We start from the raw sequence: 47,282 nt of genomic DNA on the forward strand, positions 1-47,282 counted from the left end.
CATTGGTGACGTGACACGGCGCATTCGGCGCTGTGCGCGATCAAGCGCACCTTCGTATGCGCTGAAATCAATCAATTAGAGCTGAAATCATCAGCTCGCTCTTTGAAGGGCCTATTCCTATGCGTACTTCTGTGTCTTCTGTTCACTCCATCCGCGAGACCGCTTGGGTGCTCGGTGTCAGCCAGTCCGCCGTGTTCCGGGCTATCCGGCTCGGCGTGCTGACGGCTGAGCGCCAGTACGGCCGTCTCGTCGTCCTCGGTAGCTCGCTTCGGCGAGTGCTTTCGGAGCCGGGGGTGCTTCATGACTGATCTGCGGCTGGTCGGGATCGCCTGGTCGCTGGACCACTTGCGATGGGTGCCGACCGATGAGTTGACCGACGTCGTTCAGAGCGACGGGCTGTGCATGTGGGCGTTCACGGACGAACCGCCGTGGGCGGACGAGGAACTGACCGATCGGGAGTTGGCCGAGCGGCAGTGTTCCGGGTGTCCCGTGCGGGACGAGTGCTTGGAGCTGGAGTTGCGCACGGCCGGCGCTGAGACGGTCGGGGTGTGGGGTGCGCTGCCGGAGGACGAGCGGCGCGAGGTGCATGGGCACTGGCTTCAGCGCGGTGAACGGGCCGAGAGGGGGCCGCGTTCATGAACGCCATCAGCATCACGCCTACGCAGGTGCTGGCTGCGGTCGGTGTGCTCTTGGTTCTGGTGTTGGTCTGGCGGGCTGGCTCTCGTCGGGCGAAGGCCGCGGCGAACGCGGCGCGGACAAGCGTTCGGCTGATGTCGCTCGGTGGGCGCGTGGTCGTGAACGCCGTGTTGATCGTGATCGTTCAGTGGGTGGTCGTGACGCACGGCGGGAACGGCTGGCTGTTGTTCGCGGTGCTTGGGGTGCCGGCGTTGCTCGCCTCGTACACGCTGACGAAGGCGCTCACAGTAACCACGTACGAGCCTCGTGGCCGTGGTGGTGATCGGAAGTGAGTGAGCCGATCGAGCGAGTTGCTGTGCAGGTGGACCGGTTGTGCTGGACCGGGATTCTGCTCGGGCTCGCGTTCACGATGACCAACGTTCAGCAGTTCGCGGCGGCCGGTGCGGCCGTGTGGTCGCTCGCCTGGTTTGCGGCGTGGCTGTTGGACCCGATGGTGTCGCTGGTGCTGCTGGCGATCCTCCGTGCCGAGCAGGTGACAGCTCGGCGCGGAGTACGGCTCGGTGGATGGGTGCGAGCCGCCAAGTGGTTCACGCTCGGGGCCACGTACGTCATGAACACCTGGAGTGCGTTCGTGGCCGGGTCCGCGGCGCTCGTGGTGTTGCACTCGGTGCCGCCGCTCGTCGTGTTCGTCGCTGCTGAGGCCGTGACGGAGTTGCGGGACAAGCTTGGGACTGCTGCGGAGGCCGTGGCACCCGCTCCGCGGACGTCGTTCGCGGAGTACCTGGCGGTGGCTCGCAAGGCTCGGAAGTCGAGCGCCAAGGTCTCGCCGGCTTGGGTCCGTGAGGTCACGGGGTGCTCGCGCGGGTTGTCCTCGAAGCTCGCTGCGGCGTTGAACGGGAACCAGCCGTGAACGGCGAACTGGTGCCTGCCGAGCAGGTCTTGGAAGGTGAGCTGGTCGACGAGCGTGCGGCGCTCGTGCGGCGGGTCGAGACCACTTGGCGCTACTCGCGGGTGGTGCCTCCGGCGCTGAAGTCTCGGGAGGCGTTGAAGCTCGCGGCGAAGGATGCGCTCGCTTGGATGCTTCGGGCTCCACTCCGGTGTGCGAGTGCTGTCGGTCGCGGTCTGGTGGTTGCGGCGCGTGGCTGGCGGAACTGGGTTCGAGTGCGGGACTACCGCGACGCTGCCGAGCAGTCGGAGAAGCTGGCCGACAAGTTCGTTGAGATCCGCGCGTTGACCTTGTTCCGGTGGAAGGTCACCGGGACTGTGCTGCTCGCTAGTGGTGCGGTGATCACCGTGGCTTGGGTGCTCTACGGCGACTTGGTGTTGTGGAGCGTTGGAGGCGTCGGTGCGGCTGTGCTGGCGATCGTTGGACGAGCGAAGGACGGCTCACCAGGTCGGAAGTCAGTGCTCGCCGGACCGCGCACGCTGACGTGGACGATGGACTCTCAGGTGCTGGTCGACGCGTTCCGGGACGCCAAGCTGATCGGGAAGGACGAGTCGCTGCGGTTGGTCGAGCGCGCGTCTCGGCAAGGTGCCGGCTGGGCGATCACGGTGGATCTGCCTGCCACGCGCAAGGCGGCCGACGTCGTGAAGCACCGGGAGGACCTGGCGTCGGCGCTGGCGGTGGACGAGATCCAGCTGAGTGTTGAGCGCGTGCGCGGCAATGGCGGTCATGCCGGACGCGTGGCGATGTGGGTTGCCGATGAGGATCCGTACGCCTCACCGCCGATCGGAACGCCGTTGCTCGCGGTCGAGCGTTGGGACGCGTGGCGGCCGGTGCCCTTCGGTACCGATGCGCGTGGACGGCGGATCGACCTGCCGTTGGTGTGGACGTCGGTCCTCATCGGTGCGATTCCTCGGCAGGGCAAGACAATGGCCGAGCGGCTGGCTGCGGCAGGGCTGATTCTCGATCCGTACGCGCGGCTGTACGTCGCCGACTTCAAGAACGGGAAGGACTGGCAGGCGTCGGAGCAGGTTGCGCACCGGTTCATGGCTGGTGACGACAGCGAGCACGTGTTGGAGTTTCTGGACTGGCTCGTTGAGTTGGTTGCGGACGTTCAGCGGCGCTATCGGCGGATGCAGGACCTTGACGATGTCACATGTCCCGAGTCGAAGGTGACTCCGGCGATGTCGCGTGATCCGTCGCTGGACATGCCGATCACAGCGTTGATCGTCGACGAGGTCCACATTGCACTGGAGGATCGCACTCCTGTTGTGGTGCAAGGGAAGAAGCTCACGGCAGGGGAGCAGATTGGCGAGCTGCTGACGTGGCTCGCGAAGAAGGCACCGGCAGCTGGCCTGGTCTTGGTGCTCGCTACGCAGCGGCCGGACAGCAACACGATTCCGTCGAAGTTGCGGGCGGTACTCGGGTCGCGGTTCGCGTTGCGGGTCATGGACTGGCGGGACAGCAACATCGTGCTCGGAGAGCAGATGAACACCCGCGGGTACGACAGCAGCCGATTGCTTCCGTCGCACAAGGGCGTCGGCATCCTGCGGCCGGACGGAGAGACGCAGGCTGGCGCCGATGTGCTCGCGCTGACCGTGCGGACGTTCTACATGCCCAACGAGGACTGGCGGGCGATCTGCGAACGAGGCCGTGCGCTCCGCGAGGTCGAAGGCACGTTGACCGGTCAGGCTGCCGGATGTGACGTGCCGTTGCTCCATCGCGCGGACCTTATACAGGCGATCGGTGGTCCGAGTCGCGACGACATCGAGCTGCCAGAGCCGTTGTCGGCGGTCGTGGACTACCTCGGCGACGGACTGGACGAGCGGGAGTTCGTGCCTACGGCCGAGCTGGTGGAGGCGCTGGACGTCGAGCCGACGACGTTCGGGAAGGACATGGGCGACCTTGGTTGTCGGCCTACGAGGCAGTACGTCCAAGAGGACGAGGGCACGCGCCGTGTCCGGGGCTACCTGACGGCGGACATCCGAGCTGCGATTGTTGAAATCGGCTCGTCTGGCCTGCCGGGCGTGGACCAGCTATGACCGGTGACGATCCGGAACGAGGAGAGCTGAAGGTCAACCTTCCGGTGGAGCTACCTGTTCTCACCAGGCGAGTAAGCCGCATACTGCTAGACATCCTGTTCGAGCTGAGCGAGGCGGAGGCCCTGAACGGGTCTTCGGGAGGGAGGTGCGATGACTGTTGAAATCAGCCGGGACCCGTGGGCGACGCTTGATGACCTGTGGGGCATCGAGGTCAGCGAAGTAGTGGAAGACGGCATCGGTCCGGTAGCGGGCTACGGCCGATGCTCAACTGAGGACAATCAGGACCCTGAGACGTCGCGCGGCTGGCAGTTCGGCAACGCGGACAAGTTCGTCGGGCCGTTGGGCGGACGGATCGTTGAGGAGTTCTTCGACATCGGCAAGTCGCGATCCGTGCCGTGGGAGCGGCGGGACGAGGCTTCGCGGCTGCTGGCGGCCCTGAAGAACCCGCACCGTGGTTGGAACGCCGTTGTGGTGGGGGAGGGGACGAGGTGCTGGTTCGGCAACCAGTTCTCGTTGATCGCTCCTCGGTTCGAGGCGTACGGCGTTGACCTGTGGGTGCCGGAGTTGGGTGGGAAGTACAACCCGCGGAATCCGTCGCACAAGATGCTGATGAGCGTGCTCGGTGGCATGAGCGAGTCCGAGCGTCAGCACGTGCAGGCGCGTGTTCGGGCCGCGATGGATACGCAGGTGCTCAACGAGGGACGTCACCAGGGCGGCCGAGCGCCGTACGGGTACGTGACGGTAGACGGCGGTCCGCATCCGAATCCGCGCAAGTCAGCGGAGGGTTACCGGTTGCGGGTGCTCGCGATCGATGACGAGTCCGCATGGGTCGTCCAGCGCATCTTTGCCGAGTACTTGAGCGGCATGGGTGATCGGGCCATTGCCAACGGGCTCAACCGTGACCGGATTCTGTGCCCGTCCGCGCGCCGGCCGGATCAGAACAAGCATCGGCCCGGCGATGGTTGGCAGGGCGGCACTGTGCGGGCGATCGTGGAGAACCCTCGTTACACCGGCTATGCGTTCTTCGGTCGCTCTACGAAGTTCGAGACGCTGCTCGACCCTGACGACGTGTCGGCTGGTCACGTGGTGCGGTTCCGGAAGGCCAGCCCGGATCGAGTGGTCCGGTCGCGTAATCCTGCGCACCCGAAGATCGTGGAGATTGAGGACTTCACGGCTGCGCAGCTTCTGCGGAAGTCGAAGGGCAGCTTGCGGAGCGCGCGGAAGACGGAACGGTCTGGGCGTGCGCTGAAACACCGCTACCTGTTCCGCGGTCGTATCCGGTGCGACATCTGCGGTCGGAAGATGGAGGGCAGCCCGCGTAAGAAGGCGATGTATTACCGGTGTCCTGCGCGCACGTTGGCTCCGGGATCGCCAGTGCTCACGTCGCATCCTGGCGCGGTCTATTTGAGAGAGGACGCTCTTCAGGACGCGGTGAATGGCTGGTTGGGACATGTCTTCGATCGGAAGAACCGCGACCGGACCGTTGCCGCGTTGATGGACTCGCAAGAGCCGGTCATACAGATCGGTCGTGACGCTGCGAAGAAGCGGCTCGCTGAGGCAGAAGCCAAGCTGACCAGATTTCAGAACGCCATCATCGCTGGCGTGGACCCTGCGGCGCTGGTCGAGGCGATCAACGAGGCACAAGCGGAACGGCTCGTGTCACGAGCGGCCCTGGACAACGTCCCAGCACCGGTGGAGGTGGACGTTGCCGAGATCTACGCGGCGATCGACTTGATAGGAGACGTCAGCGCGGCACTGAGAGGCAGCGCGCCGACGAGACTGGAAGAGCTGTACGAGGCGATAGACCTGCAAGTTCGGTACAAGCAAAACCCCCACGTAGCTGATGTCTCCATCAACCCCGTGGGGGTGAATAACGCTCGTGTCCGAGGGGGGACTTGAACCCCCACGCCCTTACGGGCACTAGCACCTCAAGCTAGCGCGTCTGCCATTCCGCCACCCAGACTGATGGGAGAAGAATACAGGACGGTTCGAGGGCCCTGAGCGCGGGGCTACGATCGGGCCGTGAAGGTCATCGTCGAGGCCGACGGCGGGTCGCGGGGCAACCCGGGACCGGCTGCGTACGGCGCGGTAGTCCGGGACAAGCTCAGCGGCGAGACGGTGGCCGAACGCAAGGGTTTCCTGGGGGTGGCGACCAACAACGTCGCCGAGTACCAGGGCCTGATCGCGGGGCTCCTGGCTGCTCGGGAGCTCGGGGCCGAGACCGTGGACGTGCGGATGGACTCGAAGCTCGTCGTCGAGCAGATGTCCGGGCGCTGGAAGATCAAGCATCCGTCGATGCAGCCGCTCGCCAAAGAGGCGCAGGCCCTGGCGCGGGACTTCCAGAAGGTCACGTACGAGTGGATTCCGCGGGAGCGCAACCGGCAGGCCGACCGGCTCGCCAACGAGGCGATGGACGCCGAGGAGAAGCCCGAGGAGAAAGCCGAGCCGACCCAGGAAGGCGCCAAGCAGCCGCACTGGAGTGGCGCCGCGGGCGAGCCCACGCGGTTGATCCTGCTGAGGCACGGGCAGACCAGGTTGTCGGTCGACCGTCGTTACTCGGGGCGGGGTGACCACGCGCTCACGGAGCTCGGGTTGGAGCAGGCCGAGAAGGCCGCCCAGCGTCTGTCCAAAGTGGGCGGTGTCGACGGGATCATCTCCTCGCCGTTGCAGCGGGCGGCGCAGACCGCGCAGAAGCTCGCCGACAGGATCGGGCTCGAGGTCGTCACGCACCAGGGGCTCATCGAGACCGACTTCGGCTCGTGGGAAGGGCTGACGTTCGCGGAGGCTGCGCGGCAGGACCCGGAGATCCACCGGCGGTGGCTGGGCGACACGTCCGTCAAACCGCCTGGTGGTGAGAGCTTCGACGAGGTCAACGCCAGGGTGCGGAAGGCGCGGGCGGAGATCATCGCCCGGTACGGCGGCAAGACGCTCGTGCTGGTGAGTCACGTCACGCCGATCAAGACGCTGCTCCGCCAGGCGCTGGACGTCGGGCCGCAGTTCCTGTTCCGGATGCACCTCGATCTGACCGGTGTGTCGATCGCCGAGTTCTACCCGGACGGGCACGCGTCGGTGAAGCTGGTCAACGACACCTCGCACCTCGGGTGACCGCGATCAGCTGACCTTCCGCAGTCGCGGCGTCAAAGCACTCGTGAACCGGTCGGCCGCTGCTTCCAGGGCGGCGGCAGCGGCGGGTGAGCCCACGTTCTGGTCCAGCACGAACTCCCCGCGCACCACCTGGTCCGCGCCCTTGGCGGCGAGCAACGGGTGCAGCGCGTAGTCCATCGCCACCAGGAAGCCCTGGCTGCCGCCCGTCGCGAGCGGCAGCACCGCACGTCCGCGCAACGCCTTCTTCGGCAACAGGTCGAGCAACGCCTTCACGAGACCGCTGTACGCGGCGCGGTACACGGGCGAGGCGATCACGATGCCGTCGGCCGAGAGCACACTGCTCACCGCGGCGGCGATCTCCGGGTCACGCAGGTCTTCGGTCAGCAGCGACAACGTCGGCAACGCGCGCACGTCGAGCAACGACACGTGGTGTCCCGCAGCCCGCAAGGCCTCGGACACGTGGGAAACCACGACACCGGTCGGCGCGGAGTGGGACGGCGCACCGGAGATGATCATCAGATCGGACATGGCAGGCCACTCCGTAGCGACGGCTTGTGATGGCACCGAGTGAACCAACGTCCAGGCCGGTGAACAACCAGTCCCAGCCGCTGGGATATCCTGACGAGTGCGGATGAGTCGGCAGGGCGGCCGCGGCAGGAGACTGTCGAGGAAAGTCCGGACTCCACAGGGCAGGGTGGTTGTTAACGGCAACCAGGGGTGACCCTCGGGACAGTGCCACAGAAAGCAGACCGCCTCGCTTGTCGAGGTAAGGGTGAAACGGTGGTGTAAGAGACCACCAGCGCCCCAGGTGACTGGGGCGGCTAGGTAAACCCCACCCGGAGCAAGGCCAAGAGGGCACCGGACCGCGAGGGAAGGTGCCTGCGTGAGCGTTCGAGGGCTGCCCGCCCGATGCTCACGGGTAGGCCGCTAGAGCCTGTCGGCAACGGCAGGCCCAGATGGATGGCCGCCAAGTGGGACCTAGTCCCATGAACAGGATCCGGCTTACATGCCGGCTCATCCGCCTTCACCCGTTGCCTCGTTCGGCCCACCCTGATCGCACGTGTGCGGTGGGAGAGTTGGCGGCTGCGATTGCTCCGTTCAGCCCTGTGCGGCGAATTGTTCGTCAATTAGCGTCCCTCTCCGCGTGACGCTGTGCGGATTGTCGATCACTGCGGGGTGACGGCCGCCGGCGTCCGAGGACTGGGGTTCTCGTGCCGTCGCGTGGATTCAGCCTGCCCAAAAAACTTCTGGTGCTCTTTTCGCTGACCGTTCTCGCTCTGGTCGGCGTTCCGGCCGGACCGGGGATCAACGGCCCCGGCAAGCTTCCTGACCTGGGCGTTTCGGGTTGGTGGCAGTCGATCGCCGGGTGGTTCGGCGGTAGAGCGGAGGCGGCGCCGAGGCCTCGGCAGGAGCCGCCGAAGCGAGTGCGGGAGCTGACCGAGCGGCGCACGCCGTCGGTGCGGTTGTTCCAGATGTCGGACGGTCAGGTCGAGGCCGAGGTCTCGCCGCGTCCGACGGTCTTCAAGGACGCGCAGGGCCGCTGGAAGGACATCGACGCCACGGTCCGCGAGACACCGCGTGACGGCTACCGATTCCTCAACGACACCAACGGTTTCACGAGCCTGTTCGGTGAGTCGACGGACAAGCTGGCGCGCTTCGAGGCGGCCGGCAGGCGGATCGGGCTCGGCATCGACGGCGCGGCCAGGACCGCGAAGCCGAAGGTCGAGAAGAGCACCGTCACCTACCCCGGCGCGTTCGACGGCGCGGATCTGGTCTACCAGGTCACGGGCGAGGCGTTGAAGGAGAACATCGTTCTCGCGAAGGCGCCGAAGGACGCGACGTACCGGTTCACGCTGGATCTGGCGGGTGTGACGGCGCGGGCGCTGCCGGACGGGGTGATCGGGTTCTTCGACAACCCGGATGCGCCGCCGGTGTTCGTGATGCCGAAGCCGTTCATGTTCGACAGCGCGGCGGGAATCACGCGCAGCCGCCAGCCCAGTTCGGACAGCAGCTTGTCCGCCTTGCGGTGGTTGCACTCACCGGGGTTCGTGGGCGACTACATGCGCATGCAGCAGTGCATGGCCGATCCGAACTGCGGAACGGCGTGAGGGGGAGGTTCGTGCCAGAGCAACCGTCACCACCGTGGAAGATGCAGTGGAGCATCGGGCTCCTCGGCGACTTCCTCTGGATGAACCTGCCGGAGTCCCGTCCGTTCTTCGCGGAACGGATCGCGGCCGAGGTCGAGGAGGCGATCGAGCTCGACCGGGAGCTGCAGCCCGTCCAGCCGATGGACACCGCTCGCGACGTGTTGTGGTACCCGCTGATCCAGCCGGCGCTCGACGCCGACCCGATGGACGAGGAGTGGGTGTCCCGGCTGCTGCGGGTCGTTCGCGAGGCGTGGGAGCTGGAGCCACTTCCGTGGGAGGACACCAGGTACGGCTTGCGCGTGTACGTGCTGGAGAACCTCGACGTGCCGGACTACCTGCCGATCGTCGAACGGCTTGATCCCGCGCTGTACGCCGCGATCAGGAAAGAGATCGGTTCGTAGCTCCGTAAAGGACGGTGCCCCGGGCGGAGATCCGCCCAGGGCACCGTTGTGTGGTCAGGACGATCAGAACGTCGCGACGTTCAGCAGCCGCTCGTGCGTGCCGTCGGGGTCGGTCGAGGAGGTCCAGTCGGTGGTTCCCGCCGACTGCAGTGCGGACTTCACGGCCGACGGAGACGCGCTCGGGTGGGTCGACTTGTACAGCGCCGCCGCACCCGCGACGTGCGGGCTGGCCATGGACGTGCCCGAGATCGTGTTGTAGCCGCCGCCCTTCCAGGTCGACAGGATGCACACGCCGGGCGCGATGACGTCCACGTCCGCGCCGTAGTTGGAGAAGTCGGCGAAGGTGTCGTCGACGTCCGCGCGGCACGTCGACGCGGCGCCGCCGCCCGGCCGGCCGTTGAAGTCGGCCAGTGCGCTGACCGTGATGACCTCCTCGTAGGTGGCCGGCACGAAGGTCGACGAGTTCGCCGCGCTGTTGCCCGCGGCCACGACGTAGGTCACGCCGGCGGACACCGAACGGCAGATCGCCTCGTGCATCGCGTCCTTGTTGGATCCGCAGGCGCTGTCGCTGCCGGAACCGCCGAGGCTCATGTTCGCGACCTCGATCTCGTTCGCGTGCGCGGTGACGTAGTCGATGCCGCAGATGATGGCCGAGAACGAGCCGCTGCCCTGGTTGTTCAGCACGCGGACCGGCCAGATGCGGGCGCCGGGGGCGACGCCGACGACCCCGTTCCCGTTGTCGAGCGCGCCGATGGTGCCGGCGACGTGGGTGCCGTGGCCGTTGCCGTCGTCAGCGCTGCGGCCGGTGGAGCAGTTCTTCGCTCCCGCCGTGTTGACGTTGAGGTCCGGGTGGTCGAGGTCGACGCCGGTGTCGATCACGGCGACGTCCACGTTCACCCGCTCGTCGGTGCCGTTGATCTTGGCGGTCGGGCTCTTCTCGGCATCGACGCGGTCGACACCGGTAGGCAGGGTCTGCGCGGCGATCGAGGCCACGCCGTCTGGTTGCACCAGCGCGATCCGCGAGTCGCGGGCCAGACGCGCGGCGGTGGCAGGGGTCATGCGCGCTGAGTAACCACGCACGGCCGACTCGTACAGGTTCTCGACGGTGACGCCCGCCAGATTGGTCACGCTCTGCACACCAACGCCGTCTTTCAGCAGCACGATGTAGCTACTGGTCTGGGTGTCGGCGATGGCAGGAGCAGGGAGTGCGGCGGCGATCAGGACAGCTGCGAACAGGGCTTTGACGGTGAGTCGTCGCATGTCTCTCCTCAAAGGGGCTTGAGCAGGGACCACGATGCTCGCATCCGAATGGCCAAATGCGCTAGCCCGTTCGGGTGTAATCAGAACGAGTGGTTCATGTATTGATGGACGCGTGCTCTCCCATCTGGAATGTGCTCGCTGCGGTCTGCGCCACGACGCCGACCAGCCGCAGAACCTCTGCATCGAGTGCGCGTCGCCGCTGCTCGCCCGCTACGACCTCACCCACGTCCGCAAGCCCACCAGCGAGAACTCGCTGTGGCGCTACCGGGACGTCCTGCCGGTCCGCGATCCCGATCCCGCGTTCAGCCTCGGCGAGGGCATGACCCCGCTCGTGCCGTTGCCCGCGCTGAGCCGGGCACTGGACGCGACCATCCTCATGAAGGACGAGTCGCTCATCCCGACCGGCTCGTTCAAGGCGCGCGGCGCCGCCGTCGGGGTGGCGCGGGCGAAGGAGCTGGGCATCGAGGGCATCAAGATGCCGACCAACGGCAACGCGGGCGCCGCTTGGGCCCTGTACGCGGCGCGCGCCGGAATGCGCAGCGTCATCGCGATGCCGGAGGACGCCCCGCTGATCACCCGTGAGGAGGTCGAGGCGAGCGGCGCCGAACTGCGGATCGTGCCGGGCACGATCGCTGACGCGGCCCGAGCCATCAAGGACGTCGATCTCTTCGACGCTTCAACGCTCAAAGAGCCCTATCGCATCGAGGGCAAGAAGACGATGGGCTACGAGATCGTCGAACAGCTCGGCTGGCGCGTTCCCGACGTGATCGTCTACCCGACCGGTGGCGGGGTCGGCCTGATCGGGATTCACAAGGCGCTCCACGAGATGCGCGAACTCGGCTGGATAGAAGGACCTCTGCCGCGTCTCGTCGCGGTGCAGTCCACCGGGTGTGCCCCGATCGTGCGCGCCCACGAGGCGGGTGCCGCCGAATCGACGTTCTGGGACAACGCCTTCACGAGCGCGTTCGGCATCAACGTGCCGAAGCCGTTGGGGGACTTCATCATCCTGAAGGCCATCAGTGAAACCAATGGCATCGCAACAGCTGTGGACGATGGGCAGATCGCCGCGGACCGTGCGGAGTGCGCCCGGCTCGAAGGCGTGTTCCTCTGCCCGGAAGGCGCCGCCACGATCAGCGCCGTCCGGAAGCTGAGGGAAAACGGTTGGCTCCAAGCGGATGACGAGGTCGTCGTGCTGAACACCGGAGCAGGCATCAAGTACCCAGGTGTCCGCCTCTAGGTACCCCCAAGCCCTAGGAGCGTTACAGAATTTCGGCCGTTCGAGTGGTGCGGCCCTCGCTTCGGGCCACTCTCGGTATCACGACCCGAAACGCCAAATCCTCCTGTCAGACGGCCGGCCCCTGCAGCCGGTCGTCCCCAAGGGAGGGAAGAGACATGCAACGCAAGCTGACCGTGGTGCTGGCCCTGTCCAGCCTGGTCACCGCCGGAGCGGTCGGAGTCGCGACCGCCGACGCCACGGAGCTCCCCGTCTACGGGGTGACGAGCTCCGGTCTCGATCAGGAACAGGCGCAGCAGCTGCAACGGGCGTTCGGCCTCAAAGACGTCCAAAGATCCGAGTACGGCGCCGTGTCCTTCGCGGACGAGCAGCGCTACCAGTACCTGCCGACCGTCGACAAAGGACAGGGCAGGCCGGACGAGGACGGCAACGCGACCGCGCAGACCGCGCTCGACACCGAGGCGATCAAGCGCATCAAGACCATCCCGGTCGAGGAAGCGGCCAAGCGCGCCCAGGAAGGCCTGAGGGCCGCGGGTGTGCTGCCCGAGAACGCAACGCCTTCCGCGCAGTACACGACGTTCGAGCTGTCCGACCCCAACGGCCGCAACGCACTCACGGCGAACCTCGACACGTCGGTGTCCTACACGTTCCAGCTCGGCGGCATCCCGCTGGAGGGTGAGGGCGCGAACGTGCGCGTCTCGTTCGACGCGCAAGGTGTCACGGCCGTCAGCCACGCGGCCAGCACCTACGAAAAGGCCGGCACCGCCAAGGTGAACGACCTCGCGTACGGCGCCAAGCTGTGCCAGAAGTACCTGGGCGCCGAGGTGAAGCCGGAGGTCGGCTACGTCTACGTCGCCCCGCCGCTGGAGGCCAAGGCCGACAGGATCGAGCCGTCGTTCCGCTGCTCCGGCCGCACCGCCGACGGTGGCGCCCCGCAGGCCATCACCCTGCCCGCGGTCGTCGGCGCCGAGATGCCGCTGCCGGGGCCGGGCCAGGAGCCCCGCCCGGACTTCCAGTTCAAGATGCAGGCCGCCGGCACCCAGGTCGGCAGCGAGGGCACCGGAGTCTGCTCCGGCCTGCCCAACACCGCCGCCAACATCGGCACCTTCAACACCGAGGCGAGCAACCACGGCATCACCCGCGACTTCAGCTGGCTCGACGGCAACGCGTGGGAGAGCGACTTCAAGGACCCGATGTTCGCCGGTGGTGACGACACCAACTGGGCCGACGACGTCGACCTCACCTACTGGCAGGGCCACGGCTCCGGCACCGGCTTCTACTTCACCGGCTGCTCCAGCCACAACGACACCAAGCTCGCCAACACCGAGGCGCGCTGGGGCCAGAACGACGTCGAGTGGATGAGCCTGTTCACCTGCCTGATCCTCGAGGACAGCACCGGCGGCCAGAGCTGGGCGCAGCGCTGGGGCCAGGCCTTCCGCGGCCTGCACCAGATCAACAGCTTCACGACCGTCAGCTACAACTCCGCCAACCACGGGGGCAAGTTCGGTCACTACATGTGGCGCTCGCCGTTCCTGTGGTGGAACAACCCGATGAAGGTCCGCGACGCGTGGGCGCAGGCCAGCATCGACACCCAGCCCGCCTCGGTCCGCTGGGCGACCATGGGCGTCTACCAGCCCGCCACCGGTGGCCTGGGCAACTTCAACGACTACTTCTGGGGCAAGGGCGCGGTCGGCGCCGACCTCGCCTCGACCGGCTACTTCTGGCGGATCTCCGGCGCCAGCTGACCCAGGTCGCGCACCCTCAACCGCACCATCCCGAGTGAAGCGAGCAGGACAGCCACCGCCGCGACCCCGATCAGGGGCGCGGCGGTGAGCTGTTGCCCCAAAACTGCCTGGTGACGAGGGCAGGCCGGTCGCCAAGCTGGGGGCATGGAGTCTGAGGGCGGCCGCACGGCCGAACGCAAAGCTGATCTGGACTCGGTCCTGGGTGACTCGAAGGCCGAAAGGTTCGACGGGTACGTGGGGTGGCACGTCTTCAAGCGCGAGGTGGTCCTCACCGTGGACCTGGGCCTGTTGGCGGTCTACGTCACCCAGTTCGTGAGGTACCGATCGCTCGCGCGGCCGTCGGCGTGAAGACTCAGCGGTTGGCAGGGCGCCCCGAAGGCATCCGCAACACGGGCCGGAACGGCTGCCCCCCGTTGTAGAGCTCCTCCAACTCCGTCACATAAGCCAGCACCGCCGGATTCACGATGTCGGCCAGCGACCGCACCCCGGCCTGAGGCTCGTAGGACGCCAGGTACGTGGCCGCCGCACGCGCGCGCTCGAGCACGGACCTGTCGAAGTTGATCGTCCGCTGGACCCGGCGCGTGGATTGTGGAGGCTCCCCGGTAGGCTCGATCACGCCTGGAGCACTAGGGGAGGCTGTGATTCCGTCCACACTTCCGTCCGGCACGAGGTCAGGTTCGAGCATGGGCGAATCTCCTCGGAGTCGTCGCTTCGGAGCGCACCCGCAGTGCCAGTCAAAGGGGTCGCGAACCGGCCGATCAGGGCGTTCACATGAGTGGACACGTGCGCGTGTTTAGAGCGCACGCACTGTGTGTGACCAGGGCGTTCGCAGTCGGGTGAACCTTGCCAGCGACGGAGAGAATCTTGGTCCTGGTGTTCCCCACTGACGTCTCCTCAGTGATGATGTGTCGGCCAGATTAGACGTAATTCCTCCCAGGGGGAACGGCCAGATGATCTACCGCCCGCTCCAACAGCTTCACACGTCGTGACGAACTCGTGTTCTACTCGTAGCGCAAGCCCGAGCGCACTCTGGAGTACCAAATGACCGCCATGGACCTGGTGACACTTGCTCAGCAGCAACCGACGGTGCCGGGCACAAGCAACGTCCGTGACTGGATCCTGAACAACATCGTTCCGCTGCTCCTGCTCACCGTCGCGCTCCTCCTTCTCTGGCTGGGAGGTGGCAAAGGTGACAACGCGGGTGTCATGCGCCGCCTCGGTGGTGTGATCGTCGCCCTGGCCATCATCGGCCTCGCGGTCACGACCGACGCGGGGGCGAACATCGGCAAGTGGCTCGCCGGCCTGTTCGTCGGAGGCTGACACGTTGCGGGTCCGCACTGACGACGAGGTCTACCGGGTCGACGCCGTCTGGCTCGGCCCGCCCAAAGCGACCTTCCCCTGGCGCGCGCGATACGTCGCGTGGGGCGTCGGGATCGTCGTTTTCCTCGTCGTACTCACGATCGAGCGGCAGATGGGCATCGGGTTCGGGTTCTTCTCGACCGCGTGGGCCCTCGTCGCGACGATCATCCTCACTCGCTTCATCACCCAGCGGATCAGCCATGAACGGCCCCTCACGGCTGTCATGTCGATGTGGGTCCGCGAGCTCACCGCACCTCGAGAGCGCACGGCGAGTACCGGCGGAGCGGCCAGTGCCGCCCGGATCCGGGTCAGTCCGCAGCGGCCTCGTCCCAAGTTGAGCAAGAAACAACGGGCGAGACAGCAGGCCCAGCACCGCCGGACGTCAGCCAGCCGTAAGAAGGAGGTTCGCGGTGTTCGGACGCCGGCGAGACCGTGACCGTCGCTCCGCCCAGCACATCGCCCAGCACGCCGCAGCGGACCCGCGCGAGCGCGAGAGGGCGGCATACTCCCAGCGCGGCCGTCGCCTGCCCGGCGAGCAGGCCGTGCCCAGCTACACCCCGTCGATCGCCGCGCGCAGCATCGACGGCCACCTGCTGCGCACCGGCCAGGAGGTCTACGCCTGGTACCGGCTCGCGCCGCAGCGCTGGTCGTTCCGCAGCGACTCGCAGCGCCAGGACCTGATCGCCGCGATCGCGGGCCAGTACGCCGAGCTGCAGGGCCGCTGGATGCACCTGCGGGTCACCACGCGGCCGTACCCGATCCGCATGTGGGCCGAGGCGCACGTGCACAACGCCGTCAAGCGCCTGCCGGACACCCCCGGCACGCTGTCGTTCGACGACTACATGATCGGCGAGCAGCAGCAGCTGATGGGCCGCTCGATGGCGGAGAAAGAGGTCTACCTGGGCGTCCAGGTGCAGACCCGCAACATGATGGACCGCGCCGTCGAACGCGCCGCTCCCGTGCTGCGCAAGGTCTTCCCGGACGCCGTCGACGCCGAACTGGTGGCGCTGGACTCCGAGGTCGAGCACCTCGACCAGGTCATCGGCTCCGCGGGGCTCGAAGGCCGTCCCGCGACGGCCGAGGAGATGTCCTGGCTGATGCACAGGTCGTGCTCGCTGGGCCTGCCCGCGCCGCGCAACCTGCCCGCCGTACCCGGTGCCGCGTGGGAACCGGAGGACCTGGCGTCCTTCACCGACGCCGCGGACTTCCACCAGGAGCCCTACTCGCCGACGGTGACCGTGCGCGGCCGCACCGGCTCGAACGCGGGCATCAAACGGCACGTCGCGGTGCTCACCGTCGGGCTGATGCACGGCCTGCAGATCCCCGAGGTCGACGACCCGTGGGTGCAACGCGCCGACCGGCTGCCGGCCTCGGTGGAGTGGTCCGCCCGCATCTACGTGCGCAAGCCCGAGGAAGTCTCGGGTGAGCTGTCGCGGCAGATGAGCAAGGTGCGCTCGCAGGTCCGCCACTACACCGACGAACACGAGCTCGAACCGCCGCAGTCGCTGGCCCGCCAGGCCGGTCGCGTGCTGGAGATCGACGACGAGATGACGTCGGGCTTCACCGCGCTGGGCACCCGGGTGCGCAGCTGGTGGCGGTTGGCGGTCAGCGGCCCGACCGAGCGCGAGGCGCTGCGGCTCGCCCAGTCGCTGCTGGAGCTGTACAAGCCGAAGGTCTCGATCGACCATCCCGAGGCCCAGTACGCGATCGCCCGCGAGTTCATCCCCGGCGAGCCGCTGTCGAACGGCGCGTACCTGCGTCGCGGCAGCGTGTTGTGGGCCGCGTCCGCTGTCCCGACCGCGACGGCCGAGGTCGGTGACCGCCGCGGGATCCTGCTCGGCGAGACCGTCACGGCCACCCGCCGCCCGGTCGCGTGGGATCCGTGGATGGCGCAGGAACTCCGGGACGCCTCCGGTCTGACGGCGATGGTCGCGGGTCTGGGTGCCGGCAAGTCGTTCCTCGGCGGCGGCATGGTCTACAAGACGCTGCGGGCCGGCGCGCACTGGACGTTGCTCGACCCGTCCGGACCGCTCTCCGCCCTGTGCGACCTGCCGGAGCTGCGGCCGTACGCGCGGCCGATCAACCTGCTCAACGCCCAGCCCGGCATCCTCAACCCGTACCGGGTGGTCGCCGAGCCGATGATCGAGCACTTCCTCGACGAGGACGACCCGGAACGCGCCTGGCGCCGGGAGAAGGCACTGGCCGCGGCGACCCGCCGTCGTCTGGTGCTGGACGTGCTCACGGGTCTGCTGCCGTACGAGGTCGCACGCCTGCCCCAGACGCGCATCGTGTTGCTGCGCGCGGTCCGCACGGTCGGTGGCCGCTTCGACGCCCACCCCGGTCTCGTCTTCGAGGCGCTGCGCCGGGACGCGTCCGAGCACCACGAGCACGCCGTCGTCGTCGCGGACTTCCTCGACGAGATGCGCGAGCGCATGTCGTTGCTGATCCCCGAGGAGAACGACGACCCGTACAACGAGGTGCGCGACGACCGCCTCACCGTCCTGACGATGGCGGGCCTGAACCTGCCGAAGGACGGCGTCGGCCGCGAGCACTGGACGGACGCCGAGTCGCTCGGCGTCGAGATGCTGAACCTCGCCGCGTGGCTCACCCAGCGCTCGATCTACGAGAAGCCGAAGGACCAGCGCAAGGGCGTCTGGATCGACGAGGCGTTCTTCCTCTCGGAGGTCCCGACCGGTCGCGTGCTGATGAACCGCTTCGCGCGTGACTCGCGAAAGTGGAACGTCCGCGTGCTGCTCTCGTCGCAGATCCCCGCCGACTTCCTGAAGATCCAGGGCTTCGTGACGCTGCTCGACTCGGTCTTCGTCGGCCGGCTCGACGACGACTCCGCGCAGGCGGATGCGTTGCGGCTGCTCAAGGTTCCGATCGGGGCCGGCTACGAGCAGGTCATCGCGTCGCTCGGCCGCCGCCCCGGTGGCGACCGCAACGCGACCGAACGCGACCGCGCGCCGCGGCAGTTCATCTTCGGCGACGGCGCCGGTGGCGTGGAGCGGATCCGCATCGACTTCAGCGGCCCGCACCTCGAACACCTGCGCAACGCCCTCGACACGACGCCGGACGCGAAACGCGACCGCACCGACCTCGTGCCGACGGACGAGAACGCGGCCGCCCAGCCGCCCGCCTACGTGCCCGACGAGATCGACGACGAACTGGCGGCGGACATGGAACTAGGACTGACGGAGGAAGAGGCCCACTTGGTGGGCCACGGTGACGGCCCCAACCGCCACCGGGACGGCGCCGCATGACGGCGCTGACGATCGTGCTCGCGATCGCCGCCTTGCTCTGGGCGAGGCGGCGGTTCGCGCTGCGCACGTCAGCCCGATCGCGATCCGTTCTCGCGGTCTCGGTCATCCTCGCGCTGCAGGTGGTGATCGGCGCTCCGGCGGCGAACGCCCAGGCGTGTGGCGACCCGCCGAACCCCGAACGTCCCGGCGCGGGCATGGTCGGCGCGCTCGACCCGCCCGTCGGCAACGGCCTGCCGGGCTCGCCGTACCTCGAATACGGCTACGCGGGCATGGTCTGGCACTACTACCAGGCCAGCTGCACCATCCCGAACGCCAGCGCCACGCTCGACACGTGGGCGGGCAACGAGCTCTTCAGCATCGGCAAGAACATCGTCGGTGCCACGAACGCGTTGCACTACACGGTGATGGGCCGCGGTCTGCTCGTCCCGCTGGACGACGCCGTGAAGAACGGCGTGCAGAAGGTCTACGACAACGTCTACCTGCGCTGGTTCGGACTGGTCGCGCTGATACTCGCGATCCTGATGTTCCGGCAGATCTGGACGGGCGACTTCGCCACGATCTCCAGACGCGGGCTCTGGGCGTTGGCGGCGATGTGGCTGGCAACGTCCACATTGGCCTTGCCGCAGTTCTACAACCTCCTCGACAACACGCTGGTCTCCAAGACGTCGGAGATACAGGCGGGGTTCATCGAGGCCCCTGAAGAACAAGGCACACTTCACGTACTACCAACGAAACTGCACGACGCGGTCGTCTACCAGAGCTGGCTGCGCGGTGCGTTCGGCACACCGGAAGCACCGCAGGCAGCCGAGTTCGGCCCGCGCATCCTCAAGGCCCAGGCGTGGACGACGGCGGAGATCGCGGAGCACAAGGACGCGGACCAGGCGGCGCTGACGGCGAAGAAGGCCGAGTGGAAGGCGCTGGAAGGCCAGCTCGGCACGTCGAAGGGCTACTTCGACGGCACCGACGGCAGCCGCACCGGCGCGGGTTTCCTGGCGCTGCTGCAGTCCATCGCGTTCTCGCTGTTCCAGTTGTTCGCCAAGGCCGCGGTGCTGCTGGCTCAGCTGCTGCTGCGCATCCTCACGCTGGCCGGACCGCTCATCGGCCTGGTCGCGCTGATCCACCACGACCTGCTGCGCAAGGTCGCGCGGGCGGCCGCCGTGACGGTGTTCAACGTGCTGGTGCTCGCGGTCCTCGCGGGTGTCCACGCGTTGCTGCTGCAGGCGATCTTCAACGCGACCGGGCTTTCGTTGCTCACCAGGACGTTGCTCGGCCTGATGCTGACACTCGTGTGCTTCGTCATCGGCAAACCGTTGCGCCGCATGTGGCAGATGGTCGAGATGTCGGTCGGCTCGGCGGGCAACGTCCTGCCGATGAGCGGCGGCGTCCTGTCGAAGATGATGGGCAGGAAGAAGCAGACCGGCCCCACCCCGCAGGACGAGTTCTGGGATTCGGTGCGGGAGAACGACATCGACGGCGAACAGGTGCCGCAGCGCGGCCGCGGCCGGGTGCGCCCGGAGGCCTCCAGCCCGGTCATGGCGACGGCTCAGCGCCTCGACCGCGACTCCCAGCCCGGTCAGATCGTCAGCGGTGGCGACGGCTACGGCGTGCGCGCGGGTGCGCTGCCTTCGGGATCGGGCCCGGCGGCGTTGCCGGTCGCCCGGTCGCGTGTGGTGGACAGCCCGCCCGTCACGGACCGGCAGTGGGACCGGGTCGACGACTCGGTGCTCGTGCCGTCGCGGACCAGCTCCAACGGTTATCAGGGCCCGGTGCAGGAACCGCGCAGGGCTGAGACAGAAGTGGTGGCAGGGCGCCCGGTGCACGTGATCTACCGACCGTCACGCGGTTTCGAAGTCAGGGACAACTGAAGGGAGGCGTAGGTGCCGATCCGGACCAACCGCGGCCGTGCCGCGGTCTACCGCAGGCTGTGGGGATGGCCGCTGCGCTCCCCGCGGCACCTGGCCGCGTCGATCATCATCTTCGTGGTGCTGGTCGTCGCGCTCGGCGTGATCATCCCGAAGGTGCTCGACCGCAAGCCCTCCGATCCGACGGCCGCCGGTCAGCCCTCGACGTCGGCGGGAGGCACCCAGGTGGGGCAGCTGCCGTCCAGCGGCGTCTCGCTGCCGACCAAGCAGCCGCCGCCCACGAACGCCGCCTCGGCCGCCCCTCCCGCGGCCGACGCGCAGCTCGTCGCGGAGCTGTGGGCCGAGAACTGGATCAAGCCGCCGCCCGACAACGACGTCACCAAGTGGCTCGCGCAACTCCGTCCTTACACGACGGAGGAGTTCCTCGCGCAGATGGCGACGATCGACCCCAAGAACGTGCCGGACAAGATCACCGAGAAGGTGGCGCCGAAGCGGTCGACCGTGTCGTCGGCGGACTTCCAGGTGGGAACTGATGTCGGCAAGGTCGTCATCACGTTGATCAAGCTCTCGCCCAGCAACGAGTGGCGGGTCAACGGCTACACGAAGGCGGACTGACCCATGCGATGGATGCTGCTGGTCGGTGCGATCGGCATGGTGGTCGTGATCGCCGTGGCGACCTCGGGCGTGACCCAGGTCGTCAGCAACTCCACGAACCCCGCTGCCGGGGCGAACTACCTGCGGATGGGCTGCAACGCGTCCATCGGGCCGTGGGACGCGGGCGGCGGCGACAAGGGCCGGCACGACGCGTCGCGCCTCAACGACGAGCAGCGCAACATCGTGGCCCGCATCATCTCCATCGGCCAGGAGCGCAAGCTGCCGCCGCTCGCGTGGCAGATCGCGATCCAGGCCGGCATGACCGAGTCGGGCCTGCGTCCGCTGAACTACGGCGACCGCGACTCGCTCGGGATCTTCCAGATGCGTCCGTCGATGGGCTGGGGAACACCCGCCCAGGTCACCGACCCGACGTACGCGATCAACAAGTTCTACGACGTGCTGCTGAAGGTGCCGGACTGGGAGAACAAGCGGCCCGGCGACTCCGCGCAGGCGGTGGAACGGTCGGCCTTCCCGGACCGCTACCACAACTGGGAGTCCATGGCGGCGTTCCTGCTGGGCGAGCTGGGCCAGATCACCGACCCGGCCGGCTGCGGCTCGGGCGCGGGCGAGTTCCTGCTGGCGTCGAACGCGGCGGGCGTCGCGATCCAGTTCACCAGGGAACAGCTGGGCGAGCCGTACCTGTGGGGCGGCAACGGCCCGGACGCGTGGGACTGCTCGGGCATCCTCGTGAAGGCGTTCGGGGCGGCCGGCGTGAAGATCCCGCGCGTGGCGAACGACCAGTACGAAAAGGGCGGCGCCCACCTGCCGGTGCGCGAGGCCCAGGCCGGAGACCTGCTCTTCTGGGCCTACAACACGGCTGATCCACGCTCGGTCCACCACGTCGGCATGTACCTCGGCAACGACGAGTACATCCATGCCCCCCAGACGGGTGACGTCGTGAAGATCAGCAAGATCAACTGGAATTATCAAGAGTTGATGCCGCTGGCCGTCCGGCCGGGCGTGTAGATCGCGGGGAGGCGCTGCATGTTCAACCACGACCCCATCCCGAGGCCTTCAGGACCGCCCGCGTCGAGCACACCAGTGCGTGACTACATGGCGGCTGGAGCTCCGGGTGTGTCCGCTGACTACGTGGTCATCCCACGCGCGTTGGCAGAAGCCATGCCGTTGCCGTGGCAGCAGCACCTGACGCACCTGATGGCCGAGTTCCACCGCACCTACGGCCACCTCAAGTGGCCGGTCTACCGCGTGGTGCCGTCGCGCTACGAGAAACTCGCCGACCTCGACGAGGAACAACTGGCCGAGGTCGGCGCCATCATGGAGATCGACAGCGACGGCTCGCTGGTCTACCGCGACCGTTCCGGCCGGAAGATCGAGAACGCCGAGGACCGCACAGTTCTGGTCTCGTGTTTGGATCCGATCCCCTCGGAGTACGCCAACGCCAACCAGTCGACGCCGCCGCGGGGATTCCCGGCGCCTTTGGGAGGCGAACGAGTATGAGCGACAGCAGTGGTTGGTACTACTGCCTGACTCACCAGACGGTGGAACAGGGCAAGGGCTGCAAGGGCCCCGACCGCATGGGCCCCTACCCGGACGAGGCCACCGCGGCCAACGCACTGGAGATCGCCCGCGAACGAACCCGCGCGGCCGACGAGTCGGACAAGAAGTGGCGCGGCGACGACGAGGACTGAGCACTTGAGTCCTTAGTCTGTGCGGGTGTCTTCCCTGGTGATCCGCACGGGCCGTGCCGACCTGGCTTTCGACGGCGTGCGTGCCGAGTTCGGACTGCGGTCCGCGTTCCCCGCCGCCGTGCTGGCCGAGGCTGAGGCGGCGGTCTCCCGTTCGTTCGGAGACCGCCCCGACCTCACCTCCATCCCGTTCGTGACGATCGACCCGCCCGGTGCGAAGGACCTGGACCAGGCGCTGTGCGTCCTTCGTTCGGGCGATGGCTTCGTGGTGCACTACGCGATCGCCGACCTCGGTGCGTTCGTGACGCCGGGCGGAGCCCTGGACGCCGAGGTCCGGCAGCGCGGCCAGACCATCTACCTGCCCGACGGCAACGTGCCGCTGCACCCGACCGCGCTGTCCGAGGGCGCCGCCTCACTCCTGCCGGGCGTCGTGCGGCCCTCCGTGCTGTGGACGTTCACCTGCTCGGCTGACGGCGTGCCCACCTCCGTGGAGGTGCGCCGCGCCCTGGTCCGCTCCCAGGCCCAGTTCGACTACGCCTCGGTGCAGGCGACCTTCGACGCCGGCAACCCGCACCCGTCCGTCGCCGCCCTGGCCGAGTTCGGCCCGTTGCGCCGCGCCCTGGCCCGCGAGCGCGGCGCGATCGAACTCCAGCTGCCCGAGCAGGAGATCGAGTCCAACGGCTCCGGCTGGAAGCTCGTCACCCGTCCCCGCGCCGAGGTCGACGCGTGGAACGCCGAGATCTCGCTGATGACCGGCATGGCGGCCGCGTCGATCATGCTGGAGGCCCGCTGCGGCATCCTCCGCACGCTGCCGAACCCGGACGCCGACGCGGTCACCTCTCTGCGCAAGTCCGCAGCGGCCCTGAGGGTGCCGTGGCCCGCGGACGTGTCGCCGGGTGCCTTCCTGTCCGGGCTGGACGCTTCCACGCCTGAGGCGTTGGCGCTGTTCACCGACGCCACGCGGCTGTTGCGTGGCGCGGGTTACTCGGCCTTCAACGGCACCGTGCCCGAGGTGACCACCCACGCAGGCGTTGCCGCGCCCTACACACACGTGACCGCACCGCTCCGTCGCCTGGTGGACCGGTTCGCCACCGAGGTCTGCCTGGCCGTCACTGCGGGCGAGGAGCTGCCTGGGTGGCTGGCTGAGGCGCTGCCGCAGCTGCCGTCGCTGATGGGCGCCTCGGACTCGGTGGCCTCCAAGGTCGACCGCGCGGCGCTGGACCAGGTCGAGGCCTGGGTGCTGGCCGGACGAGTCGGGCAGGAGTTCGAGGCCGTCGTGCTGCGGGCGAGCGAGCACGAGGCCGAGATCTTCGTGTCCGACCCGCCGGTGCTGGCCAAGTGCGCTGGCAAACGTTTGCCAGAAGGCGAGCGAATCCGCGTCCGCCTCGCCGAGGCAGACCCAGCCGAACGCCGCGTCCGCTTCGAGCAAGCCTGACCCGCCCTGGCTGTGATGGCGTCTGCAAGTACCGCCAACTGCAAGTTGGTGGTACTTGCAGACGCCCTCAGCCAACGCCGTCCGAGCGCAAGGTCACGTTGCACAGCCCACTCCCAGGCGTCCGTGTGAAGATGCACGGGTGACAGACATTCGTGACCTCACCGTCGGCGTCCTGGGCGGCACCGGAGCCCAGGGCAAGGGCCTCGCGATCCGCTGGGCCAAGGCGGGCCTCAAGGTGATCATCGGCTCCCGCAGCGCCGAGCGGGCCGAGCTGGCGGCCAAGGAGATCGTCGATGTCGCCGGCGGCGACGTGCGGGGTGCGGACAACTCCGACTGCGCGGCCGACTCGGACATCGTGCTCGTCGCGGTGCCGTGGGACGGGCACGGGGATCTGCTGCAGAGCCTGCGGGACCAGTTGGCCGGGAAGATCGTCATCGACTGCGTCAACCCGCTCGGCTTCGACAAGCAGGGGCCGTTCGCGCTACCGGTCACCGAGGGCAGTGCGGCTCAGCAGGCCGAGGTCCTGTTGCCGGAGTCCAGGGTCACGGCCGCGTTCCACCACGTGTCCGCGGTGCTGCTCGCCGACCTCGCCGTGTCCGAAGTGGACATGGACGTGCTGGTGCTGGGCGACGACCGCGAGGCCACCGACACCGTGCGCGAGCTGGCCGAACTGGTGCCGGGCTTCCGCGGCGTCTACGGCGGACGGCTGCGCAACGCCCACCAGGTCGAGGCGTTCACCGCGAACCTCATCGCGATCAACCGCCGCTACAAGACCCACGCCGGCCTGAAGATCACGGGAGTCTGATGCTTCCCGTCGACGACCTCGGTGAACCGGTGGCGGTCGACCAGCCCCAGCGCGTGGTCAGCCTGGTGCCGTCGATCACCGAGGCCGTCGTGGTCAGCGTCCCCGCATCGCTGGTGGGCGCCACGGACTACTGCACGCATCCGTCCGATTTGGACGTTCAGCGCGTCGGCGGCTCGAAGTACCCGGACGTCGACAAGGTCATGAGCCTCCACCCCGACCTCGTCATCGCGAACTCCGAGGAGAACCGCGCCGAGGACGTGGACAGGTTGCGCGCCAACGGCATCCAGGTCTGGGTGACCGAGGCGCCCGCCACGGTGCCGATGGCGCTCAAGTCGCTCCGCAGGTTCTTCGCCATGGCCTGGGACCTCGAACCCGACTGGCTCACCCAAGCCGAGGACCTGTGGCGCGAGACGAAACCGCGGAAGCTCACCGCGCTGATCCCGGTCTGGCGCCGCCCGTGGGTCGTCGTAGGCCGTGCTACTTTCGCCACCGATGTGTTGCGGCGCCTGGGAATCGAGAACGTCTACGCCGAGGACGCCGAACGCTACCCGCGCCCCACCCTGCAGGAGCTGAACGACAAGCGCCCTGACCTGGTGATCCTGCCCGACGAGCCGTACGTGTTCACCCACGACGACGGCCCGGAAAGCTTCCCGGGACTGCCGTACGCGCTGGTCAACGGCCGCCACCTGACCTGGTACGGCCCGTCCCTGGTGGAGGCGAGGGCAAGCCTCGAACGAGCCCTCGACTACGGCCAGGGTTGACAACCACAGGTGGATTCGCGAAACCGGGCGCGCTGCCAAGATCCCCGCCATGGGGAAACTAGCCGCGATCATCGCGACCGCCGCAGCCGCCACCGCACTGACCGCCATCCCGGCCCAGGCCGAGCCCGTGGTCGTCTACCAGCTCGCCGGCAGCACCCGCTGCCTCGCCGACACCGGCACCAACGTCGTTCTGAAGCCCTGCAACGAGATCTCCGACGAACAGCGCTGGATCGTCCCGATAAGCGGTGGCGTCGACTGGCCGCACAACATCGCCACCAACAAGTGCCTGGGCGCCACCAGCACCGGTGACGTCCTCGGTCAGGCCTGCAGCTCCAGCCCCAGCCAGCGCTGGCGCCGCAGCACGACCGGCAGCACGTTCCAGTTCCGCAACGCCGGCACCAACAAGTGCCTGACCGCCCAGGTCACCGTCGCGGCGTGCACGACGTCGAGCGCGAAGTGGGTCGGCCTCCGCTAGTCCCGGAACCGATCCGTCGCCTCCAGCAGTGCCGCCAGGATGCCGGGTTCGTCGTAGGCGTGCCCGGCATCCGGCACCACCACCAGTTCCGACCCGGGCCAGGCCTTGTGCAGGTCCCAAGCCGACACCGCGGGCGTCGCGATGTCGTACCGCCCCTGCACGATCACGCCGGGAATGCCGTCCAGCCGCGAGGCGTCCCTGATCAGCTGCCCCTCCTCGAACCACCCGCCGTGCACGAAGTAGTGGTTCTCGATCCGGGCGAACGCCAGCGCGTACGACGGCTCGGCGAACTCCGCCACCAGCTCCGGCCGCGGCAGCAACGTCACCGTCGCGCCTTCCCACGTGCTCCACGCGACGGCGGCCGGCCCGTGCACGGCGGGATCCGGCGAAGCGAGCAACTTCGCGTACAGCTCGACCGGATCGCCGGACATCCCCTCCAGCGGCGCCGTGAACTTCTCCCACAGGTCGGGGAAGAGCTGGGCCGCCCCGCCGCGGTAGTACCAGTCCACTTCGGACGACCGCAGCGTGAAGATCCCGCGCAGCACCAGCTCGGAGACCCGCGCGGGGTGCTTCTCGGCGTAGGCCAGCGCCAGCGTCGAGCCCCAGGAGCCGCCGAACACCTGCCACCGCTCGATCCCGAGCGACGTCCGCAGCAGCTCCATGTCCGCGACGAGGTGCCAGGTCGTGTTCAACGACAGATCGTCCGACGTCGAGGCGTGCGGCTGCGAACGCCCGCACCCGCGCTGATCGAACAGGACGATCCGGTAGACGGACGGGTCGAACAGGCGGCGGTGCGACGGCGAGCAGCCGCCGCCGGGGCCGCCGTGCAGGAACACGACGGGCTTGCCGGCCGGGTTGCCGCACTCCTCCCAGTACACGAGGTTGCCGTCGCCGGTGTCCAGGTGGCCTGACGCGTGGGGCTCGATCTCCGGGTACATGGGCCTATCGTCGGACACATGGCGCAGTTCACGAAGGAGACGTCGACCACGGGCGCGTTCGTCCGGCAGCCCAACCGCTTCACCGCACGCCCGGAGCCCGAGCCAGGCCGTTACCGGCTCGTCGTCAGCCTCGCCTGTCCATGGGCGCACCGCGCGGTCATCGTCCGCAAGCTGCTGAACCTCGAAGACGCCATCTCGCTGGCGATCGTCGACCCGATCCGCGACGACAAGGGCTGGCGCTTCACCGAAACCGACCCCGTCCTCGGCATCGACTTCCTCAGTCAGGCGTACCGCAACGCCGACCCGGACTACGACGGCCGGGTCACCGTGCCGGCGATCGTCGACACCACCACCGGCGAGGTCGTCACCAACGACTACCCGCAGATCACGCTGGACTTCAGCCTCAAGTGGCGCCCGGAGAGCACCCTCTACCCGGAACACCTGCGCGAAGAGATCGACGCCTGGATCGAACCGATCTTCCACAACGTCAACAACGGCGTCTACAAGGCCGGTTTCGCCACGTCACAGGAGGCCTACGAAGAGGCGTACACGAACCTGTTCGCTGAGCTGGACCGCATCGAGAAGCACCTCGAAACCCGCAGCCACCTGGTCGGCGACCAGCTCACCGAGGCCGACATCCGGCTCTGGACCACGCTGGTGAGGTTCGACGCCGTCTACCACGGCCACTTCAAGTGCAACCGCAACAAGCTGACCGAGATGCCGAACCTCTGGGCGTACGCGAAACGGCTGTACGCGCAGTTCGGCGACACGGTGAACTGGGACCACATCAAGCGCCACTACTACGTGACGCACCACCAGATCAATCCGACCGGCATCGTGCCGGCGGGCCCAGACCCGGAGGTCTGGACCCGCTGACCAGCCAGAATCAGTGGAAGGTGTGCTCGGGGCCGGGGAACTGGTGCCCGCGCACCTCGTTGGCGAACTCGGAGGCCGCGCCGAGCATGACGTCGGCGAGGTTCGCGTAGCGCTTGACGAAGCGCGGGCCCTTGCCGCGGCGCAGGCCCATCATGTCCTGCCACACCAGCACCTGGGCGTCGGTGTCCGGGCCGGCACCGATGCCCACGGTCGGGATGACCAGGTCGTGCGTGATCTGCTTGGCGACCTCGGCGGTCACCATCTCCAGCACGACCGCGAACGCGCCCGCCTCCTGCACCGCCAGCGCGTCCTGCACCACGGCGTCGTGGCCCTCGTGACGACCCTGCACGCGGTAGCCGCCCAGCTGGTGCTCGGACTGCGGGGTGAAGCCGATGTGCGCCATGACCGGGATGCCCGCGGCGGTGATCGCGCGGATGTGCGGCGCGAAGTAGGCGCCACCCTCCAGCTTGACCGCGTGCGCCTGGCCTTCCTTCATGAACCGGACGGCCGTCGCGACAGCCTGCTCTACCGACACCTGGTATGAGCCGAACGGCAGGTCAGCGACAACGAGAGAGCGACGCGTCGAGCGCGTCACAGCGCGTACGAGCGGTACGAGCTCGTCCACGGTCACGGGCAGAGAGGTCTCGTGGCCGTAGACGTTGTTCGAGGCGGAGTCGCCGACCAACAACACGGGGATGCCCGCCTCGTCGAAGATCTCGGCGGTGTACATGTCGTACGCGGTGAGCATGGGCCACGGCTCGCCGCGTTCCTTCATGTCACGCAGGTGATGAACGCGGACGCGCTTCGCGGGAGCCTTCTGACCAGCTCCGTTGCCGTACGGCGCGGAAACTTCGGCATTGGTCATCGTCGACCGTTCCTTTCCTCGAGGCCTGCCTTCGCAGGTCCCCGGGCGCTTTGTGCACGGTTGCCGAACACCAGAGTGACACCGTTGGCCAGAAACGGAATGCAGATGCGGTTACCGTCACACGCGTGGCTGCGCGAATCACTGAACTGGTACTCGACTGCACCGATCCCGAACGTCTTGCCGCCTTCTGGTGCGAGGTTCTCGGCTACGAGGTGATCGACCGCGAGGACGTCCTGGTGGAGATCGCTCCGCCTGCACATGGACGTCCGGGCAACCGACCGCGACCAGAAGGACGAGCTGGAACGTCTCCTCGCGCTGGGCGCCACGCGCGTCGACATCGGTCAGGGCGAGGACGTGAGCTGGTACACGCTCGCGGATCCGGAAGGCAACGAGTTCTGCCTGCTCAGCGGTCGGGTAGACCCTTGAGCACCTCCCGGACGGCCATCACGACGGCGTCCGGCCTGTCCATCTGAATCATGTGACGGCTGCCGGGCACAGGCACGTTGCGCCCCCACGGCACGAGGGCGGCCAACGACCGGTGTTCCGGCCACACTTTTCTCCCGGCCGTGAGGACCAGCCACGGCACCCGCGGCAACTCACGACGCTTGCGCAGGCGTTCCAGCGTCGCCAGCTGACCGGGGTACGACGCGAGCTCCCACAGCGCCGCCCGCCCCACGCCGGGTCGCCGGTAGACCAGTTCGACCAGGTCAGCAGGCGCGGGATCGGTGACACCGAGCGTCGACACGGCGGTCAGCAGGTTGCGCACCGCGTGCCCGTAGCGGCGGGAGATCCGCGCGCCGAGCCAGCGGCTGCCGAACGCCCGCAGGCCCTGCGCGATCAACGCCGCCGGGTCGAACGGGGCGCCGGCACCCGGCGTTTCGGTGTCCGGATCGAGCAGCACGACCCCGTCGACCCGGTGCGGCCGAAGTCGGGCGTAGGCCTCGACGTGCATGGATGCCATCGAGTGCCCGATCAGGACCGCCCGCGGGGTCCCGCGCAGCACCGCGTCCAGCACGGCGACCTCCCGCGCCAGGGACGGCCCGCGCCGGGCCGGACCGCTCATCCCGAGCCCCGGCCGGTCGAACACGATCACCCTGGCGAGTGGTTCCAGCAGCCGCACGGTCCGGTCCCAGTCGAACCACGCCCCGCCCAGCCCAGAGCTGAGCACGACGACCGGCTGGTCAACACGCCCGGACGAGGTGACGTGCACCCGTCCGGCGGAGGAGGGGATCATGGCCGACACGGGCGGACCTCGGGAGTAGATGTGGCACCGGCGTGGAAGTGGAAGGCCGCGGGCACGATCGCGACGGTCGTGCAGCTGGCCGCGGTTTTGTCGCTGCTCAGGGTGATCCTGCCGGAGGACAGCTGGTTCACCGACGTCGCCGACGGGATCGGGTACTTCTTCGGCCTGCCGATCGACGGCAACCTCTTCATCGCCATGGTGTTCTTCGTGCTGGGCGCCGCCCTGCGCAGGCGCAAGCGAGCAGCGCTGTGGGCGTTGCTGCTGTTCCAGGTCATGGGCCTGGCACTGGTCGGCTTCATCATGGTCATCTTGGCCGTCGCACCTGAAGAAGTCCTGGACGAGGGCGAGAAACCGCACTGGGTGTTTCTCGGTGTCGGGATCGCGACCTCACTGCTGTTCGTGACGCTGCTGTGGATCGTGCGGGAGGCGTTCCCCGCCCGGCTGGCCCGCGGTGCGTGGCGGCGCGCGCTGGCGTCGTTCGTGCTGGGCATGATCGTGCTGGTGCTGGCGGGCTGGGGCCTCACCGAGGTGTTCCCCGGCAAGCTGGTCCAGCAGACCGACAAACTGGCGTGGGCGGCGAACCAGGCGACGGGCGAGGTCGTCCGGCTGGGCCGGTTGGACATCCCAGAGGGACCGCAGTGGCTGAGCGTCGTCCTGGGTCTCGGCGGCACCCTCGTCGCGATCCGCGCGATGTACCTGTTCTTCCGGGGTGTCCGGACCCAGAACATGATCACGCCCGACCAGGAGCTGGACGTGCGCCGGCTGCTCGCCGCCGACGGCGAGCCCGACTCGCTGGGCTACTTCGCGACCCGGCGCGACAAGAGCGTGGTGTTCGCGGCTTCCGGACGTGCGGCGTTGACCTACCGGGTGATCGGCGGCGTCACCCTGGCGTCGGCGGACCCCATCGGTGACGAGGAGGCCTGGCCAGAGGCCGTGCTGGCGTGGTTGGCCGAGGCACGCACCTACGGCTGGATGCCTGGTGTGCTGGGCGCTTCCGAACGTGGCGCGCAGGTCTACTCCGATGCCGGGCTCAAGGCGCTGGAGATCGGTGACGAGGCGATTCTGGACGTCCGCGAGTTCGTCCTGGCCGGTCCGGAACGGCGCGGGTTGCGCCAGGCCGTGTCCAGGGTCGAACGTGCCGGGTACACCGCGCGGGTCCGCCGGCACAGCGAGATCGCGCCGGACGAGATGGCGTCCATTCTGGACCTCGCGGAGGCATGGCGTGGCGCCGAGACCGAGCGCGGGTTCTCGATGGCACTGGGACGCCTGGGAGATCCGAGCGACGGCCGCTGTGTGATGGTCGAGGCTTACGACGCTTCCGGCGCGTTGCGCGGGTTGCTGTCGTTCGTGCCGTGGGGCCGTCGTGGCGTGTCGCTGGACCTGATGCGGCGGGACCGGGCCGCGGAGAACGGCCTGAACGAGTACATGGTGGCGCAGTTCGCTGCCGCTGCCGGACACCTCGGCGTGCAGCGGATCTCGTTGAACTTCGCGATGTTCCGCGCGGTGTTCGAGGAGGGCGAGAAGATCGGCGCCGGCCCGGTGCTGCGGGCGTGGCGGCGGGTGCTGTCGCTCGCGTCGCGGTTCTTCCAGCTGGAGTCGCTGTACCGGTCGAACGCCAAGTACCTGCCGGACTGGGAACCGCGGTTCCTCTGCTACCAGCGCTCGCGGTCGTTGCCGCAGGTCAGCATCGCTGCCGGGGTGGCGGAGGGGTTCGTGCCGTCGCTGCGCTCACTGCGCAGGCGGGCGCTGCAGAAGACCGACGTGAGCTCCGAGTTCGCGCTGAAGGTCGCCGAGATCGACGCGATCCGGGTGGAACCGAAGGTGGTGCGCCGGCCGGAGCAGGTCCGGGTGCGGATCGCGAAGGTCGACCGCCTGGTGTCGCAGGGCGTCGACCCGTACCCGGTGGGCTTCGACCGGTCGGATCTCCTCGCCGCGGCTCGGGAACGGTTCGGCGAGGACGTCTCGATCACCGGACGCGTGGTGGCGCTGCGGGAGATGGGCAAGCTGTGCTTCGCGCGGCTGCGGGACTTCAGCGGCGAGATCCAGCTGATGCTGGCCGTCGACTCGCTCGGCGACGCGCTGACGTCCTGGAAGTCCGACGTCGACCTGGGTGACCACGTCGGCGTCACCGGACAGGTGATCAAGTCCGACCACGGCGAGATCTCCGTGCTGGCCACGTCGTGGGTGATGACCGCGAAGTGCCTGCACCCGTTGCCCGACAAGCGAAAGGGCTTCACCGACCCGGAGGCCCGCGTCCGCCAGCGCTACCTGGACCTGGTGGTGAACCAGGACTCGGCTCACCTGTTGAAGCTGCGCAGCGACGTCATCCGCAGCGTGCGTGAGTTCCTGCACTCGCACTCCTACCTAGAAGTCGAGACGCCGATGCTGCAGGCGGTGCACGGCGGTGCGAACGCCCGGCCGTTCGTCACGCACATCAACGCCTACGACATGCGGATGTACCTGCGGATCGCGCCGGAGTTGTACCTCAAACGGCTGTGCGTGGCGGGTGTGGACCGGGTGTTCGAGCTGAACCGCAACTTCCGCAACGAAGGCGCGGACGCCACGCACAACCCCGAGTTCACGATGCTCGAGGCTTATCAGTCCTATGCGGACTACCGGGTCATGCTCGACCTGGTGCGCACGTTGATCCAGCACGCGGCGCGCACGGCGTTCGGCGAAGAGGTGGCGCACCGGCCGGACGGCGTGTTCGACATCTCGGGGGAGTGGCCGGTGGTTCCGGTCTACAGCGCCGTTTCCGCTGCCTTGGACACCGCTGTCACGCCGGACACGTCGGTGGCGGAGCTGCGATCGCTTTTGGGTGCGCGGGATGTGGAGGTCAACGACGACTGGGACCACGGGCAGCTGGTGCAGGAGGCGTACGACTCGTTCGTCGAGGCCTCCACCGTCGGGCCGACGTTCTACATCGACTTCCCGACCTCGGTGTCCCCGCTGACCCGGCAGCACCGCGTCGACCCGCGGCTGGCCGAGCGGTGGGACCTGGTGGCGTTCGGCGCGGAGATCGGCACGGCGTACTCCGAGCTCACCGACCCGCTGGAGCAGCGGCGACGGCTGGAGGCGCAGTCGCTGAAGGCCGCGTCCGGTGACGTCGAGGCGATGGAGCTGGACGAGGACTTCCTGCGCGCGCTGGAGCACGGCATGCCGCCGACGGGCGGGCTCGGCATGGGCGTCGACCGGTTGCTGATGATGCTGACCGGTACGTCGATCCGGCAGACCGTGCTGTTCCCGTTCGTCCGGCCCCAGTGATTCGGCCCAGTGAGTCAGTGGTCCAGGTAGGCGAGCACGGCCTGGACTCTGCGGTCGCCTGAGCCGTCCTCGCTGTTGAGGCCGAGCTTGAGGAAGACGTTGCCGATGTGCTTGTGGACGGCCCCTGGGCTGAGGACGAGCCTCTCGCCGATGGCGGCGTTCGACAGCCCTTCCGCCATCAGTCCGAGGACTTCGCGCTCACGGGGCGACAGCACGCTGAGCGCGTCGTCCGCCTTGCGTCGCACCAGCAGCTGCGACACGACTTCGGGGTCCAGCGCCGTACCGCCGTTGGCCACGCGGTGCAGCGAGTCGAGGAAGTCCGCGACCTTGCCGACGCGTTCCTTGAGCAGGTAGCCGACGCCGCCGTTGGTGCCGGCCAGCAGTTCGTGTGCGTAGCTCTGCTCGACCCACGCACTGAGAACGAGCACGGCCAGCTTCGGGTGTCGCCGTCGTGCTTCAACGGCAGCTTTGAGCCCCTCGTCCGTGAACGTCGGTGGCATCCGCACGTCGACCACGGCGATGTCCGGCTCGTGTTCGGCCACGGCGTCGAGGAAGTCGGTCGGGTTGTCGGTCGCGGCGGCCACTTCGAGGCCTTCGTTGCGCAACAACAACGTCAGCCCCTCGCGGAGCAGTGCGTCGTCTTCGGCGATCACGATGCGCATGGTCACTTCCCCATTGGTAGCAAGACGGTGAGCACGGTCGGGCCACCCTCAGGGCTGCTGATGGCCGCGGTGCCGTCCAACGCCGCCACCCTGCCGCGAATGCCGTCCAATCCCGTCCCCTGCTTCTCGTCGGCGCCGCCCTTCCCGTCGTCGTGGACCACGACGGTGAGGTGGTTGTCGGTCGTTCTCAGACTTACCTTCGCGCGCCTGGCCCCGCTGTGTTTGGCCACGTTCGTGAGGGCTTCGGCTACTGCGAAGTACGCCGCTGCTTCCACTGCCGCGGGGAGTCGTCCCAGGTGCTCGGCTTCGAGGAGGCACGGTACCGGGCACCTTGCCGCCAGAGCTTGGATCGCGCCGTCCAAGCCCAGGTCTTCCAGCACCGGTGGGTGGATGCTGCGGACCACGTTGCGGAGTTCTTCCAGGGCGTCGCCTGCAGCGTCTTGAGCTCGCAGGAGGGCTTGCAGGGCGTTGTCCGGGTTTTGTTTGAGGGTTCGTTCGGCGATGCCCAGCATCATCACCACGCCTACCAGCTTGTTCTGGGTGCCGTCGTGGAGGTTTCGCTCGATGCGGCGTAGTTCGGCACCGTGGGCTTGGAGGGCGGCGGCTCGGGTGGCGACTACCTCGGCCAGGCGCTTTTCGAGTGAGGCTTTGGGTGGGGACAGGAGTTTTTGGGCCCACCTTGCGTCTACGGCGGCCAGGCGGGGGAGTTGGGTGATGATCAGGGTCAGGACGATGGCGATCGGGATGCTCAGGAAGGCTGTTGGCCACGAGTCGACGTGGACGCCGAAGGAGTTCTCCATCCCACCTGGGACGGTCCACCAGAGCAGGAGCGCTATCGGTTGCTGCACCAGGGCGCCTGGGATGCCGATGGCGATTGCTCCGAAGAGGGTGCCGTAGAGGGCGTGGGTGATCAGCCAGATTCCGTCGCGGCGGCTGTCCGGGTCGGAGAGGACTCGTTGGGCTCGGTGCAGCCAGGGGCCGTCGAGGGGTTCGGGGGATGGGATTTGGACGGCGGTGAACCTGGCCAGGCGGTGGCGGTCCAGGTCGACTATGCGGCGGATCAGCGGGGCGGTGATGGGGAGCAGCGGCAGGATCACGATGGACAGCAGGAGGATTCCGATGGCGAGCCAGGATGCGATCGCGGTCAGGAGACCGGTCGCCAGGTAGGCCAGGGCCGCCCAGATCCGTTTCATGTGGAGAAAAGTAGCTGGTGGGGGTGGGGGTGCGCGGTGGAGCAGGCTCTACTCCTGTTTCGCGGCCTTGTGGGGTGGTTGGGTTGCGGGCGGCGAGGTTGCGTTGAGTGCTTCCCCTGGAGGCTCTGCCCCCAGACCCCCGGCAATCTGATCTGGGGATACCGCGCCACCGGCGGGTTGATGGCACGCCTGGTTGCGTTGACGGGACCCCACCGCCGGAAACGCTCGCGAATAGCTAAGACTGCTCGCCTTCGGCTTCGCTCAGCCCTCGCGCCAGCCGTTGGTGATGGGGAGGCGGCGGTCCCTGCCGAAGGCCTTGTTCGAGATTTTTGTGCCTGGCGGGTACTGGCGGCGCTTGTACTCGGCCTTGTCGACCATGCGCAGCACCTTGTCGACCAGTTCTGGGGCGAAGCCCGCGGCCAGCAGGTCGTCGTAGCCTCGGTCGCCGTCCACGTAGCGGGTCAGCAGGTCGTCGAGCAGTTCGTAGTCGGGGAGTGAGTCTGTGTCGACCTGGCCTGGGCGCAGTTCTGCCGACGGGGGCTTGGTGATCGAGTTTTCTGGGATTGGCGGCACCTCGCCGCGCTTTTCCGCCTCGTCGTTGCGCCAGCGGGCCAGGTTCCAGACCAGGGTCTTGAAGACGTCCTTGATCGGGGCGTAGCCGCCTACGGCGTCGCCGTAGATCGTTGAGTAGCCGACGGCCAGTTCGGACTTGTTGCCCGTTGCGAGGACCAGGTGGCCGTGTTGGTTGGACAGCGCCATGAGCAGCATGCCTCGGCACCTGGCCTGGATGTTCTCCTCGGCCAGGCCGGTCAGGTTGAGTTGGTCGACGTAGGTGGAGACCATGGTGCCGATTGGTTCGGTGGTGAAGTGCAGGCCGGTGCGCACGGCCATGTCGGAGGCGTCCGACTTGGAGTGTTCGGAGGAGTACGACGAAGGCATCGACACGCAGTAGACGGAGTCGGCGCCTAGGGCGTCTACGGCCAGTGCGGCCACTACGGCGGAGTCGATGCCGCCGGACAGGCCCAGGACTACGGAGCGGAAGCCGTTTTTGTGCACGTAGTCGCGTAGGCCGGTTACCAGGGCGTGCCAGACCTCTGCCTCGTCGGACAGTGGTTCGAAGACGCGGGGGGCGGGCAGGGGTTCGTAGGCCGGTACGGCGTCGGACAGGAACACGCGGCGCACGTAGAAGTCGCCGATTTGGCCCTGTTCGTAGTCGGAGCCTTCTGGCAGGTCGAAGTCGGCCAGCATGAGGTGTTCCACGAACTGCGGCGCGCGGCCGATCAGCTGGCCGTCGGCGGCTACCACCAGGGAGTCGCCGTCGAAGACCAGTTCGTCCTGGCCGCCTACCAGGTTGCAGTAGGCGAGGGGGGCGCCGGCTTCGGCGGCGCGGCGGGCGACCAGCGGTAGGCGTTGGTCGTCCTTGTTGCGTTCGTACGGGGAGGCGTTCGGAGAGACCACGAGGTCCACGCCGGCGTCGCCCAGCGCGGTGATCGGGCCGCCGTCCTGCCACAGGTCCTCGCAGATCACCATGCCGACTTCGACGCCGTTGATCCGCAGGATGTCCAAGGAGGAGCCGGGCTTGAAGTACCGCCGCTCGTCGAACACGCCGTAGTTGGGCAGGTGGTGCTTGCTCTGCCTGGCTACGACACGCCCGCCGTGCAGCACGGCCACGGCGTTTCGCGGGCCCACGGAGTCGTGTTCGAGGTAGCCGACGATCGCGGTGATGCCGCCGAGGCCCGCGGAGTCCAGTGATTCCGCCAGGGTTTCCATGGCTTCGGCGGAGGCGCGGGCGAAGGAGGTGCGGATCGCCAGGTCCTCGACCGGGTAGCCGGTCAGCACCATCTCGGGGAAGACGACGAGGTGCGCGCCGCCTTCGCGGGCCTTGCGCGTCCATTCCACGACCAACGAAGCGTTGCCCTCAAGGTCGCCAACAGTGGCGTTGACCTGGGCGAGCGCGATCCGAAGCTGCGGCATGCCCTCATCATCTCCCATACCATCGGGCTGTGGTCCGTCTCTTGAGCGTGTTGCTCGTCATTCCCCTCGTCGCGTCCTGCACGTCGATCGTCGAGGGGACGGCCAAGCCAGGCGTGTCCCTCGAGAAGGCGGGGCCGGCCGGAACAGTCCCGGCCGGGCTGGAGAAGTACTACGGCCAGCAGCTCGGCTGGCAGGACTGCGCGCCGTTCGCCACGACCGGGTCGAGCAGGTCGGCTTTCGGGAACAAGCGCGACGTCGAGTGCACCCGTTTGCAGGTTCCGCTCGACTACGCGAAGCCGGACGGCGACACGATCACCGTCGGCGTGCTGCGGTACAAGGCGACCGGGGAGAAGATCGGCTCGCTGCTGATCAACCCCGGCGGGCCCGGCGCGTCCGGCATGGCGGCGGCCGCGGGCATGGTCTCGGACTACCGCAAGACCGATCTCGCGAAGCGCTTCGACTTGGTCGGGTTCGACCCGCGGGGCGTCGGTGCGAGCGAACCGGCGGTCAAATGTCTGACCGGACCGGAGCGCGATGCGGAACGTTTGGACCTTGACATCGACACGAGTCCGGCTGGAATCGCCCAAACGGAGCAAGAGAACAAGGCATATGCCGAGAAGTGTGCGGCCGGTACAAAATTCGGGGCTTCAATGCTCGCCAACTTGGGCACGCGGGACGTAGTTAAGGACATGGATGTCCTTCGCTCTGCGCTCGGCGACGCGAAGCTGAGCTATGTCGGCTACTCGTACGGCACCCGCATAGGCACCGAGTACGCCGAGACCTTCCCCCAGAACGTGCGCGCACTCATCCTCGACGGCGCCGTCGACCCGACACAGGACCAGCTCGCGTCGCTGGTCGCCCAGGCCGCCGGCTTCCAGAAAGCGTTCAACGAGTTCGTGAAGTGGTGCAAGGAGAAGGGTGACTGCCCTCTCGGCGACGACGCCAACACGAGCTTTCGCCAGCTCACGACCCCGTTGATCCAGAAGCCGGTCACCGTCGGGGACCGCAAGCTCTCCTACAACGACGCGATCACCGCCGCGATCCAGGCGTTGTACTCGGAGCAGCTGTGGCCCCTGCTGCTGGACGGCCTCAAGGAGCTGAAGAACGGCCGCGGCCGGGTGTTGATCAGCCTCGCCGACGCCTACCTCGACCGTGATGACCAGGGCAACTACTCGACGATCACCGACTCGTTCAACGCCGTGCACTGCGTTGACGACCAACGGCTGACGGACAAGAACGCTCTCTTGGACACCGCGAAGAAGTACAAGGAGGCGGCGCCGTTCCTCGACGACGGCAACCCTCCCGGTGCGGCGCTCGACTCGTGCGCCTTCTGGCCGGCCCCGGTGAGCGCCCGCACGGGTCCGCCCAAGGCCGACGGCATCCCGCCGCTGCTGGTCATCTCCACGACCGGTGACCCCGCCACGCCGTACGAGGCCGGCGTGAACCTGGCCAAAGCGCTCAACTCGCGGCTGCTCACCTACGAAGGTGTCCAGCACACGGTCTTCCTGCAGGGCGTGGGGTGCGTGGACAACGCCGGCGTGAAGTACCTGATCGACCAGACATTGCCCGCCGACGGAACCCGGTGCGCCTAATGACGAAGAGGCGATCCCGAGTCACCGCGGCCTTGTTCGCCTTGATCGTTCTGCTCGGCACGTCCACGTCCTACGCGCGCATCGACGGCAGTCCCGTCGCCGCGCGCAAAGGGCTGGCGCGCTTCTACGAGCAGGTGTTGTCGTGGGGTGCGTGCCAGCCCTACGCGACCGATGCGAAGAGCAAGGGCCTGTACGAGCGCGAGGGCATCCAATGCGCGCGACTGCACGTTCCGCTCGACTACGGGAATCCGGACGCGGGGACGATCACCGTCGGGCTGTTGCGCCGGCCCGCCGCCGAAAAGGAGCGGAGGGTCGGTTCTCTGGTGGTGAACCCCGGCGGTCCGGGTGGTTCGGGCATGTCGCACGTCGCGAACATGCAGCCGAACAACCCGGTCGGCAAGCGGTTCGACGTGGTGGGCTTCGACCCGCGCGGCGTGGGGGCGAGCCAGCCCCGCGTGCAGTGCCTGACCGACGCGGAACGTGACGCGCAACGGCTGCGCCCCAAGGGCGAGAGCGCGACCGCGACCGAACAGGAGAACAAGTTCTTCGTCGACCGGTGCGCCGAACGCAGCGGCATCAACCTGCTGCGCAACGTCGGCACCCGGGACGTCGTGCGTGACGTCGACGTGCTGCGCGGTGCGCTGGGGGAGAAGAAGCTGAGTTACCTCGGCTACTCCTACGGCACGCGCATCGGCACGTTGTACGCCGAGATGTTCCCTCGCAACGTGCGCGCGATGGTGCTCGACGGTGCGGTGGAGGCCAACAGCGACAAGGTGGCGGCGTCGGCACGTCAGGCGCAGGGCTTCGAGGAGTCGTTCCAGCGGTTCGCGGGCTGGTGCGCGCAACGCGACTGTCCCATCGGGAGGGACGCGGCCACCGCCGAGTCCAAGTTCCGGCAGATGATCGAGCCGCTCAAGAAGACCCCGATGCAGGTCGGCGACCGCAAGCTGTCCCACTCGGACGCGAACACCGCCATCATCCAGGCGATGTACACGGACCGGCTGTGGGAGACCGCGCTCAAGGGCCTGCAGGAGCTGAAGCAGAACAAGGGCACCACCCTGCTCCAGCTCGCGGACCAGTACCTCGGCCGCGCCCAGGACGGCACCTACAGCCGCATCCAGGACGCGTTCGTGGCCATCCGCTGCGTCGACGAGCCGCCGATCAAGGACCGTGCCACGCTGGAGTCCAACCGTCGGAGGCTGCTGGAACTCCTGGGCAACGACACGATCCCCACCGACGAGACCGCGCTCGGCCCGTGCGCGTTCTGGCCGGCCCCGCACACGTCGGAACCACATCCGCCGAACGTGAACGGGCTGCCGCAGGTGCTGGTGATCTCGACGACCGGTGACCCGGCGACGCCCTACCAGTCCGGCGTGGAGCTCGCGCAGGCACTCGGGGCGCGTTTGCTGACGTACAACGGAAACCAGCACACGGCGTTCCTGGCCGGCATCGGCTGTGTGGACGGTGTGGGTACCAACTATCTGGCGGACCTGAGGCTGCCGGAAACAGATTCGGTCTGCTGACGACGACCGGGCAGGAGGATCGAGCCCAGCGCTCCGAGCGCGCAGATCACCGCCGTGATCAGGAAGATCTCGTGGTACTCGGTGAGCAGCGCCTCGGTGAGGTTGCGCTGGTACTCGGCCATCTGCTGCGCGTACACGGTTTTCTCGACACCCCAGGGCACGGGGGTGTTCAGACCGGCCGTGAGCTCGCGGAACCGGTGGAGTCCCCACGCGGACAACGCCGCCACACCCACGAGCATGCCCGTCATGCGCGCGACGACGACGAACGCCGACGCCACGCCGTGCCGCACTGACGGCACAACACGCAGCACCGCACCGGACAACGGCGCGATGACCAGGCCCAGCCCGAAACCGGCGATGGCCAGGTCACGCGTGAGCACGAGCCCGCTGACGTCAGCGGGCCACTGCGCGATGAACACGTACGACACCGATGCGATCGCCAGTCCACCGAAGGACACCCAGCGGTCGCCGAACCGTGATGCGAGGAATCCACCCAGGACGGCCCCGATCGGCAACGCGATCAGGAAACGGGTGAGCAGCGTCGCCGCGGACGCCGAGTCGCGGCGCAACACGGTCTGCGCGAACAACTCCACGTCGACCAGCGTCACCATCAACGCCGCACCGGCGGCCAGCGACACCCCGAGCACGGCCCAGAACGGCCGCCACCGCACACCTTCGGGATCGATGAGTCGCACAGCGGCACGGCGTTCCCACACGAAGAACGCCGCGAGAACCACGAACGCGCCGATGAGCAACGGCCAGCCCCAGGACGGCAGCAGGGACTCCTCGGGCTTCGGGTTGTAGAGCGCCACCACCAGCAACGACAACGCGACGGCGAGCAGGACCCCGCCCACGACGTCGATGCGGACAGGGCGCCGTGTGTTCGGAACGGACCGTTGCACGATCACCATCGCGATGACCGCCAACGGGACGTTCACCCAGAACACCCACCGCCAGCTCTGCGGCTCCCACGCCTCGAACAACGGCAACACGTTGAACAGCGACGCCACCGCTATGCCGTACAGAGTGCCGAGAACAGACCCCAGCTCCTGTGCGGCACCAACGGTCCCGAGAGCGGTCGACCGCTTGTTCTCCTCCCACAGGTCCGCGACCAGCGCCATCGTCACCGGCAGCAAAGCGCCGCCGGCGAGGCCCTGCACCACGCGTCCGGCGACCAGCAGCGGCACGTCGGTGGCCAGCGCCGTGATCACCGAGCCGACCAGGAACCCGAGCAGCGACACCTGCAGCACGAACCGCCGGCCGAGCCGGTCCGACAGCTGGCCGAGCAACGGCATGCCCGCCACGTACCCGAGCAGGTACCCGGTGACGATCGGCGTCGCCTCTTCCAGGTCGTTCACCGCGATGCCGAGGTCGCGCACCATGTCCGTGAGGACACCGACGACGACGTACGCGTCGAGCGCGCCCAGCAGCACTGCCGCGCCGGACGCGGCGAGAGCGACTCTTCTCATCACACCGGTGCCGTGACCGTGACGGGCTTGTCGAAGTCGGTCAGTCCGATGTCGACCTTCTGACCACCGGGCAGCTCGAACAACGCGCTCTTGAGCTTGTTGTCCTTGTCGATCGAGAACGTCGCCTTCACGTCCGCGGAGATGCCCGGCACCAGGCCGGACGCCACGTCCTTCGGCACCGTCGCCTCGACCACCGACACGTCACCGGACGACTTCGTCTTCGCGTCCTTGGAGCTGGCCAGGACCTTGGCGACGCCCTTGTCCGGGTTCAGGATGGCAGAGGGGTCGTACACCTGCCCCGCGAACGCCGCCGGCAGCTTGGTGAACCCGCCGGTCGGGCCCTTGAAATGCAGGTTTCCGCCGGTCAGCACGTACTCGATGGACAGCAGCTGCCCGGCGAACGTCACCTTGGCGGTGCCCTTGGAGTCACCGGCCGACGTGAGGTCGCCGTCGGCCTCCTTCACCGGCACGTCCGGCAGCTCACCGTCCACCTTGATGGTGAAGTGGACGCTCTTGACCGAGCGCATCGACTCGGCCGACTTCGAGAGCAACGTCGCACCATCGGGGAGATCTTCACCGGACGTGCAGCTCGTGAGCAGGGCGAGTGCGCAAACCAACAACCAACGGGCGGACATGCGTTGATCGTAGAGTCACCCGAGCCCTTAAGCTGCGCCCTATGGACCGCCAGCAGGAGTTCGTGCTCCGCACGCTCGAGGAACGCGACATCCGGTTCGTCCGGCTCTGGTTCACCGACGTCCTGGGCTTCTTGAAGTCCGTGGCGGTCGCGCCGGCCGAGCTCGAGGGCGCCTTCAGCGAGGGCATCGGGTTCGACGGCTCGGCGATCGAGGGCTTCGCCCGCGTCTACGAGTCGGACATGGTCGCGAAGCCGGACCCCTCCACGTTCCAGGTGCTGCCGTGGCAGACACCGGACGGCTCGAACTACTCCGCGCGCATGTACTGCGACATCACCATGCCGGACGGCTCCCCGTCGTGGGCCGACCCCCGGCACGTGCTGCGCAGGACCCTGTCGAAGGCGAGCGAGGCCGGGTTCACCTGCTACGTGCACCCGGAGATCGAGTTCTTCCTGCTCAAGGGCCTGCCCGCGGACGGCAGCGAGCCCGAGCCCGCGGACAACGGCGGCTTCTTCGACCAGACCTCGCACGAGACCGCCACGCACTTCCGCCGCCACGCCATCGAGGCGCTGGAGGCGATGGGCATCTCCGTCGAGTTCAGCCACCACGAGGGCGCGCCCGGCCAGCAGGAGATCGACCTGCGCTACGCCGACGCGCTGACCATGGCGGACAACGTCATGACGTTCCGCTACGTGGTGAAGGAGGTCGCGATCACGCAGGGCGTGCGCGCCTCGTTCATGCCCAAGCCGTTCTCCGACCAGCCCGGGTCGGGCATGCACACACACTTCTCGCTGTTCGAGGGCGACCGCAACGCGTTCTACGACGACGAGGACCCGTACCAGCTCAGCGACATCGGCAAGCAGTTCGTCGCGGGCATCCTCAAGCACGCGCGCGAGATCTCCGGCGTCACGAACCAGTGGGTCAACTCGTACAAGCGGCTGATCGTCGGCGGTGAAGCGCCCACGGCCGTGTGCTGGGGTCACGCGAACCGCTCGGCACTGGTCCGTGTGCCGATGTACTCGCCGGGCAAGTCGTCGTCGCGCCGCGTCGAGGTCCGTTCGCTGGACTCCGCGTGCAACCCGTACCTCGCCTACTCCGTGATCCTGGCCGCCGGCCTCAAGGGCATCGAGAAGGGCTACGAACTGCCGCCGCCCGCCGAGGACGACGTGTGGTCGCTGACCGACCGCGAACGCCGTGCCGCGGGCTACGCGAACCTGCCGCAGAACCTCGGTGAGGCGCTCACCGAGATGGAGAACTCGGAGCTGCTCCCCGAGGCGCTGGGCGAGCACGTCTACGACTTCTTCCTGCGCAACAAGAGGACGGAGTGGGACGCGTACCGTCGTAGCGTCACCCCGTACGAGTTGCGCTCTCTTCTTCCGGTGCTGTGAGGCCGCTACGTTGCTCTCCGTGACAGATGTGCCCGAGTTCCAGCCGACGATCTGCGCGTGCACGGTCGCCACGGCGGCGGAACTGCCCGCGGTCAAGGTCCTGTCCAGCTCGTTCCTCGCGGAACACCCGGAGGGCCGGTTCGTCGCGCTGATCGTGGACGCGCAGCCGGAGCACGCGGGACCAGGGCTGATCACGCCGCTGGAGATCGGCGTGTCCGAGGTCGAGCTGCGCGTGCTCGCGACCTCGCTCGACGCGGCCGAGCTGAAGGCCGCGATGCTGCCGAGGCTGCTCGAGGCGCTGCTGTCGCAGGGCATGCCCGTGCTGTACCTCGACCCGTGGGTCCAGGTGTTCGGGTCGCTCACGAAGCTCGTGCTGGAGGCGTTGCGCACCGCACCGGTCGTGTTGCTGCCACGGACGTTGCGACCGTTGCCGTCCGACGGTCTGCAGCCGGGGCCTGCCGAGCTGCACGAACTGGGCGCGTTCGACCCCGGTTTCATCGCGGTCGGCGAAGGCTCCGAACCCTATCTGACCTCGCTGGACATGCCGGCGATCGTGCCGCACTTCGTCGTGCGCGACGCGCGGGTCGGCGTGTCGGCGTGGAACGTGGCGGACCGGCCGTTGCACCGCACCGAGTCAGGGACGCTGGCCGTCGTCGGGCAGGACCTGCTGACCGTGCACTTCCGCGGGTTCGACCCGCGCCGGCCGTGGCTGCTGTCCGCCGACTTCGCGGAACGGCCCCGTGTGCTGCTCTCGGAGCACCCGGAGGTTGCCGAACTGTGCACCGCGTACCGCGCTGAACTGGTGCGATGTGGCTGGACCGCACAGCCCGTGCCGTACCGGTTCGACTCCCTGATCGACGGGACGCAGATCCCGTCCGAACTGCGTGCCGACTACCGGGCCGCATCCCCGACTCCGTTGCCGGCGTTCGGTGAGGACGGTGGTGGTGGGTTCCTCATCTGGGCGTGCGAGCCGACCTTGAACGGTGGCACGCGCTGGGCCGACGCCGTGTGGCGTGCTGACTCGTCGTTGCAGGAACAGTTCCCCGCGCCTTTCGGTGCGGACGCGGACGCCTGGCGCGAATGGTGTGCCGGGGTGGGCGTGGCTTCCGGGCGGTTGCCCGCGCCGGCCGTGCCGCAGCCCCGGGAAGAAGGACCCGCGCTGCTCGACCAGCTCGGCGTGTCCGTCGTCGGCTCGGGGCCGGTGGCGGAGCTGATGCTCGCCGCGGCCCGTGCGTCCGGGCTGCCCGTGTCGACCTCCGCCGGCTATCCCGTTGTGGTGCGGACTTCCGCTGCGGACGAGGTGCCGGCTGGACGGTTCATCGTCGAGGTCGCGTTGGACGCCAACGCTGCGGACAATCGCACCGGCGTGAACGAGCTTTGGTTGTCGTCGGACGTGTCGCGTACTGCCGCGGAACGCATCGGCGGGCCCATCGTGCGTGTGGTGCCCGTGCCGGTGCACGACGTTGGCGCGCGCGAGCACGAGTCTGGCGACGTTGTGGTGTTCGCGGCGATCGCGGACCACTCTCTCGACCGGCCCGGCAACGTGCTGGGTGCGGTGTCGGCGTTCTTGAGCGCGTTCCCGGACCGTTCGGACGTCGAACTGCGGATCGCGGTGTCCGGAGCGTTCGACCACCCCGAGGCCGCCGAGCGACTGCGCCTCGCCACCTCCTCCGACCAGCGGATTTCCCTGGTCGAGGACGAGGACGTGTGTCTGACCGCCGATGCCGTGGTGTCGTTGCACCGCGGCGGGGCGGACGACCGGATCGCGCTGCGCCTGGCCAACCTGGCCGTGCGAGGGGTTCCGGTGGTGGCGTCCGACCACGGTGCCGTTGCGGAGCTGTTCGGCAAGACGGCTGTTCTCGTGCCGTGTCACCAGGGCGCCGAGCCAGACGTGCAGGCGGCCGCGAAGCTGCTGCGCTCGCTGGCCGACGACCTGCCTACCGCGGCCGCGCTGGGTGCCGCCGGACGTGACCACGTGCTGTCGGTGCGGTCGGTCGCGCGGGTGAGCGAGATTCTTCGTGAACGCGTCGAGCACTCGTACCGGGGATGGCGGGCCCGCCGGCCGAAGCCGAAGCCCGAGGTCGACCCGATGCTCGCGCTGCAGTCGGCCAAGCACGCGTTGCTGCGCCAGCCCAACGTGGACGGTCCTCATCGGACGCCGATGGCACCCGCGCTGCGCAAGGTCGTGTTGCGCGCGTTGGACCACTACGACAACCACATGCGCCAGGTGCTGCACACCCTGATCGACGGGGTCGAGCGCACGGTGTCCGAGCTGGTCAACCGGCAGGACGCGCTGAAGGCCGGGGTCGGTGCGGGTGAGCTTGAGCTGCTGCGCGCCGAGGTCGAGCAGGTCGCGGAACGCCAGTCGCACTTCGGCGACCAGCTGATCGGCGTCGACGACGGGGTCGTGCGCGTGCGCGCGGACATGGCCGGTCAGGGACGCCGGCTGCGGGACATCGAGGACGCGGTCATCGGTGAGGCGGCCAAGCGCACGAAGGCGGACGACGTCCTGGCCGAGCGGATCGACAAGCTGACCGTGGCGCTCGATCGGACGTTGGACCGCATCGACTCGTTGGAGTCCAAGGTCGTCGAGGTGTTCCGCGAGCGCGACACGCGGTTGGACTCCGCGATCCGTGCCGCGAACCAGGCACAACAGACCGCGGACGCGTTGCGGCGCGTGGTGGTGCGTCAGCACGAGACCGCCGGTGACGCGCCTGCGGTGCGTTCGTCGTTGGTGTTGTGCGACGCGGGCATGATGCGGCTGCCCGCCGACGACGCGTTCATGCTTCCGCTGTTGTCGTCCAACGGCGTGTGGGAACCGGAGCTCGCGGCGCTGCTCGACTCGCTGGTCGAGCCGGACGGGATCTTCCTCGATGTCGGCGCGTACGTCGGGTACCACTCGATCAGGGTGTTGTCGCGGCTCGGGCTGATGGGCGCGGTTGTCGCCGTTGAGCCTGATGCCGGTGCCGCGGCGCTGTTGAGGCACAACGTCTCGTCGAACCTGCCTGCTGCTGTTGCCTCTCGTCTGACCGTGATCGAGGGTGCGGCGTGGGAGAGCGCCGGCGAACTGGCCGTCGCGCCGACGTTGACCGGCGGTGTGTCCGTCTCGCCGCTGGCCCCCGATGCCGGCGAGGACGTGGCTCGGGTGCGGTCGGTGCGCCTGGACAAGGAACTCGAAGAGATCGCCCTGGTGCAGGGCATGAAGCTTTCCGTCGTGCGGGTGGACACGCCTGGACGTGGGCATCGCGCGCTCGCGGGACTCGTCCGGCTGTTGCGTCGTGACCGGCCGCAGGTGCTCCTCGAGTTCTCGGCGACCGCCACTGCCGACTTCGGTGACGATCCGGTGACGGTCCTGAAGGAGTTCGGCGTCTGGGGCTACGACCTGGTGCCGTTGGTGACCGGTCAGGCGGCTTCGCCGGACCAGATCGTGCGGGCGATGGAGGGTCTTCGCTCCATCACCCTGTGGCTGCGACCGCGTCCGGTTGGGGCCAAGCCGGCTGGTCCATCGCCGTCCGTGCCGATCAAGCAGCCCGCTGACCAGGCGATTTGACTTTGGATCTCCTCGTGAGTAACTTTCTCCAAGTCGCAAGCGAGACCCCGGAACGAGCGGTTGACACCGCGGATCGGGCCGGGTAAAGTCTCACGGCGTCAAACCCCCAGAAGTAAATGAACGGCCTACCGTGCTGTCCGGGATCTGAAAATGACCCCGATTTGACACCGGAAAAGCTACTCGGATAACTTCTGAACCAAGCAAAAACTGAATGCGAAGCGAGTTTGCGCCGAGCCGGAACCGCGAAAACAGCGGATTTGACAAAGCGAAAACGAACTGGCTAAGCTTTCAACACAAGCCCCGAGAGAAAGCCTCCGGAAACGGAGACTGGAACCGGTGA

At 68.0% G+C, this 47,282-nt stretch carries 39 protein-coding genes, 1 tRNA gene, 1 other RNA gene and 2 pseudogenes; 30 read left to right on the forward strand and 13 right to left on the reverse strand.

Translation table 11 applies throughout. The features are described from left to right. Positions 1–300: 300 nt before the first annotated feature. The 5 genes from SK803_RS42925 (at position 301) to SK803_RS42945 (ending at position 5,520) form a co-directional block, all read left to right on the forward strand. The gene (locus SK803_RS42925) at positions 301–639 is read left to right on the forward strand and encodes a WhiB family transcriptional regulator (protein ID WP_319971989.1); all 339 of its coding nucleotides are present in this window, start codon (positions 301–303) and stop codon (positions 637–639) included. Further along, entirely contained in the window at positions 636–968 is a 333-nt protein-coding gene (locus SK803_RS42930; RefSeq protein WP_319971990.1) for a hypothetical protein, read from the forward strand. Before SK803_RS42925 ends, SK803_RS42930 begins: the two co-directional genes overlap by 4 nt. Then, positions 965–1,546, forward strand: a complete 582-nt coding sequence (locus SK803_RS42935) for a hypothetical protein (RefSeq protein WP_319971991.1) — start codon at positions 965–967, stop codon at positions 1,544–1,546. Before SK803_RS42930 ends, SK803_RS42935 begins: the two co-directional genes overlap by 4 nt. Beyond that, positions 1,543–3,621 carry a cell division protein FtsK gene (locus tag SK803_RS42940; protein ID WP_319971992.1) on the forward strand — a complete coding sequence of 693 codons (2,079 nt, stop codon included), beginning with the start codon at positions 1,543–1,545 and terminating at the stop codon, positions 3,619–3,621. The genes SK803_RS42935 and SK803_RS42940 overlap by 4 nt, the downstream gene beginning before the upstream one ends. A gap of 150 nt (positions 3,622–3,771) precedes the next feature. Next, positions 3,772–5,520: a recombinase family protein gene (locus SK803_RS42945; RefSeq protein ID WP_319971993.1), complete on the forward strand. Its 1,749-nt coding sequence runs from the start codon at positions 3,772–3,774 to the stop codon at positions 5,518–5,520. Here the strand turns inward: SK803_RS42945 and SK803_RS42950 are convergent. Next, positions 5,502–5,584: transfer RNA gene (locus SK803_RS42950), tRNA-Leu, on the reverse strand. The two genes, SK803_RS42945 and SK803_RS42950, sit on opposite strands and share 19 nt — an antisense overlap. Positions 5,585–5,643: 59 nt before the next feature. On the opposite strand from SK803_RS42950, the gene SK803_RS42955 reads away from it, so the two are divergent. After that, the gene (locus SK803_RS42955; RefSeq protein WP_319971994.1) at positions 5,644–6,726 is read left to right on the forward strand and encodes a bifunctional RNase H/acid phosphatase; all 1,083 of its coding nucleotides are present in this window, start codon (positions 5,644–5,646) and stop codon (positions 6,724–6,726) included. A gap of 6 nt (positions 6,727–6,732) precedes the next feature. Here the strand turns inward: SK803_RS42955 and SK803_RS42960 are convergent, their stop codons facing one another. Then, positions 6,733–7,254: an NAD(P)H-dependent oxidoreductase gene (locus SK803_RS42960; protein WP_319971995.1), complete on the reverse strand. Its 522-nt coding sequence runs from the start codon at positions 7,252–7,254 to the stop codon at positions 6,733–6,735. 104 nt (positions 7,255–7,358) lie between these two features. Between SK803_RS42960 and rnpB the strand changes: the two genes are divergently transcribed. Continuing rightward, an RNA gene (gene rnpB / locus SK803_RS42965) (RNase P RNA component class A) lies at positions 7,359–7,747 on the forward strand. 945 nt (positions 7,748–8,692) lie between these two features. On the opposite strand, the pseudogene SK803_RS42970 reads toward rnpB, so the two are convergent. After that, positions 8,693–8,764: pseudogene (locus SK803_RS42970) on the reverse strand (HNH endonuclease); the annotation flags it as partial. Between the two features lie 81 nt (positions 8,765–8,845). Between SK803_RS42970 and SK803_RS42975 the strand changes: the two are divergent. Next, positions 8,846–9,274, forward strand: coding sequence for a hypothetical protein (locus SK803_RS42975; RefSeq protein ID WP_319971996.1), 429 nt, complete (start codon positions 8,846–8,848; stop codon positions 9,272–9,274). A 63-nt stretch (positions 9,275–9,337) separates the two neighbouring features. Here SK803_RS42975 and SK803_RS42980 read toward each other — a convergent pair whose 3' ends face one another. After that, positions 9,338–10,534 carry a S8 family peptidase gene (locus tag SK803_RS42980; protein WP_319971997.1) on the reverse strand — a complete coding sequence of 399 codons (1,197 nt, stop codon included), beginning with the start codon at positions 10,532–10,534 and terminating at the stop codon, positions 9,338–9,340. 112 nt (positions 10,535–10,646) lie between these two features. Between SK803_RS42980 and SK803_RS42985 the strand changes: the two genes are divergently transcribed. The 3 genes from SK803_RS42985 to SK803_RS42995 all read left to right on the forward strand — a co-directional run bounded on the left by SK803_RS42985 (position 10,647) and on the right by SK803_RS42995 (position 13,861). Then, positions 10,647–11,771 (forward strand): threonine synthase, encoded by a 1,125-nt coding sequence (locus SK803_RS42985; protein WP_319971998.1) that lies wholly within the window; start codon positions 10,647–10,649, stop codon positions 11,769–11,771. A gap of 155 nt (positions 11,772–11,926) precedes the next feature. After that, on the forward strand, positions 11,927–13,513 hold the full coding sequence (locus tag SK803_RS42990; RefSeq protein WP_319971999.1) for a DUF6345 domain-containing protein: 1,587 nt from the start codon (positions 11,927–11,929) through the stop codon (positions 13,511–13,513). 144 nt (positions 13,514–13,657) lie between these two features. Beyond that, the gene (locus SK803_RS42995; RefSeq protein ID WP_319972000.1) at positions 13,658–13,861 is read left to right on the forward strand and encodes a hypothetical protein; all 204 of its coding nucleotides are present in this window, start codon (positions 13,658–13,660) and stop codon (positions 13,859–13,861) included. 4 nt (positions 13,862–13,865) lie between these two features. Here the strand turns inward: SK803_RS42995 and SK803_RS43000 are convergent, their stop codons facing one another. Then, positions 13,866–14,129 carry a hypothetical protein gene (locus SK803_RS43000; RefSeq protein ID WP_319972001.1) on the reverse strand — a complete coding sequence of 88 codons (264 nt, stop codon included), beginning with the start codon at positions 14,127–14,129 and terminating at the stop codon, positions 13,866–13,868. A 425-nt stretch (positions 14,130–14,554) separates the two neighbouring features. Between SK803_RS43000 and SK803_RS43005 the strand changes: the two genes are divergently transcribed. From SK803_RS43005 to SK803_RS43060, 12 genes are all read left to right on the forward strand, one after another. After that, complete coding sequence (locus SK803_RS43005) at positions 14,555–14,833, forward strand: hypothetical protein (protein ID WP_170176263.1); 279 nt, start codon at positions 14,555–14,557, stop codon at positions 14,831–14,833. Between the two features lie 4 nt (positions 14,834–14,837). Then, on the forward strand, positions 14,838–15,308 hold the full coding sequence (locus SK803_RS43010) for a hypothetical protein (RefSeq protein ID WP_319972002.1): 471 nt from the start codon (positions 14,838–14,840) through the stop codon (positions 15,306–15,308). Continuing rightward, complete coding sequence (locus tag SK803_RS43015) at positions 15,283–18,135, forward strand: ATP-binding protein (protein WP_406601666.1); 2,853 nt, start codon at positions 15,283–15,285, stop codon at positions 18,133–18,135. The genes SK803_RS43010 and SK803_RS43015 overlap by 26 nt, the downstream gene beginning before the upstream one ends. Further along, positions 18,132–20,000, forward strand: a complete 1,869-nt coding sequence (locus SK803_RS43020; protein ID WP_319972003.1) for a hypothetical protein — start codon at positions 18,132–18,134, stop codon at positions 19,998–20,000. The genes SK803_RS43015 and SK803_RS43020 overlap by 4 nt, the downstream gene beginning before the upstream one ends. A 12-nt stretch (positions 20,001–20,012) precedes the next feature. Then, entirely contained in the window at positions 20,013–20,612 is a 600-nt protein-coding gene (locus SK803_RS43025; RefSeq protein ID WP_319972004.1) for a hypothetical protein, read from the forward strand. Between the two features lie 3 nt (positions 20,613–20,615). Next, the gene (locus tag SK803_RS43030; RefSeq protein WP_319972005.1) at positions 20,616–21,617 is read left to right on the forward strand and encodes a C40 family peptidase; all 1,002 of its coding nucleotides are present in this window, start codon (positions 20,616–20,618) and stop codon (positions 21,615–21,617) included. A 108-nt stretch (positions 21,618–21,725) separates the two neighbouring features. Beyond that, complete coding sequence (locus tag SK803_RS43035; RefSeq protein WP_319972006.1) at positions 21,726–22,109, forward strand: hypothetical protein; 384 nt, start codon at positions 21,726–21,728, stop codon at positions 22,107–22,109. Continuing rightward, positions 22,106–22,300, forward strand: coding sequence for a hypothetical protein (locus tag SK803_RS43040; protein ID WP_319972007.1), 195 nt, complete (start codon positions 22,106–22,108; stop codon positions 22,298–22,300). The genes SK803_RS43035 and SK803_RS43040 overlap by 4 nt, the downstream gene beginning before the upstream one ends. Before the next feature lie 25 nt (positions 22,301–22,325). Next, the gene (locus SK803_RS43045; RefSeq protein ID WP_319972008.1) at positions 22,326–23,732 is read left to right on the forward strand and encodes an RNB domain-containing ribonuclease; all 1,407 of its coding nucleotides are present in this window, start codon (positions 22,326–22,328) and stop codon (positions 23,730–23,732) included. 139 nt (positions 23,733–23,871) lie between these two features. Beyond that, entirely contained in the window at positions 23,872–24,537 is a 666-nt protein-coding gene (npdG, locus tag SK803_RS43050; protein WP_319972009.1) for an NADPH-dependent F420 reductase, read from the forward strand. Continuing rightward, positions 24,537–25,298, forward strand: a complete 762-nt coding sequence (locus tag SK803_RS43055) for a helical backbone metal receptor (RefSeq protein WP_319972010.1) — start codon at positions 24,537–24,539, stop codon at positions 25,296–25,298. The genes npdG and SK803_RS43055 overlap by 1 nt, the downstream gene beginning before the upstream one ends. A gap of 49 nt (positions 25,299–25,347) precedes the next feature. Continuing rightward, positions 25,348–25,773 carry an RICIN domain-containing protein gene (locus tag SK803_RS43060; RefSeq protein WP_319972011.1) on the forward strand — a complete coding sequence of 142 codons (426 nt, stop codon included), beginning with the start codon at positions 25,348–25,350 and terminating at the stop codon, positions 25,771–25,773. Here SK803_RS43060 and pip read toward each other — a convergent pair. Continuing rightward, positions 25,770–26,711: a prolyl aminopeptidase gene (pip, locus tag SK803_RS43065; RefSeq protein ID WP_319972012.1), complete on the reverse strand. Its 942-nt coding sequence runs from the start codon at positions 26,709–26,711 to the stop codon at positions 25,770–25,772. The genes SK803_RS43060 and pip overlap by 4 nt on opposite strands. An 18-nt stretch (positions 26,712–26,729) precedes the next feature. Here pip and SK803_RS43070 point away from each other — a divergent pair, with 18 nt between their 5' ends. Beyond that, positions 26,730–27,587: a glutathione S-transferase family protein gene (locus SK803_RS43070; RefSeq protein WP_319972013.1), complete on the forward strand. Its 858-nt coding sequence runs from the start codon at positions 26,730–26,732 to the stop codon at positions 27,585–27,587. Between the two features lie 10 nt (positions 27,588–27,597). On the opposite strand, the gene panB is transcribed toward SK803_RS43070, so the two are convergent. Beyond that, the gene (gene panB, locus SK803_RS43075; protein ID WP_319972014.1) at positions 27,598–28,452 is read right to left on the reverse strand and encodes a 3-methyl-2-oxobutanoate hydroxymethyltransferase; all 855 of its coding nucleotides are present in this window, start codon (positions 28,450–28,452) and stop codon (positions 27,598–27,600) included. 125 nt (positions 28,453–28,577) lie between these two features. Here panB and SK803_RS43080 point away from each other — a divergent pair. Then, positions 28,578–28,878: pseudogene (locus SK803_RS43080) on the forward strand (VOC family protein). On the opposite strand, the gene SK803_RS43085 reads toward SK803_RS43080, so the two are convergent. Then, on the reverse strand, positions 28,856–29,686 hold the full coding sequence (locus SK803_RS43085; RefSeq protein WP_319972025.1) for an alpha/beta fold hydrolase: 831 nt from the start codon (positions 29,684–29,686) through the stop codon (positions 28,856–28,858). The pseudogene SK803_RS43080 and the gene SK803_RS43085 sit on opposite strands and share 23 nt — an antisense overlap. Positions 29,687–29,716: 30 nt before the next feature. On the opposite strand from SK803_RS43085, the gene lysX reads away from it, so the two are divergent. Beyond that, the gene (gene lysX / locus SK803_RS43090; RefSeq protein ID WP_319972015.1) at positions 29,717–32,959 is read left to right on the forward strand and encodes a bifunctional lysylphosphatidylglycerol synthetase/lysine--tRNA ligase LysX; all 3,243 of its coding nucleotides are present in this window, start codon (positions 29,717–29,719) and stop codon (positions 32,957–32,959) included. A 14-nt stretch (positions 32,960–32,973) separates the two neighbouring features. Here the strand turns inward: lysX and SK803_RS43095 are convergent, their stop codons facing one another. From SK803_RS43095 to SK803_RS43105, 3 genes are all read right to left on the reverse strand, one after another. Beyond that, on the reverse strand, positions 32,974–33,621 hold the full coding sequence (locus tag SK803_RS43095) for a response regulator transcription factor (RefSeq protein WP_319972026.1): 648 nt from the start codon (positions 33,619–33,621) through the stop codon (positions 32,974–32,976). 2 nt (positions 33,622–33,623) lie between these two features. Beyond that, positions 33,624–34,814, reverse strand: a complete 1,191-nt coding sequence (locus SK803_RS43100; RefSeq protein ID WP_319972016.1) for a sensor histidine kinase — start codon at positions 34,812–34,814, stop codon at positions 33,624–33,626. A gap of 261 nt (positions 34,815–35,075) precedes the next feature. Then, complete coding sequence (locus tag SK803_RS43105; RefSeq protein ID WP_319972017.1) at positions 35,076–36,788, reverse strand: NAD+ synthase; 1,713 nt, start codon at positions 36,786–36,788, stop codon at positions 35,076–35,078. Between the two features lie 29 nt (positions 36,789–36,817). On the opposite strand from SK803_RS43105, the gene SK803_RS43110 reads away from it, so the two are divergent. Both SK803_RS43110 and SK803_RS43115 read left to right on the forward strand, forming a co-directional pair. Then, entirely contained in the window at positions 36,818–38,380 is a 1,563-nt protein-coding gene (locus tag SK803_RS43110) for an alpha/beta hydrolase (RefSeq protein WP_319972018.1), read from the forward strand. Then, positions 38,380–39,903 carry an alpha/beta hydrolase gene (locus SK803_RS43115; protein ID WP_319972019.1) on the forward strand — a complete coding sequence of 508 codons (1,524 nt, stop codon included), beginning with the start codon at positions 38,380–38,382 and terminating at the stop codon, positions 39,901–39,903. Before SK803_RS43110 ends, SK803_RS43115 begins: the two co-directional genes overlap by 1 nt. On the opposite strand, the gene SK803_RS43120 is transcribed toward SK803_RS43115, so the two are convergent. Together SK803_RS43120 and SK803_RS43125 are read right to left on the reverse strand one after the other, a co-directional pair. Beyond that, complete coding sequence (locus SK803_RS43120; RefSeq protein ID WP_319972020.1) at positions 39,858–41,372, reverse strand: MFS transporter; 1,515 nt, start codon at positions 41,370–41,372, stop codon at positions 39,858–39,860. The two genes, SK803_RS43115 and SK803_RS43120, sit on opposite strands and share 46 nt — an antisense overlap. After that, on the reverse strand, positions 41,372–42,007 hold the full coding sequence (locus SK803_RS43125; protein WP_319972021.1) for an LppX_LprAFG lipoprotein: 636 nt from the start codon (positions 42,005–42,007) through the stop codon (positions 41,372–41,374). The genes SK803_RS43120 and SK803_RS43125 overlap by 1 nt, the downstream gene beginning before the upstream one ends. A 41-nt stretch (positions 42,008–42,048) precedes the next feature. On the opposite strand from SK803_RS43125, the gene glnA reads away from it, so the two are divergent. Then, a complete protein-coding gene (gene glnA / locus SK803_RS43130) occupies positions 42,049–43,392 on the forward strand; it encodes a type I glutamate--ammonia ligase (RefSeq protein ID WP_319972022.1) in 1,344 nt (447 codons plus the stop codon). Between the two features lie 19 nt (positions 43,393–43,411). Continuing rightward, on the forward strand, positions 43,412–46,942 hold the full coding sequence (locus SK803_RS43135) for an FkbM family methyltransferase (RefSeq protein ID WP_319972023.1): 3,531 nt from the start codon (positions 43,412–43,414) through the stop codon (positions 46,940–46,942). Positions 46,943–47,282 lie beyond the last annotated feature (340 nt).

The organism is Lentzea miocenica (assembly GCF_033949945.1).
Taxonomy (GTDB): domain Bacteria; phylum Actinomycetota; class Actinomycetes; order Mycobacteriales; family Pseudonocardiaceae; genus Lentzea; species Lentzea miocenica.

Coding starts and splice junctions, on each gene's coding strand:
- SK803_RS42925 (WP_319971989.1), top strand. CDS start 301: ATGACTGATCTGCGGCTGGTCGGGATCGCCTGGTCGCTGGACCACTTG.
- SK803_RS42930 (WP_319971990.1), top strand. CDS start 636: ATGAACGCCATCAGCATCACGCCTACGCAGGTGCTGGCTGCGGTCGGT.
- SK803_RS42945 (WP_319971993.1), top strand. CDS start 3,772: ATGACTGTTGAAATCAGCCGGGACCCGTGGGCGACGCTTGATGACCTG.
- SK803_RS42960 (WP_319971995.1), bottom strand. CDS start 7,254: ATGTCCGATCTGATGATCATCTCCGGTGCGCCGTCCCACTCCGCGCCG.
- SK803_RS42980 (WP_319971997.1), bottom strand. CDS start 10,534: ATGCGACGACTCACCGTCAAAGCCCTGTTCGCAGCTGTCCTGATCGCC.
- SK803_RS42990 (WP_319971999.1), top strand. CDS start 11,927: ATGCAACGCAAGCTGACCGTGGTGCTGGCCCTGTCCAGCCTGGTCACC.
- SK803_RS42995 (WP_319972000.1), top strand. CDS start 13,658: ATGGAGTCTGAGGGCGGCCGCACGGCCGAACGCAAAGCTGATCTGGAC.
- SK803_RS43005 (WP_170176263.1), top strand. CDS start 14,555: ATGACCGCCATGGACCTGGTGACACTTGCTCAGCAGCAACCGACGGTG.
- SK803_RS43020 (WP_319972003.1), top strand. CDS start 18,132: ATGACGGCGCTGACGATCGTGCTCGCGATCGCCGCCTTGCTCTGGGCG.
- SK803_RS43030 (WP_319972005.1), top strand. CDS start 20,616: ATGCGATGGATGCTGCTGGTCGGTGCGATCGGCATGGTGGTCGTGATC.
- SK803_RS43040 (WP_319972007.1), top strand. CDS start 22,106: ATGAGCGACAGCAGTGGTTGGTACTACTGCCTGACTCACCAGACGGTG.
- SK803_RS43055 (WP_319972010.1), top strand. CDS start 24,537: ATGCTTCCCGTCGACGACCTCGGTGAACCGGTGGCGGTCGACCAGCCC.
- SK803_RS43060 (WP_319972011.1), top strand. CDS start 25,348: ATGGGGAAACTAGCCGCGATCATCGCGACCGCCGCAGCCGCCACCGCA.
- pip (WP_319972012.1), bottom strand. CDS start 26,711: ATGTACCCGGAGATCGAGCCCCACGCGTCAGGCCACCTGGACACCGGC.
- SK803_RS43070 (WP_319972013.1), top strand. CDS start 26,730: ATGGCGCAGTTCACGAAGGAGACGTCGACCACGGGCGCGTTCGTCCGG.
- panB (WP_319972014.1), bottom strand. CDS start 28,452: ATGACCAATGCCGAAGTTTCCGCGCCGTACGGCAACGGAGCTGGTCAG.
- SK803_RS43085 (WP_319972025.1), bottom strand. CDS start 29,686: ATGATCCCCTCCTCCGCCGGACGGGTGCACGTCACCTCGTCCGGGCGT.
- SK803_RS43095 (WP_319972026.1), bottom strand. CDS start 33,621: ATGCGCATCGTGATCGCCGAAGACGACGCACTGCTCCGCGAGGGGCTG.
- SK803_RS43100 (WP_319972016.1), bottom strand. CDS start 34,814: ATGAAACGGATCTGGGCGGCCCTGGCCTACCTGGCGACCGGTCTCCTG.
- SK803_RS43105 (WP_319972017.1), bottom strand. CDS start 36,788: ATGCCGCAGCTTCGGATCGCGCTCGCCCAGGTCAACGCCACTGTTGGC.
- SK803_RS43115 (WP_319972019.1), top strand. CDS start 38,380: ATGACGAAGAGGCGATCCCGAGTCACCGCGGCCTTGTTCGCCTTGATC.
- SK803_RS43120 (WP_319972020.1), bottom strand. CDS start 41,372: ATGAGAAGAGTCGCTCTCGCCGCGTCCGGCGCGGCAGTGCTGCTGGGC.
- SK803_RS43125 (WP_319972021.1), bottom strand. CDS start 42,007: ATGTCCGCCCGTTGGTTGTTGGTTTGCGCACTCGCCCTGCTCACGAGC.
- glnA (WP_319972022.1), top strand. CDS start 42,049: ATGGACCGCCAGCAGGAGTTCGTGCTCCGCACGCTCGAGGAACGCGAC.